The 51631-nt window shown below is 63.5% G+C and carries 74 protein-coding genes (2 of these 74 only partly in view); 19 read left to right on the top strand and 55 right to left on the bottom strand.

Going from position 1 to position 51631, the window contains the following annotated elements; all coding sequences use genetic code 11:
* The 47 genes from BM43_RS32740 to BM43_RS42765 form a co-directional block, all read right to left on the bottom strand.
* Positions 1–1801 carry the 5' portion of a pectate lyase family protein gene (locus BM43_RS32740; RefSeq protein WP_042283504.1) on the bottom strand. Its footprint begins 155 nt before the window's first position, so only the first 1801 of its 1956 coding nucleotides appear in the window; the start codon lies at positions 1799–1801; the stop codon falls past the left edge of the window.
* Positions 1802–1813: 12 nt separating this feature from the next.
* Complete coding sequence (locus BM43_RS32735) at positions 1814–2041, bottom strand: hypothetical protein (protein ID WP_042283507.1); 228 nt, start codon at positions 2039–2041, stop codon at positions 1814–1816.
* Positions 2042–2051: 10 nt separating this feature from the next.
* Positions 2052–3041 (bottom strand): phage tail protein, encoded by a 990-nt coding sequence (locus BM43_RS32730; protein ID WP_232484012.1) that lies wholly within the window; start codon positions 3039–3041, stop codon positions 2052–2054.
* Positions 3042–3052: 11 nt separating this feature from the next.
* Positions 3053–3694, bottom strand: coding sequence for a YmfQ family protein (locus BM43_RS32725; protein WP_042283508.1), 642 nt, complete (start codon positions 3692–3694; stop codon positions 3053–3055).
* Positions 3695–4852: a baseplate J/gp47 family protein gene (locus tag BM43_RS32720; protein WP_042283509.1), complete on the bottom strand. Its 1158-nt coding sequence runs from the start codon at positions 4850–4852 to the stop codon at positions 3695–3697.
* Positions 4852–5292: a phage GP46 family protein gene (locus tag BM43_RS32715; RefSeq protein WP_042283510.1), complete on the bottom strand. Its 441-nt coding sequence runs from the start codon at positions 5290–5292 to the stop codon at positions 4852–4854. Before BM43_RS32715 ends, BM43_RS32720 begins: the two co-directional genes overlap by 1 nt.
* A 60-nt stretch (positions 5293–5352) precedes the next feature.
* Positions 5353–5976, bottom strand: coding sequence for a phage baseplate assembly protein V (locus BM43_RS32710; protein ID WP_042283513.1), 624 nt, complete (start codon positions 5974–5976; stop codon positions 5353–5355).
* Complete coding sequence (locus BM43_RS32705) at positions 5973–7127, bottom strand: phage baseplate assembly protein (protein WP_052409071.1); 1155 nt, start codon at positions 7125–7127, stop codon at positions 5973–5975. Before BM43_RS32705 ends, BM43_RS32710 begins: the two co-directional genes overlap by 4 nt.
* Positions 7124–8554, bottom strand: a complete 1431-nt coding sequence (locus BM43_RS32700) for a DNA circularization protein (protein WP_042283515.1) — start codon at positions 8552–8554, stop codon at positions 7124–7126. Before BM43_RS32700 ends, BM43_RS32705 begins: the two co-directional genes overlap by 4 nt.
* Positions 8555–8568: 14 nt before the next feature.
* Entirely contained in the window at positions 8569–10461 is a 1893-nt protein-coding gene (locus tag BM43_RS32695; RefSeq protein WP_042283517.1) for a hypothetical protein, read from the bottom strand.
* A gap of 144 nt (positions 10462–10605) precedes the next feature.
* Positions 10606–10944: a phage tail assembly protein gene (locus BM43_RS32690; RefSeq protein WP_042283519.1), complete on the bottom strand. Its 339-nt coding sequence runs from the start codon at positions 10942–10944 to the stop codon at positions 10606–10608.
* Between the two features lie 10 nt (positions 10945–10954).
* The gene (locus BM43_RS32685) at positions 10955–11326 is read right to left on the bottom strand and encodes a phage tail tube protein (protein WP_042283520.1); all 372 of its coding nucleotides are present in this window, start codon (positions 11324–11326) and stop codon (positions 10955–10957) included.
* A 63-nt stretch (positions 11327–11389) separates the two neighbouring features.
* The gene (locus tag BM43_RS32680) at positions 11390–12874 is read right to left on the bottom strand and encodes a phage tail sheath subtilisin-like domain-containing protein (RefSeq protein ID WP_042283523.1); all 1485 of its coding nucleotides are present in this window, start codon (positions 12872–12874) and stop codon (positions 11390–11392) included.
* Positions 12871–13071: a DUF2635 domain-containing protein gene (locus tag BM43_RS32675; protein WP_042283526.1), complete on the bottom strand. Its 201-nt coding sequence runs from the start codon at positions 13069–13071 to the stop codon at positions 12871–12873. Before BM43_RS32675 ends, BM43_RS32680 begins: the two co-directional genes overlap by 4 nt.
* Positions 13072–13080: 9 nt before the next feature.
* Positions 13081–13644: a hypothetical protein gene (locus BM43_RS32670; RefSeq protein ID WP_042283527.1), complete on the bottom strand. Its 564-nt coding sequence runs from the start codon at positions 13642–13644 to the stop codon at positions 13081–13083.
* A complete protein-coding gene (locus BM43_RS32665) occupies positions 13641–13958 on the bottom strand; it encodes a head-tail joining protein (RefSeq protein ID WP_042283530.1) in 318 nt (105 codons plus the stop codon). The genes BM43_RS32670 and BM43_RS32665 overlap by 4 nt, the downstream gene beginning before the upstream one ends.
* Before the next feature lies 1 nt (position 13959).
* A complete protein-coding gene (locus tag BM43_RS32660; protein ID WP_042283532.1) occupies positions 13960–14997 on the bottom strand; it encodes a major capsid protein in 1038 nt (345 codons plus the stop codon).
* Positions 14998–15068: 71 nt separating this feature from the next.
* The gene (locus BM43_RS32655) at positions 15069–15725 is read right to left on the bottom strand and encodes a head decoration protein (protein WP_042283534.1); all 657 of its coding nucleotides are present in this window, start codon (positions 15723–15725) and stop codon (positions 15069–15071) included.
* A 42-nt stretch (positions 15726–15767) separates the two neighbouring features.
* Positions 15768–16403: a hypothetical protein gene (locus BM43_RS41450; protein WP_157693196.1), complete on the bottom strand. Its 636-nt coding sequence runs from the start codon at positions 16401–16403 to the stop codon at positions 15768–15770.
* Positions 16404–16429: 26 nt separating this feature from the next.
* Positions 16430–17314 (bottom strand): S49 family peptidase, encoded by an 885-nt coding sequence (locus BM43_RS32645; protein WP_042283536.1) that lies wholly within the window; start codon positions 17312–17314, stop codon positions 16430–16432.
* A complete protein-coding gene (locus BM43_RS32640) occupies positions 17311–18963 on the bottom strand; it encodes a phage portal protein (protein WP_042283538.1) in 1653 nt (550 codons plus the stop codon). Before BM43_RS32640 ends, BM43_RS32645 begins: the two co-directional genes overlap by 4 nt.
* Positions 18963–19232 (bottom strand): gpW family head-tail joining protein, encoded by a 270-nt coding sequence (gene gpW, locus BM43_RS32635; protein ID WP_042283541.1) that lies wholly within the window; start codon positions 19230–19232, stop codon positions 18963–18965. Before gpW ends, BM43_RS32640 begins: the two co-directional genes overlap by 1 nt.
* A 5-nt stretch (positions 19233–19237) precedes the next feature.
* Positions 19238–21331, bottom strand: a complete 2094-nt coding sequence (locus tag BM43_RS32630; protein WP_042283543.1) for a terminase gpA endonuclease subunit — start codon at positions 21329–21331, stop codon at positions 19238–19240.
* On the bottom strand, positions 21324–21911 hold the full coding sequence (locus tag BM43_RS40995) for a hypothetical protein (RefSeq protein ID WP_144417718.1): 588 nt from the start codon (positions 21909–21911) through the stop codon (positions 21324–21326). Before BM43_RS40995 ends, BM43_RS32630 begins: the two co-directional genes overlap by 8 nt.
* A gap of 261 nt (positions 21912–22172) precedes the next feature.
* Positions 22173–22853 (bottom strand): hypothetical protein, encoded by a 681-nt coding sequence (locus BM43_RS32620; protein WP_042283548.1) that lies wholly within the window; start codon positions 22851–22853, stop codon positions 22173–22175.
* Complete coding sequence (locus tag BM43_RS40990) at positions 22850–23032, bottom strand: hypothetical protein (RefSeq protein ID WP_144417717.1); 183 nt, start codon at positions 23030–23032, stop codon at positions 22850–22852. The genes BM43_RS32620 and BM43_RS40990 overlap by 4 nt, the downstream gene beginning before the upstream one ends.
* A gap of 251 nt (positions 23033–23283) precedes the next feature.
* Positions 23284–23943, bottom strand: coding sequence for a DNA-binding protein (locus BM43_RS32615; RefSeq protein WP_111946385.1), 660 nt, complete (start codon positions 23941–23943; stop codon positions 23284–23286).
* A 180-nt stretch (positions 23944–24123) separates the two neighbouring features.
* Entirely contained in the window at positions 24124–24723 is a 600-nt protein-coding gene (locus tag BM43_RS32610) for a hypothetical protein (RefSeq protein WP_144417716.1), read from the bottom strand.
* Positions 24716–25144 (bottom strand): nuclease domain-containing protein, encoded by a 429-nt coding sequence (locus BM43_RS32605; RefSeq protein WP_042283553.1) that lies wholly within the window; start codon positions 25142–25144, stop codon positions 24716–24718. Before BM43_RS32605 ends, BM43_RS32610 begins: the two co-directional genes overlap by 8 nt.
* Complete coding sequence (locus tag BM43_RS32600) at positions 25141–25437, bottom strand: hypothetical protein (protein ID WP_042283555.1); 297 nt, start codon at positions 25435–25437, stop codon at positions 25141–25143. The genes BM43_RS32605 and BM43_RS32600 overlap by 4 nt, the downstream gene beginning before the upstream one ends.
* Positions 25434–25799, bottom strand: a complete 366-nt coding sequence (locus BM43_RS32595) for a phage protein NinX family protein (RefSeq protein ID WP_042283558.1) — start codon at positions 25797–25799, stop codon at positions 25434–25436. Before BM43_RS32595 ends, BM43_RS32600 begins: the two co-directional genes overlap by 4 nt.
* Positions 25796–26074 carry a hypothetical protein gene (locus tag BM43_RS32590; protein WP_111946389.1) on the bottom strand — a complete coding sequence of 93 codons (279 nt, stop codon included), beginning with the start codon at positions 26072–26074 and terminating at the stop codon, positions 25796–25798. The genes BM43_RS32595 and BM43_RS32590 overlap by 4 nt, the downstream gene beginning before the upstream one ends.
* On the bottom strand, positions 26071–26415 hold the full coding sequence (locus BM43_RS32585) for a hypothetical protein (protein ID WP_042283563.1): 345 nt from the start codon (positions 26413–26415) through the stop codon (positions 26071–26073). The genes BM43_RS32590 and BM43_RS32585 overlap by 4 nt, the downstream gene beginning before the upstream one ends.
* Positions 26406–26735 carry a DUF4406 domain-containing protein gene (locus BM43_RS32580; RefSeq protein WP_042283566.1) on the bottom strand — a complete coding sequence of 110 codons (330 nt, stop codon included), beginning with the start codon at positions 26733–26735 and terminating at the stop codon, positions 26406–26408. Before BM43_RS32580 ends, BM43_RS32585 begins: the two co-directional genes overlap by 10 nt.
* A gap of 7 nt (positions 26736–26742) precedes the next feature.
* On the bottom strand, positions 26743–27045 hold the full coding sequence (locus BM43_RS32575; RefSeq protein ID WP_042283569.1) for a PDDEXK family nuclease: 303 nt from the start codon (positions 27043–27045) through the stop codon (positions 26743–26745).
* 205 nt (positions 27046–27250) lie between these two features.
* On the bottom strand, positions 27251–27454 hold the full coding sequence (locus BM43_RS32570; protein ID WP_045577498.1) for a hypothetical protein: 204 nt from the start codon (positions 27452–27454) through the stop codon (positions 27251–27253).
* Positions 27455–27461: 7 nt separating this feature from the next.
* The gene (locus tag BM43_RS37715) at positions 27462–28553 is read right to left on the bottom strand and encodes a hypothetical protein (protein WP_052409074.1); all 1092 of its coding nucleotides are present in this window, start codon (positions 28551–28553) and stop codon (positions 27462–27464) included.
* Positions 28550–28813: a helix-turn-helix domain-containing protein gene (locus BM43_RS32560; RefSeq protein ID WP_042283573.1), complete on the bottom strand. Its 264-nt coding sequence runs from the start codon at positions 28811–28813 to the stop codon at positions 28550–28552. The genes BM43_RS37715 and BM43_RS32560 overlap by 4 nt, the downstream gene beginning before the upstream one ends.
* Positions 28813–29673: a ParB/RepB/Spo0J family partition protein gene (locus BM43_RS32555; RefSeq protein WP_080741950.1), complete on the bottom strand. Its 861-nt coding sequence runs from the start codon at positions 29671–29673 to the stop codon at positions 28813–28815. The genes BM43_RS32560 and BM43_RS32555 overlap by 1 nt, the downstream gene beginning before the upstream one ends.
* A gap of 22 nt (positions 29674–29695) precedes the next feature.
* Positions 29696–30670: a phosphoadenosine phosphosulfate reductase domain-containing protein gene (locus BM43_RS32550; RefSeq protein ID WP_042283574.1), complete on the bottom strand. Its 975-nt coding sequence runs from the start codon at positions 30668–30670 to the stop codon at positions 29696–29698.
* Positions 30667–31803: a DNA-methyltransferase gene (locus BM43_RS32545; protein ID WP_042283576.1), complete on the bottom strand. Its 1137-nt coding sequence runs from the start codon at positions 31801–31803 to the stop codon at positions 30667–30669. Before BM43_RS32545 ends, BM43_RS32550 begins: the two co-directional genes overlap by 4 nt.
* Positions 31800–32669 carry a hypothetical protein gene (locus BM43_RS32540; protein ID WP_042283578.1) on the bottom strand — a complete coding sequence of 290 codons (870 nt, stop codon included), beginning with the start codon at positions 32667–32669 and terminating at the stop codon, positions 31800–31802. The genes BM43_RS32545 and BM43_RS32540 overlap by 4 nt, the downstream gene beginning before the upstream one ends.
* The gene (locus tag BM43_RS32535) at positions 32666–34429 is read right to left on the bottom strand and encodes a DNA cytosine methyltransferase (protein ID WP_042283580.1); all 1764 of its coding nucleotides are present in this window, start codon (positions 34427–34429) and stop codon (positions 32666–32668) included. Before BM43_RS32535 ends, BM43_RS32540 begins: the two co-directional genes overlap by 4 nt.
* A 79-nt stretch (positions 34430–34508) precedes the next feature.
* The gene (locus tag BM43_RS32530) at positions 34509–34727 is read right to left on the bottom strand and encodes a hypothetical protein (protein ID WP_042283582.1); all 219 of its coding nucleotides are present in this window, start codon (positions 34725–34727) and stop codon (positions 34509–34511) included.
* Positions 34724–34948: a hypothetical protein gene (locus BM43_RS39665; protein ID WP_080741951.1), complete on the bottom strand. Its 225-nt coding sequence runs from the start codon at positions 34946–34948 to the stop codon at positions 34724–34726. Before BM43_RS39665 ends, BM43_RS32530 begins: the two co-directional genes overlap by 4 nt.
* 100 nt (positions 34949–35048) lie before the next feature.
* The gene (locus BM43_RS41445; RefSeq protein ID WP_155296500.1) at positions 35049–35213 is read right to left on the bottom strand and encodes a hypothetical protein; all 165 of its coding nucleotides are present in this window, start codon (positions 35211–35213) and stop codon (positions 35049–35051) included.
* A gap of 1 nt (position 35214) precedes the next feature.
* Positions 35215–35463, bottom strand: coding sequence for a transcriptional regulator (locus BM43_RS42765; protein WP_080741952.1), 249 nt, complete (start codon positions 35461–35463; stop codon positions 35215–35217).
* Positions 35464–35547: 84 nt separating this feature from the next.
* Between BM43_RS42765 and BM43_RS39655 the strand changes: the two genes are divergently transcribed.
* The 3 genes from BM43_RS39655 (at position 35548) to BM43_RS40980 (ending at position 36778) form a co-directional block, all read left to right on the top strand.
* Complete coding sequence (locus tag BM43_RS39655; protein WP_042283583.1) at positions 35548–35922, top strand: helix-turn-helix transcriptional regulator; 375 nt, start codon at positions 35548–35550, stop codon at positions 35920–35922.
* 333 nt (positions 35923–36255) lie between these two features.
* Complete coding sequence (locus BM43_RS32515) at positions 36256–36504, top strand: hypothetical protein (protein ID WP_111946523.1); 249 nt, start codon at positions 36256–36258, stop codon at positions 36502–36504.
* Positions 36497–36778 (top strand): hypothetical protein, encoded by a 282-nt coding sequence (locus BM43_RS40980; protein ID WP_144417714.1) that lies wholly within the window; start codon positions 36497–36499, stop codon positions 36776–36778. Before BM43_RS32515 ends, BM43_RS40980 begins: the two co-directional genes overlap by 8 nt.
* Positions 36779–36822: 44 nt before the next feature.
* Here BM43_RS40980 and BM43_RS32510 read toward each other — a convergent pair whose 3' ends face one another.
* Positions 36823–37023: a hypothetical protein gene (locus tag BM43_RS32510; protein ID WP_042283587.1), complete on the bottom strand. Its 201-nt coding sequence runs from the start codon at positions 37021–37023 to the stop codon at positions 36823–36825.
* 39 nt (positions 37024–37062) lie between these two features.
* A complete protein-coding gene (locus tag BM43_RS40975) occupies positions 37063–37647 on the bottom strand; it encodes a hypothetical protein (protein ID WP_144417713.1) in 585 nt (194 codons plus the stop codon).
* A 792-nt stretch (positions 37648–38439) separates the two neighbouring features.
* On the opposite strand from BM43_RS40975, the gene BM43_RS32500 reads away from it, so the two are divergent.
* Entirely contained in the window at positions 38440–38637 is a 198-nt protein-coding gene (locus BM43_RS32500) for a hypothetical protein (protein ID WP_042283700.1), read from the top strand.
* Positions 38638–38964: 327 nt separating this feature from the next.
* Here the strand turns inward: BM43_RS32500 and BM43_RS40970 are convergent, their stop codons facing one another.
* Entirely contained in the window at positions 38965–39213 is a 249-nt protein-coding gene (locus BM43_RS40970) for a hypothetical protein (protein WP_144417712.1), read from the bottom strand.
* On the opposite strand from BM43_RS40970, the gene BM43_RS40965 reads away from it, so the two are divergent.
* The 15 genes from BM43_RS40965 to BM43_RS32420 all read left to right on the top strand — a co-directional run bounded on the left by BM43_RS40965 (position 39212) and on the right by BM43_RS32420 (position 49058).
* Positions 39212–39424, top strand: coding sequence for a hypothetical protein (locus tag BM43_RS40965; RefSeq protein ID WP_042283594.1), 213 nt, complete (start codon positions 39212–39214; stop codon positions 39422–39424). The two genes, BM43_RS40970 and BM43_RS40965, sit on opposite strands and share 2 nt — an antisense overlap.
* A 1-nt stretch (position 39425) precedes the next feature.
* Positions 39426–39686: a hypothetical protein gene (locus BM43_RS42400; RefSeq protein ID WP_147433209.1), complete on the top strand. Its 261-nt coding sequence runs from the start codon at positions 39426–39428 to the stop codon at positions 39684–39686.
* A 2-nt stretch (positions 39687–39688) separates the two neighbouring features.
* Positions 39689–40003: a hypothetical protein gene (locus BM43_RS32485; RefSeq protein WP_042283596.1), complete on the top strand. Its 315-nt coding sequence runs from the start codon at positions 39689–39691 to the stop codon at positions 40001–40003.
* Positions 40004–40008: 5 nt separating this feature from the next.
* On the top strand, positions 40009–40296 hold the full coding sequence (locus BM43_RS32480; protein WP_042283599.1) for a hypothetical protein: 288 nt from the start codon (positions 40009–40011) through the stop codon (positions 40294–40296).
* Positions 40297–40401: 105 nt separating this feature from the next.
* Complete coding sequence (locus BM43_RS32475) at positions 40402–41094, top strand: hypothetical protein (protein WP_042283602.1); 693 nt, start codon at positions 40402–40404, stop codon at positions 41092–41094.
* A gap of 343 nt (positions 41095–41437) precedes the next feature.
* Positions 41438–42622, top strand: coding sequence for an RtcB family protein (locus tag BM43_RS32465; RefSeq protein WP_042283607.1), 1185 nt, complete (start codon positions 41438–41440; stop codon positions 42620–42622).
* A gap of 18 nt (positions 42623–42640) precedes the next feature.
* Positions 42641–44299, top strand: coding sequence for a helix-turn-helix domain-containing protein (locus BM43_RS37710; RefSeq protein WP_052409076.1), 1659 nt, complete (start codon positions 42641–42643; stop codon positions 44297–44299).
* Positions 44296–44736, top strand: coding sequence for a hypothetical protein (locus BM43_RS32455; protein WP_042283610.1), 441 nt, complete (start codon positions 44296–44298; stop codon positions 44734–44736). The genes BM43_RS37710 and BM43_RS32455 overlap by 4 nt, the downstream gene beginning before the upstream one ends.
* The gene (locus tag BM43_RS37705; protein ID WP_052409077.1) at positions 44733–45428 is read left to right on the top strand and encodes a helix-turn-helix domain-containing protein; all 696 of its coding nucleotides are present in this window, start codon (positions 44733–44735) and stop codon (positions 45426–45428) included. The genes BM43_RS32455 and BM43_RS37705 overlap by 4 nt, the downstream gene beginning before the upstream one ends.
* Complete coding sequence (locus tag BM43_RS32445) at positions 45425–45799, top strand: DUF4031 domain-containing protein (RefSeq protein ID WP_042283614.1); 375 nt, start codon at positions 45425–45427, stop codon at positions 45797–45799. Before BM43_RS37705 ends, BM43_RS32445 begins: the two co-directional genes overlap by 4 nt.
* A complete protein-coding gene (locus tag BM43_RS32440) occupies positions 45796–46032 on the top strand; it encodes a hypothetical protein (RefSeq protein WP_042283616.1) in 237 nt (78 codons plus the stop codon). Before BM43_RS32445 ends, BM43_RS32440 begins: the two co-directional genes overlap by 4 nt.
* Complete coding sequence (locus tag BM43_RS32435) at positions 46029–47027, top strand: phage Gp37/Gp68 family protein (protein ID WP_042283618.1); 999 nt, start codon at positions 46029–46031, stop codon at positions 47025–47027. The genes BM43_RS32440 and BM43_RS32435 overlap by 4 nt, the downstream gene beginning before the upstream one ends.
* Positions 47024–47704 carry an ASCH domain-containing protein gene (locus BM43_RS32430; RefSeq protein ID WP_042283620.1) on the top strand — a complete coding sequence of 227 codons (681 nt, stop codon included), beginning with the start codon at positions 47024–47026 and terminating at the stop codon, positions 47702–47704. Before BM43_RS32435 ends, BM43_RS32430 begins: the two co-directional genes overlap by 4 nt.
* Positions 47701–47940 carry a DUF4224 domain-containing protein gene (locus BM43_RS32425; protein ID WP_042283623.1) on the top strand — a complete coding sequence of 80 codons (240 nt, stop codon included), beginning with the start codon at positions 47701–47703 and terminating at the stop codon, positions 47938–47940. Before BM43_RS32430 ends, BM43_RS32425 begins: the two co-directional genes overlap by 4 nt.
* A complete protein-coding gene (locus tag BM43_RS32420; RefSeq protein WP_042283625.1) occupies positions 47937–49058 on the top strand; it encodes a tyrosine-type recombinase/integrase in 1122 nt (373 codons plus the stop codon). Before BM43_RS32425 ends, BM43_RS32420 begins: the two co-directional genes overlap by 4 nt.
* Before the next feature lie 238 nt (positions 49059–49296).
* Here BM43_RS32420 and BM43_RS32415 read toward each other — a convergent pair whose 3' ends face one another.
* The 5 genes from BM43_RS32415 to ssuC form a co-directional block, all read right to left on the bottom strand.
* Positions 49297–49554, bottom strand: coding sequence for a hypothetical protein (locus BM43_RS32415; RefSeq protein ID WP_013697843.1), 258 nt, complete (start codon positions 49552–49554; stop codon positions 49297–49299).
* Between the two features lie 35 nt (positions 49555–49589).
* Positions 49590–49787, bottom strand: coding sequence for a hypothetical protein (locus BM43_RS32410; RefSeq protein ID WP_013697842.1), 198 nt, complete (start codon positions 49785–49787; stop codon positions 49590–49592).
* A 154-nt stretch (positions 49788–49941) separates the two neighbouring features.
* Positions 49942–50157 carry a TOBE domain-containing protein gene (locus tag BM43_RS32405; protein ID WP_013697841.1) on the bottom strand — a complete coding sequence of 72 codons (216 nt, stop codon included), beginning with the start codon at positions 50155–50157 and terminating at the stop codon, positions 49942–49944.
* A gap of 42 nt (positions 50158–50199) precedes the next feature.
* On the bottom strand, positions 50200–51168 hold the full coding sequence (locus BM43_RS32400) for an ATP-binding cassette domain-containing protein (RefSeq protein WP_045577496.1): 969 nt from the start codon (positions 51166–51168) through the stop codon (positions 50200–50202).
* Positions 51165–51631, bottom strand: partial view of an aliphatic sulfonate ABC transporter permease SsuC gene (ssuC, locus tag BM43_RS32395; RefSeq protein WP_025101273.1) — the 3' portion only. It continues 367 nt past the right edge of the window; only the last 467 of its 834 coding nucleotides appear in the window; its start codon lies beyond the right edge, outside the window; it ends in the stop codon at positions 51165–51167. The genes BM43_RS32400 and ssuC overlap by 4 nt, the downstream gene beginning before the upstream one ends.

Here is a 51631-nt window from a genome sequence, read left to right as displayed (position 1 = left end):
CCGTGAGCGTGACCGTGGCCGCGCCCGAGGCAAGCGTCGCCGTCCCCTTCACCATGTGCGGCGCGCTCACGCCGGCGCCGGCCGTGGAGTACAACGGCAGCGCGCCGGTGCCGGTCGCGGCCAGGTTCCCGTAGACCGCGGCGGAGCCGCCGACTTGCAGCTTGTTCGCGCCGTCGTCCGTGCCGCCGACGAGCAAGCGGCCGCCGTATTTCGTGAGGTTGATGTTGAATTTCGTCCCCGCCGACGCCGAGTTGTACGCCTCGACTGCGAGCTCCGAAGCGGTGTCGGAATAGAGGCTCGCCGTGGCGGAGTTGCTTAGCTTCATCAGCACCGCGCCGCCGCCCTTCGGGCTCAGCGTGACCGGGATGGTGGCATCGGAGCCGATGGCGGCCAGCGCCGGTGACGAGCCGGCCGCCGCGCTCATCGGGCTCAGCGAATTGCCGCTGTTCACCGACTGGTAGAAGCTGCTGGCTCCCGTGAGATTGAACGGCGTCGAGTAGTTCGATGCACTGTCGAGCTGCGCGCCGAAGATCTGGTTGCCGGAGGCACCGTTGATTTCAGCAACACACGACGTTGCATTCGAGACGCCGTAGGTCTGACAGCTCAGCCCCATCGCCGTGTTATTCGACGAGCCATCGAGCACTAGGCCGCGCTGAAAGCTGTTGATCGACTCGATCCACGTCGACGAGATGCGCGTGTGCGAGGAGTTCTTGATGTAGAACACGTCGCCGAGCGCATTGTCGATCGTGTTGCCTGCGAAACCGAAGTCGTTGTTGTTGCCGGCCAACCTGACCACGTTGATCGAAGCGTTGTACGGGTGCGAATTCTGGATCATCGTGGTCTGCGCGCTAGCATTGGCGTAGATGCAGTAGTTCACGACGAACCCGCCGTTCATGATGAAGCCGTCGATCGTCGAGTCGGATGCGAATGCCCCCAGCTCGATTCCGGCCTTGCCCGCCGTCGTCGAGTAGATGCGGATGTTCTTCAGCCGCACGTCGTGCATGTAGACCGACGTCGTCGGGTTGCCGTCGATCTTGATCGACGAATACCCGACCGGGACGTTGTTGAACGCCAGGTTCAGCAGGTCGAGCGTCTGCGCGAACGTGGTATCGAGCGTGTTTGCGGTGCCGGCCGTGCCATCGAATTTCAGGTCTCGGATCGTCGAGTGCGAGTCGAACGTGAATGCGCCCGCGATCGCCGGATAGCTGATCGATCCGCCGGTCTGGATCAGGACGCTGTTCGGGCCGTCGCCGTAGAGCGTGAAGCCCTGAATCTGGGGCAGCGTGAGGCCGCTCTCGCGATACTGGCCGGCCGGAATGTAGACGGTCTTCGCTCCCGAGTTCAACGCGGCCTGGATGCAGGCCGTGCTATCGGCCACCCCGGTTTTGTCGCAGCCCGGGAAGTCGAGGATGCTCACCACGTCGCTCAGCTTGCTTGCGACCGAGCGGCCGCCCGCGCCGGAGAGCGACGCTTGGAACTGCAGATTGCTGGTCGCGCCGAGCGCCGTGGTCGCGCCGGTGCCCCCTGAAGCGAACGCCAGGGGCGTCGAGAACGTCACCGGGCCGCTGCTCGCGAGGCTCGCGAAGCTCCCCGAGTTGAACGTCGCCGCGGTGCCCTGCAGCGGCCCGGTCAGCGTGCCGCCGGCCACCGGCAACGCGTTCGCGGCGACGGCGGCGAATGCGGAGTTCAGCAGTTGCGCCGTCACCAGTTGGCCAGGCACCCATTGCGCGAAAGCGGCATTCGAAATGCAGGCGGCAGCGAGCAGCAGTGCGCCGGCAATCTTCTTGATATCGATTTTCATGTTCGCCAGCGATCAGTTGCTCGAGGGGGAGGACGGTTCCGGCGCCGTCGTGGTCAATTGCGAGTCGACGACATACCAACTCCGCCCATCGTTGGCATGCCAGTCGGCGTCGTCTGTGATCGGCAGCATCTGGTCGGCCGGAAACGCCTTTGTCGGATCCTCGGCGTAGCCGTATGCGACGGTGTCGATCCACCCCAGCACTGCTTTGACCTGCTTGTCGAAATAGGCGTAGCGCGCCATGTGTTGCTCCTCAGTATTCGATGATGATCAACCCAGGCATGCCGGCCGCGCCGACGGTGCCCGACGTGGTCCCCGAAGCGGTAGTCGGGCCATAACAGCCACCCGCCCCCGAGCCGCCGACCCCGTAGCCGTAGGACGGAGATGGCGGGATCAGATTGGCGACGCCGCCTATAGCGCCGCGGCCCGGCGCGCCACTCGCACCAAATGGGCCACCACCACCTCGGCCGCCTGTGGCACCCGGCCCGTACTGCGACGTGTCTTGGCCATACTCGCCGTTCGGAAATCCATTTCCGCCGGGCTGCCCGGGCCATGCCTGGGTGGGTGCGCCGCTGCTGCCCACCTGGCCACCGGCCCCTGCTGTGAGCGTCAGGCTTCCGATGACGGTGTTGCTTCCGTTTCCACCGGGGCCGCCGACGGCGCCCGCCACACCTCCCGCACCTGGGACACACGACAGCACCTGCCCTGGCGTCACCGACATGTGGTAGCGCAACACGAATTGCCCAGCCGCGCCGCCGCCGCCCCCAGCGACAATGTTGTTGGCCGGAATGTTCGGCGCGCCTGCGCTACCTCCAGCCCCAGCACACCCGGAAACCCAGATATCTGTCACGCCGGCGGGTACCGTCCAACCAGTTATCGATACGATGACCACCTTCCGGCCGCCGGCGAAGCCCTGCACGAACGCAGTCGACGCAGCGTTGTTGCTGTTGTCGCCAGTTGGAGGCGTCTCGACCTCAAACAGCTTGGTCGGGTCGCCGGCCGACGCGGCAAACAGATGCTGCATCGCCTGCAGGACCTGCCCGTATGAGGTCTTGGACGGCACGATTCCCGCCTCCGTGAGGAACGACATCAGTTCCTCTTGAACGAGGTTCAGCCAATCAGCTGAAACGATCGTGGCCGCCTGCCCCGTCGCCGGATTGCCGCCAGTGAAATAGCCGGGCGTACCGGCGGCCGACGGCGCCGGCAGCGCCGTTACCGCTGTCGTTTGGTCAATGCGAAACATCTTTTCTCCAGTTACGCGAGCGTCGTTATGTCGAGTCGGAAATCGATATCGAGGAAACCAGGGTTCGCAACGATGACGAGCGTGTGTGCCGGCTTGAGCGTATTCATCTCGCACAGCAAGACCGCGTTGCCCCACGAAGCAAGCGGCTCCCCGGCAGCTGAGGCACCGGCCCGGAAATAGTTGATCGTTGTCTGAGGCGCATTGATGCGCCAGGTATGCGCCCAGCCTTCGTCACCACAGGAGTCACCTGCCGCCTGCTGGCCAGCTCGGAACGGCGTGAACTCGCTCACGCTGATGGTGAATCCGAGGTTCTTCGCGTAGTCGGTGAAGAAGGCGATCGACTGGCCACCGGTGTTGGTGAAGCGCGCCACCACCTGCGCCTGGCGCACAGCCAGCGACGGCGACTCGCCGGCGCAGGGATCCGGTAGTCCGAGCGACGCCTCCCACTCCGGCAGCAGCTCGACTGTCGTCGAGGGAAATGCATCGACGAGCAGGTAGTTGTTGTCCGCGACGTGGCGCGCCCAGACCGGCGACAGGGCAGTAATCACCTGCTGCATCACAGCGTCAGGGGAACGTGGCCACGCCAAGCCGCGCGGGAATAGCGCACTCAGCGCCGACGCGAAGTCGGACGGCGAATAGTTCGGTGCAGCCATTTATGCGAGCCAGGTGATGTTGCCGAGCACCGGCAATTGGCCGGTCGTGCCCTGGATGTTCTGCAGCGGCGCGGTGATGACGAAGCCCTGCGTCCCGGTAATTGCACCGATCGCCGAGTTTATGTAGGACATATCGACCGCTCCGTTCAGGTTGCCCGGCCCGACCGGCGATCCGTACAGCACGAAGATCCCCTCGATCGCCGCCTCGATCGCTGCCTTTTGCGCAGTGGTGAAGTTGGCTGAGCCCGTGATCGTGAAGTCGATCGGCGTCCGGATTGGCGAGCAGACGAACACCAAGGCCGTGACGGGCCGCAACGGATAGATCCAGTTCGCGACCGTCAGTTGATCGCCGGTCGCCACCGTGCCGCGCTTCTCGTCGGTGGCCACACCATCCGACCCGACCGGAAAGCCGTCGGTGTCGCTCTCCGCTTGGTCGAGCATCACGTAGACGACGACGGTTCCGGGGCCGAACCCGACCGGATTGCACCAGGCCCGCGTCACGCCGCTGACCTCCCGCGCCCACTTGACGTAGTCGGACGGCGATCCGCCCTGCGTGGGCTTCTGGTAGGCGAGCAGCATGCGCGAGCGCAAGCTATCGTCCGATTCGATATCGGCACCACCGGTAAATGCAACGGACACCGTTCCGGTCGACGTGACGCCTGCGATCGACACGCCCAGCGTCATCGCCGTACCGACCGGACAGTTCCCGAACGCGCCTGTCAGCCCGCTCGGGTCGGCATTCGCGACGGCGTCGACCGTTACGACACCGTTGGCGACCGTGCCCTCGCTCGTTGTCGTGTAGCCGACGCCGTCACTACGGCTGATCGAGGTCCCGGCCGGGATAGGATCTGCGGTGGCCACCGCAGCGAACTGAATCTGCCCCGGCGTCACCGAACCAGCCTGGGTGGCCGCTTCCCGGTAGACCGCCTTGAGCGCCGCCCACGCCTCGAGGAACTCGTCGGTCGCGGTGAACGGATTCGACTGCTTGGAGATGTAATCGGTATAGCCGTATTGCAGTTGCGCCAGGCCGGCCAGCGCGCGGCCGATGACGCCGAAGCTGGAAAAGCGCAGCAGCGGGTCAGTACCCGGAAGGCCGCTCTGGATATCGGCGGCCACCTGGGCTTTCAGCTCGGAAAGTGTCGGTCGAAGATACGGCATCAGTTAATTCCTTCCCACGCCCAGGTGTATTGCCCGTCGAGCAGCACGGTGCCGTTCTTGATCACCACGATCCACGCGCCGAGCACGCCGCGGCGCACCCACTGCGTCGTGATCTCGACCCGACCTGCCACGCCGTCATCGATCAACCACTGCAGCGCCTCGGCGAGATAGTCGTAAGCCCTTTGCGCCGTCTGCGTCGTCTGCTTGGCGCGCTTCAGCAGCCACATCCGCGAGCCGATCGGCACCTCGTCGTCGGCCCACCATCCTCGTCGATCCGTCGAGCCGTCGGGGATGACGTCGTCGGCGCTCGCCTCGCGGTCGGTGAAGATGCTGATCAGCACGGCGCTCGCGAGGTCATTGCCCGTGGCGAGGTCAGCACCTGCCAGCACCCAGTCGGCGTGCGCGGTCGCAGAATCCCATGTGAGAGTCAGGTCAGGCATGTGTCCGGACGAAAAAAAGCCCGCCGGAGCGGGCATCTATGATTGCGGCGCACGGCCGCGCTACATTTGCTGGTTCGGGACGTTCGAGGTAACTGTCGACTCGCCACCCTGCACTTCCTGGACATTGTGCGTGTGCATGTCGTACAGCTCGCGCATGCCCTTCATCGTCTCGTTGTTGGTCTTGGTGTTGTCCTGCATGTCCCCGGTCGCCCCCACCAGTGGAGTCGTGAAGTTCACACCGCCAGGAGCGATCACATCGAGCTTGCCGCCGATATTCATCGTGCAGTCGCCGGAGCAGTTCAGCGTGATATTCGCAGCATCGTTCACGACGACGTCCTGCCCCTTCGCCTCGACGACGATGATGCCGTCCTTCAGGTACACGCTCTTTCCGTCCTGGCTGTACAGGATCGACTCGCCGGGAGCAAGGTTCCGCGGCCTCGATTCCTGATGGTTCGTGCCGATCACCGCGCCGGCCGATCGGTCGCCGGCGACATGCAGCGCCAGCGCGTCCGAGCCGTCTGGCGGATTCGACGAGAACCCGAACTCGGGGACGCGGAAGCGACCGGCCGGCACCTCGAGGCCATTCATGCGCAGCTGCACGATTTGCACCGGGCCGCTGTCGTCCACCAGCGTGACGCGACCGCGCCCGAACAGGTTGCGGATTCGATCCAAAATTCCCGTCATTGCGAAACCTGCGTGATATCTGGCCCGACAGGATTGAGGATGATCGGCTCTTGGTAGAACGCCTGCTGCGGCATGATCGTCAGCTCGGCCGAAGTACCCTTAGGACCCTTTTTATACGTCACCTCGGAGATAAGCCAACGACGCGGCGACAGTTTCAGCGACGGCAGATCGATGTCGACAAGCACGTTGGGCTCGTACAGGCTGCCCGCTGAGTCTCGCCAAGAGTCGGTCACAAGACGGACCTGAAACGATCGGCCAAGGCGATAAGCCTTCTCCCACTGTGCGCGCTGCAGTGCAATATCGACGCCGCCCGTCACATTTTCGGAGATGATCGCGCGATAGCGGAACCGCGGCACCGTCGTATCGTAGGTGTGCGCGATGATGTTGCCGCCGTCGCCGATATCGCGCAGCGTGTCTAGCCCCTGATACGCCGCGTCGTATTGAGAGAACCGGCCATCCATCGCCAGCAGCAGAGACGCCGATGCGACGTTGATCCCTTCGGTGAACCCGCTCGACGCCACGCGCGTGCCGATCGCTACCGGCCCGGATTGGTTGGCGTTGCCGCCTGCCGCGAGTTCCAGGTCGCCAGCCGGTGTGTCGTACAGCAGCAGCGCGCGGTATCGGCAGAGCAGCTCGAGAACGGAATACGACGTTTCGCCGACCAGCACGTTCACCTGCTCGATCGGCTTCCCGACGTCAGTGCCCGCCGTGACGCTCACTCCGATTCCGTAGGGAGCACACAGCGCCTCCGCGATCTTGTCGACGGTCATGTTCAACAGCTGATTGCCGTTGATGTACGCGGCGCAGTCGACGAGATCCTGACACTTGCTACGGCCGGTGATGCGTACCGTATGCTGGTTGCCGCTGTACGACGGCATGTAGCGATCTACGAACCCGGTCAGGACCAGATCATCACCGAGTTTTACCTGAACCCAATCGCCGGGCTGCGCGAGGATGTCGCCAACGGCCGGATAAGGTTCGGTGTAGCTGACTTCGAAGCCAGACGGGCACCGCTCGATGCCCCTCGACACAATCACATCGGTCCAACCGGTAATTGTCCGACTATTCGACTTCCAGAACGTCTCGGCACCATATGGCGCCAAGGGGTTCGGCGTGCAGCTGGCAACATTCAACGTGACGTCGTCGTTCATTTTGCGAGAGCCTGAAACGCAATCGGACAAAATGCCGGATGGATCGGGTCGATTTGCTGGAGCAATTGCGGCTCTCGCGTCACGTCGTCATAGATACGCTTGGCCAGCACGAGCGACGGCAGCGGCGCGTTGAACGAGAACGACGCATTCGTCGCGAGGTTCGCCCCGCGAGCAGTCAGGTCCGCGTACACCGCGCGACGCAGCGCGCGCAATGCTATGAACGTGTCGTCGTCGCCCGAGTCGCCGGCCACATCGATCTCGCTGTCGTACAGCGCCAGCGCGCTCGACAGCACAGCCGCCGCATCTGGTTCGGACGACGGCTGATATGTCGTGAGCGTCACGGCGAGCTGCGCCAGCGCGTACCGCCGAAGCAGCGCCGCCGTCGCGACCTGCACCGCACCCATAGAGGCGCCGATCTGGCCGGGTACGACTACGTCGTCCGGCGTGTACTGCACCAGGCCGGTGACGAGCCGCACCGCGTCGGCCGGGTCGTTCGCCGAGGCGGCCACGGCCGACACAAACGCATCGATGGTGGCGCCCAGCGTCGCAGCATCCGATGGGTTCGCCGCCGCGGCTTGCATCGCAGCTCCAGCGGATACCACTGCAGTGCGGCTGGCGGCCGACACCGCGAGCAGATCAGCCGGCGTAGTGCTGGTAGATGCCTTCGCATTGCTCGACGAATACCCGGAATTGCCACCACCGAACAGCCGCCCGAAGTTACCAGACAGCGTTGATACGGCGCCGATCACGCGCTTGACGTCATTCACGGCCGTCACGCCGAGCTGGTACCAGCCGACGACGGTCGAGACTCCTTTCTGCACCACGGCAGCGCCGTTGCGAATGTCGGTCGCGACCTCCTTCGCGTAATCGAGCAGTCCCTTTTTCTTCAAGTTTGCCGCCTGATTCGCACTGTCGTCGGCCGTTGATACTGTGGCCACAGGGAATTTGCGCGGGCCCGACTTGATCAGCGTGAGGCGAATTTCGAACACTGGGCCGAGATCGGCGCGCTCGATCGCCTCGACGCCAAGGCACGCCACGCTGTCGATCGTGCCGAAGGTTGGATGCACGAGGGTGGCATTGCCCGGGTCTTCGCAGACTGCAAACAGATTGTCACGCTGCTCGATGACCGATCCGGCGCCAGTCTTCAAATCGCCTTCGAGCAGGAACCCGATCACTTCGAATGCGCGCGGCTTCTTGCCAAGGTCTTCGGGCCAGACATCGTCGCGAAACGGGTAGGTATGGACGGCCTTGTTCTGGCCTGCCGAATTCCGAATCTCGAACACGCCGAACGGCACGCCGCCGAAGCTGGCGGTCTTCAGCGTGGAGAACCAGTCCCCGGTCAGCAGCGACGCGATGCTGTCGGCAGCCGAGGCCAGACCTCCGATACTACCGACCACGCTGAGCGCGTTGGTTGTCGTCGATGCCACTGAACCCTCTTCCTTTAGATGCCGTCGAGCCGGTACTCCACCCGGGTCGGCAGATAGCTACCGTCATCCGCTTTCGCTTCTGCGCGCGCGCCTTGCGGCACGCCCTTCATATCGACGGATATTTTTACCGTCTGGTTTTGCGCGGCAGGATTGCCAGCAGCACCGGGCACGCCTGCGGGCGCCCCGGCCATTCCAGCACCCACCGCGCCGGCTATCTGCGCATCGGTATAGGGCTGCATGCCGTTCTCGGCGCGGATTCCGCCCTTGATCAGCTTCGCGACGACCGACGAGTCGCTGAGGTCGGGAACGTCATTCGCTCCAAGGCCGGTCGCGTTCGATAGCAGGCCCACGTAGTTCGCCATCTGCTGAGGCGTGTTGCCCGTCCGCGCTCCGCCGGTCCACTTGTCCATAACGCCGGTCAGCGTCAGGCCTCGGTAATTACGCTGGAGATTCCGAACAGCGGCCGTGATGCCTTCCTCGGGCGAGGTATATGTACGCTCATTTCCGTCATGCAGAATGTTGAGCGGATTGTTGCTGCGGATGCCCAGGGGCAGGCGCTTGTTGGCGTTGTCGGATGGGTTTTCGCCAGCGGCAAGCCAGGTCGCAATTTCCTCGTTCGACTTCCCCTGCATCCGAGCAGCCATGGCGCGCGCGAAGTCGCCGGCAGCCAGATGCATCGACGCCATCAACCAGTCTCCGTTGCGGACGTCGTTCACGCCCTCATTCTGGTTGACGTCTGGCAGCCCGACGATCTTGGCGACCTTCAGCGCGGCCCAGGCCGCGACGCCGGCAGCGCCCAACGTCCCGAGCGCCGTGACGGCAGCCGGAATCGTCGCCGTGGTGAGCGTAGCGAGATTCGTGATCAGACTGACGACCGCGGCGATCGGAGTCACCAGGTTGATGCCAGCGATCGCGATCAGCACCGTTTTCAGACCGCCGATGTTGTCCCAGACCTCTTTCGCCTTCTTCGACACGTCGTTCCAGTCGATTTTCGACAGCCACGTAACGAACTTCTGGACCGCCTCGGCAAGCTTGTCCGCGATGTCCGATCGGTTCTTGTCAAGCCACGCCGCAAAGGCGTTGACTACGGGATCGAGGATCGGGACCAGGCGAGCGCCGATGCTGTTCCCGAGCCCGGATACGGAGTCCTCGAGGTCGTTGATGTCTTCCTTGAAGCGGGTCGCGCGCGTCAGCTCCTCGGCGGTCGGAACAAGTCCCTTCAACACGGCGCGCGACCGGTCTGCGCCATAGGTACCTTGCTGCAGCATCGGTAGCAGGCCGCCCATGCCGACAGCATCGGCGGCCGCCCGCTGCGTCACAGCGCTGCGCTGGCCCGCGATGGCACGCATGAGGCGCATCTGCGTGCTGTAATAATCGACCGAGCCGTCCTTGTTGCGCTGGATCTGCACGCCCATCTTTTGCATCAGCACCAGAGCAGCCGGATTTGCGCCGTTTGCTGCCGCCCGGATAGCATCCTGCGAGGACGTGATTGCGGAATCGAACTCGCCCGCCGACACGCCGGCGCGCTTCGCAGCAACGTGCCAGGCAGCGAGGTCCTGGGCATTCATGCCGATCAACTTCGACGTCTTGTTCAGCGAGAAACCGAAGGCGCCGAATCGCGACGTCAGCCCGACGATGCCGGCAACCGTGCCGGCGGCGCCGATCGCGGCGAGGCCGGGCACGAGTTCGACCACCTTGTCGACGAGCGTGTGGGCCGCGCGCGCCGCCGAGTTGAGCCCCTTCGTCAGTTTCTCGACGCTGCGCTGGCCGACGGCACCGATGTTCGCAAACCGCTTCTGCGCCTTGTCGACGGGCGCCGTCACCTTGCCGAGCGCATCCTGGATCTTCTTGATCGTCGCAGTGGCGGCGTCGTCTGCCCGGATCCTGATAACGAAATCTTCAGACATCGCCCTTTTCCTTCTTCAGCATCATTGCAGCGTGGTACGCGTACTCACACACCTCGCTCCACGTAAGCGCCATCGTCTCGCTCGGCTGCCAGCGCCACCACCGTTCGACTACCTTGACCTGGTGCTCCCAGTCGACAGGGAGCCCTACGAGTTTCCCTCGGGGTCATCCTCATCCGGTTCCTGCGGCGTCAGGAAGAACAGCAGATACTCCTGCGCCTTGTAGAAATCGGTTGCGGCGAGGTTGTCGAGTCCCTTCATCGGGATACCGGACTGCTCGCTGATCAGCGACTGCATTGCCTCGAGCGCATCCTTCGTCGTGGCAAGCTTGATGAACGAGCGAATCTGGCGCAGGTTCGGCTGCCGCAAATTCAGCTCCGTGTGCACCTCGTCGCCATCCTTGCCGCCCTTGATTGTGATGTTCTCCGAGAGCGGGATTTCGATGCTGACCGGCGGCCGCTTGCGCTGTTTGGTTTCTTCCGTCATGACTTCCTCGTTACGCGGTTTGCTCGGTGACTTCCGGGCCTTCGAACGACACTTCGAACGTAGCTTCCTCGGTGTCGACTTCTTCGGCCTCGACGGTCCCCATGTTGCGGCCGGTGACGATCTTGCCGTTTGCCAGCTCGAGCACGACGGTGGAGTTACGCATCGCGTTGAAGTCAGCGATCGACAGGCCGCCCGAATCGCGCAGCGACATCTTGATCGAGCCAGCGCGCGGCATCTCTTTGAAGCCATGAAAGCCATCTTGGCCGATCAGCGAGTCGCGCTTGACCTTCGCTACGCTGTAGCGCGCCTTGCCTTCGAGCTGGTACGTCACGCCGTCGATCTTCGCGTTGGTGATCCCGGCGAGCACTTGGCTACCCGACATGTGTTTCTCCTGAAAATGGAAAGGCCGCCCCGAGGGGTGGCCGTCTCTGCGCTGCGGGCAGCGTTACTGCAGTCGGAACTGCACCAGCGTCCGGAACGTCCGCATCTGGTTGACCGGCGTGCCGGGCCAGAGAATGTCGACCGTGTTCGGGTTGACCGTGTTTTTCTGCACCACGAGCGCTGCCGCGAATGCTGCCTTGCCCTGCACGAATCCGGCGTCAACGCGCTCGTTGTAAAGGGCGATGATGTCCGCCTTGATCGTGCTCGGCGTGACGAGGTTCGAGCCCGCCGGCGGCCGCGATCCATCGTCGGCCAGCTTGCTCCGGGCATACTTCGACGAGAGCATCGCTTGCATTGTTCGGATCTCCAGCATCAACTGGTACATCGTCTCGACTTCCAGATAGCTGTCGTCCGCAACGCCCTGCGCGTTCTTCTGGTAGGTCGTGACGATGTTCTCGGTCATCACGGTGCCGTCGTCGGCCACCGTGAATGTCGACATGCCGTCGAATAGCAGCGTATTGCGCAGGGACGGTTGCCAACGCTTCGGCACTGGCGGCGGCAGAATGCCGTTCAGGGGCAGCGACTGCAGCGGGACACCGGGATCGGCTCGCACGCTCACAGCCGCCTGGCCAGCCAGCGCCGCCGCCCAGAGCCAGCTCGGCGACGGGCTGCTGTCAGCAGGGAGCAACGTCTCGTGCTGATTGTTTCGCGTCAGGCCGAGCGTCGTCGACGCGCCGAACGTTCCCGAGAAACCGCCGAACGAATGGCCGTAGATCTGCTCCTGGTAGCTCCAGCGGCCAGTCTGGTCGTTCAGCAGCGCCTTCACAGCGTCCAGCGACGTGACGTCGTTGTAAGGGTTCGCGATGAAGTCGAACGATGTCATGCCGAGGTTCGCCAAGGCCGTCGTCAGCGACGGATTCGTCGCGCCGCCCGTCATCGCCGCGATCGTGTATGCCAGGCCGGCCGGGAGCACCTCGCCGGCGACCGTGCCGCGGTAGTTGAACTGGAGCGCGATCTCATTGCCGCACGCACCCTTGTTCACGGCAGTGACGGTAACGACACCAGCGGCGGCCGAAGCGGTAACCGGGATGCCAGCCACGGCATTGATGGCCGCCGCCACCTCGGTGGCGAGGGTCGCGACCGTATCGCCGGCCGAAACGGGAACCGTCACGAGCTGGTCTCCGACATAGAGCGACAGCGTGCCGTTCACCGATGGCGATGCCGTGAACGTGATCGAGCCGGTGGCCGCGGTGGCCCCCGCGGCGTCGGAGACCGGCAGCATCCACACCTCGCCGAACGAATCGTTCAGGCGGTATTTGGCGACCATGTTCGCCAGCATGGAGTTCGGGCCGCCGGCCGCCTGCGCGTCGCCGATGCTGCCACAGATGATGGGCACATTCGGCGTCGCGGTGCCGGCCGCGGTGATCTGGCCGATGACGAGCGCGCGTTGCGTGCTCGCACCAGTGTTCGCCTGCGAGTTGTCGAGCTCGAAGACGGCACCCGGCAGCCGATAGTTCTGCGGGATGACATTGAACGGGATGGTGCTCATGCCTTGTCGTCTCCGGTTACGGCGCGGGCCGGCGCCGGCGCGGCCGCTGCGGGCTGCTCCACGCGCACGACGTCGCCGTCGTTGAGGATCCGGTTCCAAACCGGGCTGTCGTCGGGCACCTCGATGCCATCGGCGGACAGCAGCTTCTTCGTGAAGGGGTCGCGCACTTGCAGACCCGGGGCAGGTTTCACGCGCATGCGGCGCTCCTACGAAATGGGTTGTTGAAACGGGATTGAGAACGCTGGGGCGACCGTGCCATCCGGCATGGCCACCGTCACGTCAATGCCCTCGAGCGGCGTAGACGCTGATGGGTAGAATTGGCACGCGTCCTGCACGAACTCGAGATCCAGATCGAACACGAGTTCGCCGATGGGCGATTGCCCCTCTCGGGACACGTTGATGGTCGAACGGAAAGACGGGTACTGCTGGATCAAAGTCATGATCGGCGGGAAGTTGATCAGTGCCTTCTTGATCTGCTCCCGAAGCACCTCGAGTTGTTCCTCGACATCAGCCGCAGCCGCATCGTCGGTTTTTGCCGCTGACTGCGCGCGCGCCGTAACACGAAGGCTCGTCGTCACCGTGAAGGCCGGCGCGCCGTTCGCCCCCCAACCCTGCCCGCTCTCGTTCGGCGTCTGCACGAGCAGTACCGGATAGGTGTTGTCCCAGGTCGCCCATGTACGGGGTGAAAAGACGTTCGAGCCGGCAGATGTAGCGCCGTCGGCGAGCAGCCCGCTTACCGCCAGCTCGCGCAGATCGCGGGAAGTTGTCATATCAGACCTAGATCGAGATAGGCCCATTCGAGACCATCGTGCGCAACGTCCTTCACCACGTAGGTAACCGCGCCCACCTGTGCCCTGTCGCTTTGCTGTGGTGCCGACGGGAGTTGAGAGACCTGCAGGCCGAGCGTCGCGACAGTGATGTTGGCGTCCGCCGTACCGTCCTCCCCGAACGTGTGATCGGTGATGAGAGTGAAGATGCCGAGCACCGGCACGCTGGTGCCCGACTGCGGGAGATAGATGATTGGAACCTGATCGCCGAGCGCCGCACTGATCGCGGCGTTCAGCGTTCCGTCGAAGTCGATCACGTCAGGCTTCCAGGCGCCCGCTTTGCAGCATTTCGGGGCGGGTGCAGATGTGAAGGGGATACGAGTAGCCCTCGACCTTCCACCACGCATTGCGGTCGCGATCCATGATCGGAATCATGTACATCGGTTTGCCCGGGGTATTGACCCACTCGAACGACTCGCCGGGCGCCAGTGCGCGGCGGAATACACCGGGCGCACCGACCGGGAAGAACTTGACCTTGTCGTCCGGAATTTTGATGCTGGTGTTGTCGTCCGACCCGCGATAGTTCATCCAGTAGATGCCGGCGAACTTGAAAGTGTCGAACGCTGCACCCTGGCTATCGTCGCGCAGATCCGCGGCCGCCGACCAGTTCAAGAACGTCCGGATCACGTCGGGATGGTTGACGAAATCGTCGTAGAACTGGTCGCCGCACATTGCGTAGATCCGGGTCGTCGGCAGCCACGCGCCCTGGGCCTTGCGCATCATTGCGCGGCGGATGGTATTGCAAATCGGCCGGATGCTATTGGGCGTGCCCGCGGCAAGGTTGAAAGGAACTTCCTGCGCGGGCGTGATGCCGAATTCGTCGAAGAAGTTGTAGATCACCGACCCCGACGCGTCGAGGAGCAGCCCTTGCACCGCGCCGACCCGGTGGAATTCCCACGTGTACTCGATGTTTCGCAGAATGCCTGTCGGGCCGCTGACCCGGCGCGCGAGTTCGGCCTGGAGTTGCATGAGCTCGGATTCCGTACCAAAGGCGCGGATGTCCTGAATTTCGTTCGCGTAGATCGTGTCGTCGTGCATCAGCCGCGGCACTTTGAAGTATCGCGCCGCGCGAGTCTCCGTGACACGCTGCGTGCCTTCCGCACCGCGCGGCGTCGTCGGAATCAGAATCAATTGCCCTTGACGCTGTTCGACAGCCAACACGGTATTGCGGATCGGCTCGTCCTCGAAGATATCCAGATCGCCGAGCCCCACCGGCTGGTATGGATATTTGTCGACCGCCGCGGTGAGCTGGATGGTCGAGAAAGCATCCTGTTGGAACACGTTCAAACTGGCCATTATTTGGCTCCAGAAATAATAATGGCCGCGAACGCGGCCAATTGACAAGCGACGAAACTGAATGCGTCGAGTTAGCGGGTGATGATCCCGAGTGCGGCGAGCTGCCCCTTTGCGGCGTTCATCTGAGCTGTCGTGATGCCGGGCGGCCAGATCAGCTCACCGCCGTTCACCTCGGCATCGCGAACCACTGCGAGCCCGGGCACGTCTGCCAAGGTGGCATCGTATGTACCGAATCCGATGCCAGCCGCGATTTGCGTACCGTCGGTTGCGGTCGGGTTCAGCGGCACCAGCGACGCCGAGAGGAGCGAGACCGTGACATCGAATTCGTCACCCACGACGAAGTCCGTTGCACCGTCTGCGACCGCGAACTTGATCTGGTCGGAGAACGTCTGGCCGACGACGACGTCGCCAATGACATCGCCGGTAGGATCGAACACCCGGAACGTGCCGCCGTTCGCGGCGGCGATCGTGCAGCGCACGACGTAGACGCCCGCCTGTGCATTCGGCAACACCGGAGTCGAGGCGTCGAGCGTGAACACGCCGTTGCCCGTATTGCCGGCCTTCGCAGCCGCGGCGGCGGTGCCGGCCGCCTTTTTCGCAACCACTTCGCCTGGGAGATGTTTCACTGCACCGCTGAACGTCATCGCATCGCGCGATCGGTGGCCGCGCGCTTCGGACACGAGAAAGCCACCGTCGTGCCGGTTTTCGAGAAGAGGTGTCTGAGCCATGATCGGATTCCAGAGTTAGAGAGAGGAACGTGCTACCGCTGCCTAGCGGCGTCGTTTTGCACCGGCCTTCTGGAACGCGACGTCCCAACTGGCCGCGATCGACTGCTCGCTACTCATGCTGCGATCGCCATCGATGCCGAGGTTCGGGTTCTGCCGCCGGCCGCGACTGCCTTCCGGTGCCGGCGCGCTGTCGAGAACCTCGATCGCCTCGCTGCGCGGCATGGACGAATTGAACGCCAACTTGCAGGCGAGAACCGGATTTCGACCCGCACCTTTACTGGCAAAGATTGCTGCGCAACGTGCGCGCTCGCGGCGACGCGCACGAGCAGCTGCGCTATTGCCGCGCATCTCTTCCTCGTCGTCGTCATCCTCGTCTGCACGTTCGTCGTCATCGTCTTCCGACGCGCGCTTGCTGCGCTTGCCCTTGCCGCTATCGCGCTGGTCGTCCTCCTCGTCTTCGTCTTCATCGTCGTCGGTGGATGCGCGCTTGCCGCTCTTGCTGTTGCCGTCTTCGCGATCCTGCTGCTCGTCGTCATCGTCTTCCGATGCGCGCTTGCCGCGTTTGCCCTTGCCGCTGTCGTCGTCCTCCGGACGATCGTCGGATGCGCGAGAACCGCGGGCGAGATGGGCAAAGCTCAACCCACCTCGTGACATGAGGTTGCGTAACGTATTGCTCATTGGATTTACCCTGATGGTGGGAAGAATCAGCCCAGCTCGTCGAGCAGGGAAGCGAAGGCCTCGTCCGGTGCCATGACAGCATCGGCGAAACCAATTTCGACGCCAGCAGCGCCGAGGAAAGTGCCGGCCTCCGTGTCGCGCACGAGGGCCGTCTTGAGATCGCGGTTGCGGGCGACGGTCTTGACGAAGATCTCGCCCATTTTGTCGACGTCGGATTGGAAGCGGGACAACGCGTCCTTCGACAGCGGATTGAACTCATTGCCATCGGCTTTCTTCGCGCCGTAGTGGATGAGTGTGACATTGATCCCTGCCTTCGAAAGCGCTTGCGACATGTCGACGTGCATGCAGATCACGCCGACGCTGCCAGTGCCACCAGTGCGCGGCACGATGATCCTATCTGCCGCACTCGCGATCGCGTAGGCGGCCGAATAGGCGCTCTCGGTGAGCACAGCCCAAATCGGCTTACGTCCACGTGCGTTGTAGATCGCGTCGACCAAGTCGAAGCATCCCGCCACCTCGCCGCCTGGCGAATCGATATCGAGCATGATCGCGCGCACGTCCGGATCGCCAAGTGCCATGCTCAGCAGCGCGCGGATCCCGTCATACCCAGTCATGCCGGAATATGGTTCGAGCGTCCCGAGCTTGTGCACGAGCGTTCCTTCAATCGGGATTCGCGCAACGCCTTGCGCTACGTCGTAGGGCTTGTATTGCGCTTCCTCGCTGTCGTCCTCTTCGTCGAGAAAGGCACGCGCGCCGCCGTTCGCCAGCTCAAGCGCCGATCCATCACCGCGAAAGAGATGCGAGATGCCGAAGCGGTCAGCAAGCGCCGCCATGACGACTTCAGCCTTGTGCGGCAGGATCGCAATCGGCACATTGAAAAGTCGCGTGGCCAGATGGGGATAGTTAATCATGCAGCCTTCGGCTCTTCGGGAGGTTCATCGGTGCGCGACGCAACTTCGCCGCCGCCCCATTCGGGCAGAGGCATGCCGCGTTTCTTGAAAGCTTCAATTTCGATCTGCCGCTGGTCGATTACTTCTTCCCAGTCCAGCCCTTGTTCGGCGGCTTCCTGCTTGAGCGTCGTAAGCGCCGCGTCCATCTTGAGGATGGAACCCTGCGGCTCTTTTACTGGATCCACCCAGCCACGTGCGGGCCCGAGCCATGAACAGGCAGCGTAGGCAGTGGCGGCCTCGATAAAGTCCGGCGCGCCCTTCGGCAGCGGCAGTTCATCGTTCTCCATCGACTCCCGGAGCCACACTGCATACATCGGTGTCGCAGTCCCGGCGGAAAAGTCGAGCCGCCGGCGGATCAACGTCTTCCATCCCTCGAGCATCGAGCCGCGCATGTTCGAATAGTTGCTCCTCGACCAATCCTGCGTCACCTGCTCGATCGGGACGCCGAGGGCGGATGCCACGCATCCCTGCATCTCGTGGACGAATTCCGTAAAGCCGTTATGAGGATGGTCAGACGCAACTGCCTCGATTTTCTCGCCGGGGGCAAGCGCCGGCACGCGCACGCCGTTGAACATAGCCGGCCGCTCGTCGTTCCACTCTTTTCGCAAGCTCTGGTAGAACTTGAGCTCATGATCGCCGGCGACTGCATCCTGAACTTCAGCGGGGTCATACGGACTGGTTACGTATGTGCCGATCGATGCAGCAAGGGCCGCGGCCTGCAACTCGATGCCGTAGTAGCGCGCGAGCATCTTCGCGTGCGCAAGCACGGGAATGAACACGCCTATTCCGCGGTTCTGTCCCGCGCGATCACGGTCATAGTCGTGAATCACCCGACGCCAGCCGTCATCGTCTTCCCTTTCGACGCGCTCCCATTCCATGCTTTCGACTGCGTTGTACCAGTCGTTCTGGTGCGCCCGGCGAATGTGATACGCGATCGGCACGCCGTCGTCGTCTACCTCCACCCCGCCTCGCAGATGCTTCGTATCCAGCATCTGCATCGGATTCGACAGGCGATCCGGATCCACGACGAGAAAGCAGGTCGCGTATTGGGCAGCACCGCGGCCGACGCGCTCGGGCTTCCAGTAGTTCACGACCAGGTCTTCACCATCGATCAGTTTGTGACGAAGTGCAAGGCGCAACTGCTGGGAAACAGTAAGCTGTCTCGACACGTCGTTGTAGCGGCCAAGGTCGTTCGAGAACATGCGCCAGCGCGCCTCCGCGGCGCTGGCGAATTCCTTAGCCCACTGGATATCGAAGTTTGCCCCGCTGATGAGGCGCAATGCCCGATAGTCGGGGGCTGCGGATAGGCGGAGCGAAGCACCGATCGCGCTATCGAGGATCCGGGTAATGCCGCCGCTCGACCGACCGTCGTTGCGCACCTGATCGCGCGAACGCGCAACCATCCGGTCGCGGAATTGGGTGATCTCAGCATCCGGCGAGCGAATCCATGGCAGCCATGCCCCCATCTCCTGCGTCTGCCATTCCGCAGCCTGGTAGGGGAAGAACGACGCACCGACCTGGCTTCGCAGCGGCATGCCGTCGGGGTAGTCGGCACGTGCACGACGGATCGGGTTGCCACCGGCGTCGACGAGCGTGATCTCTTTGCTCATCAGAATACCGGCGTGATGTAGCGACGGCGATTCAGGCGCACGCCAGGATTGAGCGCCTGCTGCAGCTCGGCGATAAGCATGCGCAGGTTCGCCATGTCGGTTTGCTGGAATGTCGCGCTACGCGCGCCGCCGCCCTGAGCGTAGGAGACGGTGACCAACTTCTTCCCCGTTCGCAGATCGATATAGGCCTGCTGCGCAGCGACGAGCGCGGCCTGCAGCTGCGCGTCGCTCATGCCGTAATACGGCGAGCTTAGATCGGTAGTGGCCATAGGATTTAGCGGAAACGGTGAACTGCTGATTTCGACTTCTGCGACGCGGTGCCGGGCGTAGGCGCCGCCAGTGGCGCGCCAGGCGCAACAGCGGGGGGTCCCGCGATGAGCGTTGAATTCGTGTCCCAGGGGGCCGCCCATGATGGCGGCTTGGCCCAGTCGATCTGGGCAAGACCATGCAGGTGCGCCATCACGTGCGTGAGCACCATCAGGTCGAGCGCTTCGTTACGCCGGCTCTTGATGGATTTTTCCCACCTACCGTTCTTCATGCGGGTCTCAGCAGTCAACTGCTCGAACCAGAGGTGAGGTTCTTCGGGAGACCGCAATGCATACGGGAAGTGCACATACCACTCGCCGACGTCTGCTTTTTGCAACTGGCCGGATAGATCGTCCTTGAAGCTGTTCGGATTGAACTGAGCTACGGGAACGGTGCCGCCGGCTGCCGCGCGGTTCGATTTACGCGCAGTGTCCGGGTATGTCACGACCAGCCTTTGCGCGAGCAGCGCGCTCGCGCCCTTCGTCGGCAAAACCGTCCACGCGTCGCGCCCGGCGATCTTGCCGATCAGCCGCACAACGCCGTCGATCTTCCTCCAGCGGCGCCACGCGGAATACGCCTGCTGCGTAACCCCCGCTTCACCACCGCTATCGAAACCGAAAGCACGTATCGGCATGCGTCGACGGCTACCGTCCGACAGTGGGTAGGTTCGATTGATAAGCTCGAGGAGTTGGTCCCAGTCGTCAGCATTCGTCGCGGGATCGCCAAGCAGCCGGCCTTTATCGATCACCCAACTCTCACCGTTGACGCCCCAACCGCGAACCAGCCACTCGAAGCGGCCGCCATTCGCGTCGACGCCGGCGGTCAAGAAGCGAACGCCTTCTGGCACTTCTGCCAGCTTGAGCGCCGCCTCGGCGCGCTCGGCGAGCACGTTCGCGTCGATCGAGCCCGTACCACGCTTGGGCGTGTACAGAAATCCCCATTGCTTGGCGATGACCTGACGGAGAGTCTTGTCGTCGCCGTCGACCTCATACTCGCGCTCGGCTTTCGCTTTCGCGCGGGCGAGGCCGCCAATGCCGCCGAGAATGAATGGCGACATGGCGCCGACGATCCAAAAGCCGGCACTGTCGCGCGCCACCAGCTCGCCGGTCACGACACCTTCCTGCGATATCTCCTGTCCGTCGCCTACCCAACCGCCGAACGGTGACCGATACGCGGCGAGGTTCATCGCACGGCGCTCGCGGTCTTCGATCAGGCACCCGTTCACCGGACAGACCAAGCGAGCCTTTTCTTGAATCTCGTCGAGGCTCCAGTCGTCCTGATAATGCAGAACCATGTATCGCGCGGCGATCGGTACCGGGCTCGACCATGCACCGCAGTGCGGACACGGCCAGTACCAGACACGCCTGTCGCTGTCGCCGTACAGTGCCATGATGCCGGCGGTCCAGTCACGCTCCGGCACCATCCCGCGCGCGCGGTCAGGGTGACTCATCGCGAGCAGCATCGATTGACGCCCGAACGTCTGGCGCCGAACGTCCAGCACGGCCTTGATGTCGCCGAGAGACTCCGGATATGCGTCGACCTCGTCGGCAACGATGCGTGGCGCCGACTTATTGATCAGATTGTTGTCATTAGCCGAAAGAAACTCGACGCGCATCGCATCGAACATCTTGAAGTGAAGCGAATCATCGACCGGCCTCGACCCGAGCTTCATCGCCATCTCGGCGTGACTTCTGATCTGCATGTTGATCCGGCTCTTGACGAACGCCTCTACCCCAGGATCCGTCTGCATGTACCAGAGCATGTCGCCTGGATCGTTGGCAACCGCCTTGAGAAGCCAGTTCTGCGCGATCTCCGTCTTACCAGACTGGCCCGGACCAACGACGACGGTCGTCAGATAGTCGAGCCGCGTCAGCATCTCCATCGGAGCGACGAGATACGGCGCTTTCTCGTGGTGCCAGCGCCCAACGAACCCACCACCTTGATTCGACAAGCGGCGATTCATCGCTGCGTATTGCGCCACTGTTTCACGCTTTGGCGGGATAAATGCCGCTAGCGCCTCGCGCGCGATCTGGTAGGCGTCTGCGTAAGCGTTCTCAAGCATCGGGGCCCAGCAACACGTTCAGTTCGTCGACCATCGTCGCGCGAAGGTCGTCCGTCAGATCGCGGATTTCATCCGCATTCGACTCCGGCAGCCCGAGCTTGTCGACTACCTGGTCGGCCAGGCGGTCGAGGCCCTTGCCGAGGTGCACCAGCATCTTCGTGATCACCTGGCGCATTACCTCGGCCTGCACAAGCTCGCCGCGATCACGGCGCAGCTTGTCCTCGAGGATCTCGGCCTGCACCATGTCGCGCCGCTGGCGCGCGGTCTGTTCGCCTGAGTGCACGACTGGCTCAACGCCGGGTGGCGGCACAACAGAGTATTTCGCTCCGGGGTACGGATTGCCTGAGGCGTGCGGATCGCTGCGCTGATCAAAGTGCGAGGGCACCGCCGGCACCGATGTCGCCGCCGGAGTGCGCGATCCGCTTTCCAGATAAGCGCGCACTGTAGCGAGATCGAAAGCCCATCCGCCGGCGCGCGTGCCGCGCTGCGCGATCGGAAACTTCTCGTCGCTCTCGAGCCGACGATCCAACTTCGGCCGCGTCCAGCCCAACGCTTCGCAAAGCGCCGCCTTCCCGATCATCCCGTCGCTGCCCACCGGTGTAACGGCTTGCGCCTTCCCGCGCGTTTTTCCGCCTCCCGTCGTTACACCACGCTTCCCAGACGCTGCGGGGCTTTGCGCTGCGTTTGATGCCGCCATAGGTGTAACGTGTAACGGTTTTTTTTTACTCAATGGAACGGGAAAAACGGGCGCGCGCAATGCCCGCGTTTTCGCCCCCCCTCAGGAAGGACCCGCACCATTCCGGTGCAGGACCGGCCCGGCCCCCGATCCGTCACTTTCCTTTCACCTAGCTGTCAACTTCGCAGCGGCGAAGGCCTCGGCGAGATCGCGGTCGAACCAGCGAGAGACGACCTGCGAGGCCGTGCGTCCCCAATTCAAATGCTTCTTCACCGGAAGAGCGTCACCGAAGCGGATCAGTAGCTTGAGGTGACCTCGCCCATCAGGGCCTACTTTATTGAGCTTGCCAAGCCGCTTCCCACGCGCATTGAGATACGTCACGCGCTTCGTGTCGGTCGGGCGTTGCCACACGCCATTGATCGTGCCGTTGGCCGTTTTCACTGCGCCGATGAATATGTCCGGACGATTGCGCAGGGCCGCAAGCGTTCCGCGTGAAAGCTGACCGTATTGGTTTAGCTTGATGTCTTTCGGGTTAAGCAGCGCTCGGCTGTTCAGCTTGTGGACACCACCTACTTCGTAAGGCAGTAAATACGAGGCGGCAATGTCTTTCATGAATACGATCGCGATTGGCGCGGACTTGCGCGCGCGACGCACGCCGACTGACTTCTGCGTAAAGGGTGTCGGATGTTCAAAAGTCTGACGGATGTTCTCCGTCTCCGCTTCGCCTACTCGAGCCGCGGTCTTGTTGAGGGCCGTCGCAACGGCAAACGGCATTTGCTTGCGGAAACGCCTATCGATTTCGCGCTCAAACTCTTTCACGTTCGAGCGAACGCTAATCGACATCATGCCGGCCACGCAGCCGAACGAACATCGGCGTCGGGCTCTTGAGCGAAGAAAAGAATCGCGGGAATCGACATTGGCTCGCGACCGGGAGGAAATACATAGACCGCGACTTCATCCTCATCATCGTCGAACACTTCGACGATCAAGCCAGCGACAGGTTTCGGAAAAAACGGTGATCGCACGATCACGTTCGTACTGAGCCGCGGCTCCTGTGAGGCCACGGCCTTCGACCTGGATCTGCTCATCGCACACCTTACTGGAGCGCGCCGCCGGCGCGAATATTCGTTCTCAAAGACACGTGGAGAAACCGGGCGAACCAATGAAAAAGCCCCGCGCGGTTACCCGCCGGGGCTCTGGTCGCACCAATACACAGTGTCAGATTGGTCGCTATATTGAGGTCGAAAATCCCAAGTGTCAACAAGTTCCTGCTGCGTCACACTCCGATGAAGGGAAGCGCCGTCAAAATCGAGTCCGCCTTCTTCCGCGCCGACGAGAGCAGACCGTCACATGACTGGTCGGGCAATATGTCGCCTCCCACGTCAGCGTATTCCCCACGGCCCCGCGCCGCCGTCTTGCCGACCTTTCTTGCCGGCGCACCATCAATCCACCTTCGAATGACCTTCCAATGAGCGCCGGCGGTGTTCTCGCTGATCCCGCACTCTTTCGCGAGCGCCGACAACTCTACCTTCACGCCAAGCGCCTTCTCAACGAGTTTGCGGCGCAGCCGGTAATGCACAATGTGGCCCGAAAACAGGCCGACGGCGACCTGCTCGAGATAGCGGATCGCCCCCTCCCAATCGGGATTGGGCCTGTGCCCCGAACAGCACGGTCGATCGCAAGGACAGGGAATCGACCGGGGCGCGTATCGGCCCAATAACGCCGCCATTTCGGCGTCGGTCAGCGCTGTGAGCTCGCGGAGAATCATGCCGCCCTGTCCCGCCCCATCCATCCCGGAGAGACCAAGCCCGTTGCGACCGGCGGGAAACGCCAACCGGTTCATGGCGGGCCGATCCTGCTGCTGCATGCTGTAATTGAACGCGAAGATGATCGCGGCTTCCGGCGTGCGGAAGAGTTTTTCAATCGTTTCGGTCATTTCGCTTTTCCTCATAGCGCCGGCAGCGCTTCCCGTGTTTCCTTCCCTTTTTGCACACCATATGCACGCCTCCGAATGGATCTGGTCGAGCGTGGCTGTGTGCGCATCCCGTACAGTTCTGGCCTTCACGCCGCTCCAGAACCCGAAGGGGATCCCCGTATTCCCATCGTCTGAGGTCGCTCATGAAGTGGTGGCCACCTCCCCCGGCTTGCCGAAGAGCGCGATTGCCGCTGCGTCTCTTCGGATCTTGGTGCCGCGCTTACGCGCGTAGCTCTTTCTCAAGCGCGCCGCCATGTCAGCCATCCATACAGGGTCTTTTGCCTTGCGGCGGTAATACCGAGCAGCAGCAGCGCCACGTGGTTCCGGCCCGGGCTTGGGCGCATCCGGCCTTTTCCCCACCGCCCAAACGGCAGCTCGATATCCGCTTGCCGCCCGGGGCGCATACCTGCGGATGTAGATGTCCGAGCGAAAATCGGAAATAAAGCGCCTGACCGTATGCGGCGACACGATCGCGCGCTCAGCGAGGTCGGCCACGGTGCCAGGCTTCTCCTGCATACAAGCCTTGATGCGCGCCATCGTCGTCAGGGCAGAGAATTCGCGGCGGAGCGCGCGCCGGCTTGGCAGTCCCATGTCGTGCGCGTGCCGCTCAATGGCGCCGATCGTCCGCTTTGGAAAGAGGTGTGCGAAGGTCTTGATCGGCGCCGGATTCGCCCAGTGTTCGCGCAGCAGCCGCTCCTCTTCTTCGGGCCACGCAGGTCCCGATCCCTTGTGATTAGCCACGAGCCGCCCCCTGTTCAAGACCCATTTTGCGAGCGCGCACGGGAATCCATGCGTCCAGCGCGTTCGAATGAATCAGTTTCTTGTGCTCTCGCGCCGCCGGCCCTTGATCGAGCCATTGGTGGCACCGAAAACATCCAGGCACCGTGCGATCGTGCCTCGCCTTGATGCCCATGCCCTTGCCGGCCGACAGGCTGTTTTCATGGCATGGCACGACGGTCTCGTCCATCGGGTTGAGCGGGCAGATACCAGGCACGCGCAGGTAACAGGGTTCGCCTCGGCAGGCCGCAAGGTACTTCGAGCCCTCGCCTACCGTCGGCTTCTTGATCCGCTTCACGATCGCCTTCTGGCGCTTGAGCGTAGAGGTGCGCGTCAGGCTGCTGAAGGGCGAGCCCGGCTTGCGCTTGAATCCGGAGCGCTTCATGACGGCACCTTGCCGGAGTGGTGCCAACTGCGGAACGCCGCGGTATCGCTCGGCGCGTCGTAGCTGCCCCAATCGCAGGAGATCGCAACGCTGGTCGCGCCGGCCAGCACCATCACACACGGGACACCGTTCTCGGCGGTGATCGCCTTCACGACGTAGGGGGGAGCGATGTCGCGGCTAGGCGATGCATGTCGATCCATGAGCAGAAACGGCGGCGCAGCCATCACGGCGCACCCTGCGAGCACCCAGAGGAATTTCTGGTGCTCGGCGCCGGCAGCGAGTAGGCGCTTCATGCCACCACCTCGTCGGGCACCGTAGCGCCGAAGCGCTCCGACACGAAGACACGCATCGCAGCGATGAGCGCAGTTGCGCCAACGGCCGTCGCGCCGCGAGCGTGCAATGTGCCGCTCGCGCTACTTTCGGCGTTCCACAAAGCGACCCACTCGTCGACATCCCAAAACACCGCAATACGCTCGCGCGCGATGATCGGGCCGCCCTGCGCCCAATCGGTCGAGGGATGGAACGGAATCGAGCCGATCCTGTTTTTCACATGCTCGACCAGCTCAGGCGTCAACTTCTTCCCCTCGAACTCCGCCAGCAGCGCGCGACACGCCCAGTAATCGAGGAGCGTGCCCGACAGTTCAGCGACCTTCATGCCGTCACCTCGCCCTCGATGTCATCTGTCACAGGCACACCGCTGATCGGGCGCAGCCATGAATCGAGCATCGGGCCTTCTGTGAACATCCGGCCGTGATCGTTGAACCATGCCGTCTGGAACACACACCACCATATCGGGCGCTGATCCCATTCGGCGCCCGTCCCACGAGGCGGCACGAAGCGCACCACCTCGACGATCTTCCCATCGAGTGTTTTGCGCGGCCATGACGACGGCACCACGACGATCGCCATATCCCCAGGCTTGCAGTTCATTTGTCCTCCCCATTTGATTCGAATGACAGGCGGCCGCTTTCCGGGAACTCCGGGAAGGTCACCCGACGGTTGAAATGGACCGGCACGTCGAGCAGCACCGCGCCGCCGGGCGCGCGCCGCCAGCGCTCAGGCGCGGAGATCCAGCCGGGCAAGTGCGCGTAGGCCATGAATGAGATCCACGGCTTCGTGCGCCTGGTGAACCGGTGCGACCACGGTGAACGCGTCTTCGTGGTCATACGGATCAACTCCACGACCTGCAACTCGATCACACATGGCGGCCGCTCGCGCTGGGGCACGCCGTAGACTGTGAAATCGGCCGGGATGATGAATGTCAGGCGCATTGCTGTTGCTGGCGCTCCATAAATTGCACCAGGTCAGCGGCGATGAAAATCGGCAGCGACAGCGTCAGCGCGATGTGGTGCTCCAGTCGGGCACCCTTCGAACGCTCCCAGTCGGGCAGCATCACGATCCCGTCGCACAGCACCAACTCGCGGATATCGGCCTTCATGCAGTCGCGCCAGCATCTCGACTTGTCCGCATTGATTTCGGCCGGATTGACAATCTCGAAGCCAAGACCACGCAGGCGCGATGCCTCGGCGTGGAACAGAGGGAAGTTCAGGTCGGGAATCCCGGTCATCGGTCCGGCAAGATAGAGCTTCATCAGATCGTCACCATGTGCGGCTGGTCAGGTCTTCGGTACGCCAGCCACTGCCGGCGCGCTGGATCGCGAGGAAACGGAACGGGTACTGCGTCGCGGCGACCTTGATCTTCACGCGCGCGTCGTCAGTCCAACGCCCTTTCACTTCGCGAAATTCGAGAGAGCCCGACGCGGTGATGACCGGAAAGTCGGGCGTGTAGAAGGTGTTGTCAGCCAGGCGCAGCTTGAGTGCCTCGAACCGGAACCAGAGAATCAGGCCGGCGGCAAGCTCAGCGTCGAGCAGCTGCGCGTAAGCGCTCTCGGTCTTGTTCATCTGGCCACGCGGCTGGCGGCCTAACGCCCGCATGCGCTCAACCGGTGACGCAGGCGCGCCGCCGACAAGCGCGCCCAGCGCGCGATCAAGGCCTACGGGGCCGCTGGACGCCAACCGCGCCGCCGCACCGGCAACCTGGTCACGGATACGCGCAGTGCCAATGCGCCCATCCGAGACAGCGCTGCCGGGGAAATGGAGTGCACTCTTACGCATCGGCGCGCCCAGTGTCGGGGACCAGCTGGGCGCTCGCTTCCGCAAACCCAGCAAAGCTGACGATCATTCGCGGCCACGGTGCGTGGGCGTTCGAATAGTCCAGATTGGCCTTGCACCACGCGTTGAGGGCGAAGGCCTCCAGACCAGTCTCCGCCTCGATAAAAAGCGTGCCATCGGCACGAATCGTCGCCTTCATGGCCGCCTCACACGCCATAGTCGGCAGGCATGAGCGCCTCGCCGATCTGTTCACGGACCCAAGCGTAGAACCGCTCCGCACCGGTTTTCTCGGCGTGCTTCAGCACGTAGTCGATCCACGGGCCGCGGCCGCATGCGACCGCAACCAGCACGCGGTAGGTCGGCGACGGCTCATCTTTCTGTCGCGGGCGGAACCCGATCTTGGCCGCATGCGCCTCGACGGCATCGGCCGAAAGCCACCACTCCGCGGCGACAGCCTGCTCGACACGTTCGGCATCCGAAGGCGGCAGTGGGTCCTCCCAGCGCTTCTGATTCAGGTAGGTCAGCGGCGCCGGCTCGTAACCGTTCTTCCAAGGCGTCGTCAACTTCATGGCCTGCGTGTGGGCGATGATCACGTGCGCCTGCTCGTCCAATCCCCGGCGCTTCCACCGCTTCTCGCATTCCGCCTTGGCGACCTGCCGATCAGTACGCGGCCAGACGCTCCACCACTGCTCAAACGGGGTCAGCTTTTTGTCAACGGGGTTCGACACAGCCGTCGGCGGCGAAGCCGGCGACAAGGGGGTAAGGGGGTTCTTCTGTGAAGTAGTCTGTGAAGTAGTCTCTGTACCGTTAACGGAATGGGGTTTGGCCGGTTCGGGGGCAAGGGTTTGACCAGATGGCGAACTGGGGTTTTCCGACTTCGCGGACTGGACTTTTCCCATTTCCCGAACTGGACTTTTCCCATTTCGGGAAATGGACTTTTCCGTGTTCGGGGGTTGGACTTTTCCCACTTCGGACGAACCGGCCTCGACCAAGCGCTCGAGCGCGTCCTCGTCGATGCGGAAATAGATCTTGTGCTCGATGCGTTTCTCGGTCTCCACCAGCACGCCAGACGCCTTCAACGCCTTGCGCGCCGCCCGCTGCTCCTCATAGGTCAGCCCGGTCTCGGCCTCGAGCTCTTCAGACGTCTTATGCACGCCAAGCGCGCTTTCGGCCTTGTCCTGCCAGTAAAAGACCTGGCAGAAAAACACCGTGGCCTTGACGCCGCCAAGGAAGCGCGCAAGGCCCGGGTAATACGCGACAGGCCGGCCGATATCGCGAAGAAGGTCCGTGACTCTCACTTCGTCTCCACCGGCAGCTTGACGCGGTAACCCGCCGCACCCTCGATCATCGCGTACTCGACCAAGCCGTCGTCCATCAGGTGCTTCAGCTGATCGCGGACGCTGCTTTCGGACAGGCCGCACATGTAAGCGAGCTTCCGCACGGTGGGCGTGCATTCGCCGGTGGATTGGACTGCGAGGTGCGAAAGCGCCAGCAGCACGATCTTCTGATTCGATCGAACCTCGACGTCCCATGCCAGATTCTGGATGTGGAAGGACATTACACGGCCCCCACGATCGAGAGCTGGCGCGGGTCCGATTCCTGCACCACCGTCTCCCAAGGCGCGACTTCCTCTTGCCCGAGCACCCAACGGAGCGTGGCGGCAACATCACCCCGCGCCGCTGCGGCGGCCTGCTCGATCTGCTTGCGCGATCGCATCCGCGGCGCGCCGCCGTCGATCACAGCACGTTGCGCGCGGGCCTTGGCGTGGCCCTTGACGCCGTCTCCCGCCGCGACCAGTTCCTTCACCTTGACGCGCTGCTCCGCCGGGTCCATCTTCGCAAGCGCCTTCGCGTGCGTCAGGTTGATCTGGTCGGACTCGACAGCCTTCTGTACGTCGGCGCAGCATTCGAGCAGGCTGAGCGAATCGCGAACGGCCTGCACCGAGCAACCGAAGAGCATCGCTACTTCAGCCTCGGTGTAGTACTCGAGGTTGCGCGCCATTTTCCCCGCGCGCGACATCGGGGTCTCGGCCTGCCTCATGGCGTTCTCGCTGGCCACCGCGCCGGATAGCTTCTTGTTCCGCTCCTTGGGCTCAAACTTGCGCACAAACGCGGGGATCAGGCGCGGCTCGTCGCCACGATCGCGCCGGCGACGATTGGCCTCGCGGGCATTCTTCACGCGCTGGCGCCCCATCACCACTTCGATCGCTCCGGTTTCCGGGTTCTTCGTCACCTCGATCGGCTGAAGCACGCCCTGGAAGTCGATGTTGCGCACCATGGCCTCATTGAGCGGCCAGTGGACACGCTCGTCGTACAGCGGGTGTGTCTCATCGGTAACGAGCGTCAGGTCGTCCGGGTCGAACGTGAGCAGGTTGCCCTTCCCCTTCGCGCCGTATGCATCGATCGAATTCTTCGCCATTTACCTCTCCTTCTCAGTTGGATCACTCACACAAACCGTAGGCAGACGAGCACGCCGTGGCCGGCTCCGCGTCCGCGAGTAAGTCGTATTGGCGGCCGCCGCGCGTGGTCTTCGACCATTCGACAACAGCCTCGATCGTGCTGCCCTGGCCAGAGTGCGACTGCGTGCCAAGGTGAAAGAACGAGACGGGACTGCGCGGGCGGCAAACCTCGGACACAAGCCGCTCCCACGCGGCGATGCGCTCGACGTGCTCGGGAAAGCGCCGCGCGATCTCGCGGATCTCCGCTTTCTGCGCGTTGATGCAGGGCATGCAGCCGACGCGGGACATGCCCTCGCGGTACAGCGGGTTCGGCGCGATACCGGCCGCCGCGTGTGCCTCGAACACGTCGGCGACGTGCCAGCGCAGGATCGGCCGGAACACCGCGTAGTGGCCGCCGCGCCATTCGTAGTGCGGCAGCCAGCGGCGTGCCTCGCTCTCGTCAGAGCGCACGCCTTGCCACGACTCGACGAAGAATCCGGCATCGATCAGGCCGATCGCATATTCGGTCAGGGGGTTGCGCTTCAGGTATTCGGTGCAGAACTGACGCTTGCGCGACGGAAAACCGCCACGCACCATGCAGAGGTCAAGGAACGGGTTCCCCGTCGGATGCAGCAGCTCCAAGGCCCGCGCCGCCGCCTCGGGCGTCCAGGCGTACATGAACTCGCGATTGCCATAGACTGACGACTCGGGCTCGCCGGCGGCGAGCCGCGCCAGGTTCGCGCGCTTCGTCGCGAACTCGTCAGCAAAGTCGGCCCGCACCACGTCGACGGTGATGCCGAGCGCGCCGGGCAGGTAGTCGAGCGCGTAGGCGTAGGTGGCCTCGTGCTCGTTGCCGGTGTCCGCGAACACGGCGCGCACGCTCTCGCGGCCGTGCAGCTCGAGCGCGACGAGCAGCGTCGCGGTGCTGTCCTTGCCGCCGGACAGCGAGACGACGTGGAGGGTCTGGCGATCGGTCACGAGACCTCCAGCATCAGGCCGGGCTGCCGCAGGCGATCGCGCTGCAGCGGCTCGTAGTCGGGGTTGAGCTCGCAGCCGAGGAAGCGCCGGCCGAGCCGCTGCGCGACCTGGCCGACGGTGCCGCTGCCGAAGAACGGATCGAAGACGACGTCGCCCGGCCGGCTGCCGGCGAGCACGCAGGGCTCGACGAGCGCCTCGGGGAAGGTCGCGAAGTGCGCGCCGTTGTATGACTGGGTTGGGATCGTCCAGACGCTCCGGCGGTTACGCTCGGTCGGCATGATCGCCATCGCCTCGTCGAAGCTCGCGTTGTTCTTCACACGGGCCTTCGGCGATGCGTCGAAACCGTGGCCGAACCCAACACCAGTGCCCGGATAGACCTTGCGGCCGACGGCCTTCATGTTGCCGTTCGTCTTCGCGCCGCCGTTTGCACGCTCGCTGCCGATCTGCGCCTGCACGTTCTGCGACAGGCGCGCATGCGTGTTCGGGCTGACTGGCTCGAGGATGGCAGTCTGGTCGAAGTAGTACTGCTCGCTCTTGCTCGGCAGGAACAGGTATTCGTGCGCCTTGGTGCAGCGATCACGCACCGACTCAGGCATCGGATTCGGCTTGTGCCAAACGATGTCCTGACGCAGGTACCAGCCGGCATCCTGCAGCGCGAACGCCAGGCGCCACGGCTGGCCGACGAGATCCTTCGGCTTCAGGCCTTCGACGCGCACGTCGGAGCGCGGCACCGGTGCGTCGTCGCGCCGGCGGCTCGCCGTCATCGGCTTAGCCGCGACGCGACAGGCCTCCTGCGTTGCCTGACTGCCCTGAAGCGTGGACGAATCGTTCCCGATATTGCCGCCTCGGCGTCCGCCCGCGTAGCTGTCGCCCATGTTGACCCAGCAGGTGCCGTCGTCGGCGAGCAGCTGGCGCGCGAGGTCGAACACCTCGACGAGCGTCGCGATGAACTCGCGCAGAGTCGGCTCCTGGCCGATCTCGCGCGCCTTGTCGGGGTGGCCGTCGGACAGATACGAGCGCAGGCCCCAGTACGGCGGGCTGGTGACGATCGTCTGAACGCGCACGCCGTCGGCGATCATGGTGCGCATCAAGTCGCGGCAGTCGCCGCAGTGGGACCGGTCGAGCCAGATCACGAGGCCTCCCGCGCGATCGCCGGCAGTGGCTCCGCCGCCGTTTCAAGCGCCGCCTGCACGCGCTCGAGTTGGGCGCGCAGCCGCTGGATCTCGCGATCTGCGTTCAACCGGCGCGCCGCCTCGTGGCAGGCCTGGGCGATCACCATGGCATCCGCATTGCGGCGCAGGCCGAGCGCGGTCGCCAACTTGGCGCGCGCATCGTCGATCAGCGTGGCATCGCGCTGCGCGCGCTCGCGCGAGCGGGACAGGATCAGCTGCCGCTCGTCCTCCGCCTCTTTCGCGGCCGTTTTCAGTGCCTCGGTTGCGTCGTGCAGGCGATGCTCCGCCGAGAGCCGATCGCGCACCGCCTCGGCGACCAGGTCGCCGAGCTTCGCGCGCAGCAGGTGGGTGAGCTTCCATTCGCTCACGATCGCGGCGCGACCTTCGCGCTTAGCCCGCTCGATCTCCCGCGGCAGGCCATCGATGGTCAGCTTCACCCACGCGTCGCGCGGGAGGTTCTCCATGTTCTTCAGCGTCGGGCCCTTCAGCGTGCGCCAGCCATCGGGCCCACGCACAATAAGGCCGCAGCCGGCCGGGATGTCGTCCTTCTTGAGCAGGCCGGCCGGCGCGGCGAAGATCACGCCGGCGGCGAAGCGCAGGTAGGAGGTCCACTTCCCCGCCGTGACGTCGCGGCGGAAGTCGGCCACGCTGATCTTGCATTCGTAGGCGACCGGCTGGAACCGCGCGAACGAGCACGGCACCGAGTAGACGTCGGGCCGCGGCGAGCCGGCCGGGCCGAGCTGCATGTCGGTCCAGACGAGGCGGTCGGACGCGCCGCGCAGGTGGGCGGCAAGATCCTCGGCCAGGGCGTTGTGGGTCCAGTTCATGCGACCGCCCGTTGCAGTTGCGCCTCGTGCGCGAAGTTCGCGCGAATCAGTGCTTCGGCGACGTCCGGGCAGACGCTGTTGCCGATCATCCGGACCTGGGACGACTTCGACAGCGGCTTGCCGTCGACCTCGGGCGCCAGCACGTAACTGTCCGGGAAGCCCTGCGCGCGGGCGAGCTCGCGCGGCGTGAGCATGCGCATGCCGATGTCGACAATCGCGTAGTCCTCGCCGTGGATCGTCACCAGCCCGGAACGGTCGTGCGTCGGCACGGTATGCAGCGGCTCGGCCAGCGGCGCGCCGTCCGCGGTGCCGTAGTACTTCACCAGGAACGCGCGCACCTCGGCGTGGTGCGTACCGCCGGCGCTGATGGTGTGCAGCGGTTGGTCCGTCGGCTGGCCATCGCGACAGGTGCCGCGCAGCTTCACGAGGTGCGACACGGCCACGGCGGTGTCGGCCTTGCTGGTAATCGTCGCGGCAGGCTCGCCGGCGTCGCGCGGGCGCGATTGCGCGGCGCGGCCGCCGCAGCCGACCAGCTGCGCGGTGACGAGGTGGTGGTGGTCCTGCGTGGTGATGGTGCTCACCGGCTTTTCGAGCGGCGCGCCGGGCGATTCATGCCCGCCGTAGTGCTTCGCGAGGAACGCCGCGACGACGGCATGCTTCGTGCCGCCGGCAACGACAGTGCCCAGCGGCTTGCCGAGGCCGGGCACGCGCGGCGCCTGGCCGGGTCGCTCGCCGTAGCTGGTCTGGATGAGCGTGGCCGCGACGAGCGCCTGCTCGCCGCGCTTCGCCGTCGTGATGGTGGCGAGCGGCGCGCCGGCCGGCCGCGTGCGATCGTCGCCCTGATGGGTGATGTGCATGACCGTGGGCACGACGACGCCGAAGCGTGCGGCGCCGGCCATGACCGTGTGCGCCGGCTCATCGAGCGCCTGGCCGGTGCTGTTCTGCGCAAACTTGACGATGAACGGATCGGCGCTGTTCACGACGAATTTCATGATGCCGCGCGCGATGCGGCGCATCGTGGCGTCCTTCAGCGGACGCTCGCGCTCGAAGATCGACGGGCACGGGATCGTCCAATCGATGCAGTCGGCAGCCGTGCGCCAGGGCGCCAACTTGCCGGCGCGCACGGCCGCGCCCTTCGGGTCGCCATGCGTCGGCGTCGGCCACACGATCGGCAGCCCGTCGCGGCGCGCGACAAGGAAGAAGCGTTTGCGGATGGTCGGCGCGCCGAAGTCGCACGCGCGCAGCTCGCGATGGTCGACGGTGTAGCCCTGGCGCTGCAGCGCGTTCACGAACGAGCGGAACGTGCGGCCGCGGTGCTTCGGGCACGGCCGGCCATCGGCGCCGAGCGGCCCCCACGTCACGAATTCCTCGACGTTCTCCAGCATGATGATGCGCGGCTTGACGGTGGCCGCCCAGCGCAGCGCGATCCAGGCCAGGCCGCGGATCTTCTTCGACACGGGCTTGCCGCCCTTCGCCTTGCTGAAGTGCTTGCAGTCCGGCGAGAGCCAGACGAGCCCCACCGGCTGGTTGCCGGTGATCGCGACGGGATCGACGTCGAACACGCTTTCGCAATAGTGGGCGGTGCGCGGGTGGTTCGCGGCGTGCATCGCGAGCGCTTCGGCATCGTGGTTGATCGCGACATCGACCGGGCGGCCAAACGCCCGCTCAAGGCCAGTCGAAGCGCCGCCGCCGCCGGCGAAGTTGTCGACGATCAGCTCGCTGCCGAGGTCGAGCGTGTAGGAGGACAGGTCGCGCTTCATGCGCGCCCCCGCAGGATGAGCATGAGCACGCCGGCGCATGCCGCGCCGAACGCGATCCAGCAGATCAACGCTTTCCAGATCACTTTTCGCCCCCCCCGTTTCGCGTCCCAATTTGTCCCTGACCAGGCCGCGTTTCGAACTCGACAACATCCTTGTGCAGAACGCCGTAATGCCCCTTCAGCACCTGAATACCGAGGTAATCCGGCAGCGACACCCCCGTTGCAGCCGCTTTCATCGCCAAATCGGCCGATTCCGCCAACGGAAGCCTTACAGGCTGCTCGACGCGGTCGTCATTCATGCGCGCACCGCCGGCCCGTTTCGTCCCATGTCGGCACTGACACCAACCAAGCGAGTCGGCACAGTGTTGGAAAACCCAAGCAGCAGCAGTCGAGCAATACGCTTCAACGCCGCCGAGTCCGACTCGATTCCATAAACCGCTTTGAAGGCCTGCATCGCGTCATATTCCTCATCGGTCAGACGCGTTTTCACCTCGTTGCGAAATTCAGGACGCCTACTCATGGCAATTACCTTTTTCTGGTTTTCTCTCTACGGCTGCTACTTACAGGCCACTCAAGGGAACGTGCCCGCGAACGGCAGAAACATCGAATCAAGACGCAAATCAGCGCGCCGCCGGCGGGAACGGCAATACGTACATGAGCCACATGAACACGCAGGCGACGAAGGGGAAGACTGCCGCCCAGAAGATACAAATGAACAACAGCCCGAGCACGAAGTTGCCACCGGGTCGGTACTGTTTAGCGATGAAACGGATGATGGCCTTCATGTCAGCGAGCCTCCTCAGTTGCGAGCTCGGGCCAGATCGACGACCAGTCGTCCGGCCTGAATTCCCTATAGGGAATACCCGTGGCGCTACCAACAAGTACGCAGTTCTCAGGCCGCATCGGCTGCGTCGAGTGAAGCCACTTATGAACATGTGGCTGCTTCTTCCCGATCAAACGTGCAAGGGCCGATTGCGATCCGGCGATCTGGATCGCTTGGGTCAGGGCAGGAACGGACGGATTGGGCGGTTTCATGTCGCCAATCTATAACCAAAGTTATTCTTCGTCAAGAACTTTGGTTATTTGCCGCACTACAACCACGGTTATAAGATCGACCCCATGGAAAATCACGAATTCGGACGAAGAGCGAGGGAGCGTCGCGAGCTTCTGGGTCTGTCACAGAAGGCTGTAGCTGACTTAGTGGGAATCTCGCAACCGGCCATTGTGAAAATTGAGCGCGGCGGCTCTACGACAACCACAAATGGCTTCGCCCTTGCCGCCGCATTGGATACGACGCTCGAGTGGCTCGAATTTGGCGTGACGGTCGAAATCCAGGGTCCCGCTGGATGGAGCCGATTAGACGAGGCAGGGAAGGCGAAGACCGAGGCATTTATCAGCGGACTGCTGGCCCAATCCGTAGACAAACACTCTGTTGATGATGATCGCCCAACAGGCGACCTGCGGAAGAACAAGAGTCGTGCGCTTCGCGGCTGAGCGGCTCTAATGATTCATCGAGGAACGAAAAATTTCGCGTGACTACCGGCCGCCCGCCACGCGACGTAAAACCGAAAACAGGGAATTCCAGCGTCACATTCCAACTGCCGTCAGCTCGAAGTTCGTCTACGACGACCACGGTCCCAATGAGAATCTCGATCGTCGAGTCCAATACCCGCGCCAAGCCCCCCGGCTTGCACCGGAGCATTGTCCGTTGTTCGTTGTCGCTTGGCATCTCCACCCTCTCGTCGTGGCAGAACACTGTATATGTGTACAGTATCAGACCGGTCAGAAGTTCGCTAGACGGATCAGCATCGGTAACGGAAAACAATCGTGAACATGAACACGACCCCTGAATGCAGGTATGGTCACGGCGCGCTCGAGCTGATTGAGCGCCCCGGCACTGATCATCATTGGGCCTTCGTCGGCGTGAACGTAGTGAGCTTCACGGCAGGACACCCTGTCGGCGAGCCATTGACGAGCACTTCGTTCGACGGAACCGTCTATATGGTGAAATTGTTCCGATGCCCCAAGTGCGGCTACGTCGAGGCGTTCGACACGGAGGCGACGAGCAATGGCTGAAGGAAAATTGATCCAATTCCCAGGCAAGGTTGACAGGTCGGGCCGGCCGCCGGATGATCCGCCTATGGAAGCCCGAATTGCAGCGCTTGAAGCCGCCAACCTTGAAACTCGCGATCGACTCGCGAGGATCGAGACTCGTCTTGAGGGTGTAGCTACTAAGGAAGATTTGCACCGAGAGATCAGTGCTCAGACTTGGAAGCTCGTGAAGTTCGTCTGCGGATTCGGTACTGCCCTTGTCACCGCAGCATATTTCGTCGCGAAGTACGTACATTGACTCCGGCCGCCGTACGCCGAAAGCCCCGCCTCGAGCGGGGCTTTTCATTTATTGCGCGCCTCGAACCCCTCTCGCCAGAGCGTCGCCCCTACTGACGTCAGGATCGCGATGTCTTCATCGTCAAGGCGGTCCCACGCGCGGGCCAGCCATCCAGCGAATCCCGCGCACGTGTATTCCAGGTCAACCGTCGCGCGACCTTCTACATTCAAGCGCTCGAAAATCGTCAGCACATCTTCGGGTGACATGGTCAACTCCTGGGCGGAATTCGCCGAGTCTTTCCGCCGCTACTCTATGCCGTCAAGTCTGTAGTGGACCACGGTGGGCATGTTCGGATTGGCCTCGCGCTCAATCCTTTCACTTTGCAAGTAGCCTCCTCGGGCGATCGTGTCCTGGCAGTTGACGATGGTCTGCGCAGCGCTTTCGCGAAGTAATTTGTTTTCATACCCCGAAATTTGGGCGACTCTTTCATCTTTCGCGATCGCAGCGCGAGCGATGGCGATCTGCTTTCTGCACCCATCCACCCTTGCAACGGCTTGCGATTTGATATAGGCCGGAGAAACTTTCAACGCTGCATCTTCTGCCTGCCTTTTCTTTTCGGCCGCCACAATCGCTTGCTTTCTGGTCTCATCCTCCCGAGCTGCCGCCGCCAGCCTATCCATCCTTCCGATGAAATTGTCCGCGATATCGCTGCTCTCCGGTGCATATTTGACGCCGGTTGCTACCTCTCGCCAGAACTCATCGTTATATGAATCTGTTTGCACCCCGGACTTATTCCCCCAATATCCAAATTTGTAGACTTTTGCCGTCGCGGTGTAGTACGGGTTGCCGGCCGGGCTTTTCCTTTCGGAAAGCAGCAGGAAACCACTCACTCTAATGGTTTGCCCGATGTCTAACAGTGAATAATCGGACGGCGATAGGAGCAGTCCTCCCCGAGATGCATCGTCCGGCGCCCAGTTCTCGCGAGGAAAGACACATCTCACCCCGCTGAGCGCAAAGCCATGGCACGCAGTCTCCACGTCTGACGCAGGCTTTAGAAGAACCATCGGCACCTCTGCGCTCGACCGGTTATAGGGAAGGTCGACCTTTGTCGCGCATCCAGAGCAGACCGATAAGGAAGCGGCGAAAACGAATGCCAGCAACTTACCCTCGCCGCATCGCCTTGATGTCGTAGCCATATCTCTCTCGCTTGTCATTTTTCCGCTCAGCGCCCCGCGCGCTGCCTTCCGCATTCTACTCATCCACCTTCTTCCTCACATCGATCATCCCGGAGCGCTGTTACAAATTTCCGATCGACCGATAACTTTTGTTATTGACATCACCATAACCATGGTTATACTTCTACTCAACGCAGCGCCACCCGCGACCAGCAACACCGGTCGGCAAGGTTCGGAGCGCCGGGAGCCGGGCACCTAGATAGACGATGCCCGGCGAATGGCAGGGCTGACTACGCCTGCGATCGGATGGGCTGAATCGGATCGGGACGCGGTGGCACTTCAGTCGGCTGCGGTCTCGTCGGTACGTGGAAGCTCGGCCCAGTAGTGAAGTTCATCGGAAGGCTCCTTTGCAAAAAGGATTGTTGGTTTGCCATTACCCGGGAAGGTCCGGCAAATCAATTATCTGCGAAGGAGTCTTCCTCCAATCAACTTTCGGGAGATTTTCGAATGACGTTCAAGCTCAACCTCAACGACAAGGTTTCGATCGCTGCGAGCGGGGAAAAAGGCGAAGTGATCGGCCGTGCTGAATACACGGAAGCGCATAACGGCTACCTCGTTCGCTATACGACGGCTGACGGGTGCGCAACCGAAGCCTGGTGGAACGAAGGCGCCCTCGCGCCGGCCCCCGACTTGTCGAAGCTGTAATCCAAGGCGCATACGCCGGAATCCCGGCGTATGCATGTGACCCACTCACTGATAAGCCCCGCCAATCGGCTCGCAATAGGGTACTGACATGGACGAAGCACTAGCGGTTTTCGGCGCGCTGACGTTAATCGGCATTGCATTCGGCCTGATCTGCTATTCGGGCATGAGTGCGCTGCGTCGAGATCAACATCGCCGGGACAAGTAACTCAACAGAACACTCAGACGGGACGCCTGGAAGTCGTCGAGGCGACTTTAAATAGCCCGTAAACGCTCACCGTTAGCTGTATCAGGCGTCCCCTCTAAGTGCTCGATTTCTCTATGTGGAGATTAATAATGCAAGCTCGATTTACTTGGGATTTGAAGCCGCGATTGAAGCGCGTTCTCAACTCGAAACAGCGATTCGCTCGACTCCGCAACGCTATCGCCATAGCTTGGCGTTTCCTCCGGGTCGCGCTCGAAATCCTCGGCGGCATCTTCCTTTACTTCCTGATCCTCGGCTATGCGCAATACATGGATCAGCAAGCGGCTTCGCAACTCGCGTGCGCATTCGCGCGGTGCATGTGAGGCGGAAAGCATGCTCCCCTTGATCGACGCCGCCAAGCTCCTCCAGGGAGTGAAGATCGCGGCTCAGTTCGCCGACCGGCAGCCTCCGCACAAGCGGCCGGAAAGCGTGATCGCGTGCCTGCACGGTTGGATAGTTCACGACCACCCTGAGATCGCTATCGCGCTCGCAGATGCCGCCGGCCTTTCCGATCTCAACAACGGTGTTCGGCCTCGAGGTGCATGACATGCGTCCCGTACCTTCTCACCTTCCCGATGAGTTGCTTGTCCCCGAGTGCCAACGTTTGATAGACGGCCCGGCGGACGAAGCACTTTCGAATCCTGCTGTGCGTGCTGCCGTCCAGGCAGCCGTGCGCGCGCAAATCGAGCCGCGCAACTATCTGTCGCGACGTCGCGCGAACGCGCATAAGTCGCCGGCCGGTTCGACCAGGAAGAGTGACGAGGTCGACCGCAAACGTCTCGCATCCGGCGATTCCGATGAGGATTAGCGATGTCCAAGATCAGCTACCTCGTCATGACGTTCCTGGGCACCGTGCTGTTCGGCCGCGTGGCCGCGAAGTTCGCAGCGCGCGACCGGGCTCAACACGCGAACGGCAGTACCACGTCGAAACAACAGCATGCGGGTGTCGCTTCCAATGACCCTCGCCTTAGTAAGTCGACGGTGTTCGAGGATTTCGCTCCTCACCTTCCGTCTGTCTGGCAAATCTTAAACGATGTCGAGCAGCACTCGATCAGCATCGACGACGGATATCGCCTCATCAAGGCACATATACGCGCGGCACGCGCCGCAGCTTCTGCGAGGTGACACGCATGGACATTATCAAACTCGCCCGTGACGCAGGCTTGACCGTCGTGACCGATGGCGTCATTGGGCGTCAGCAATACCAAAGCGTGACCGGCCCGGTATCGGCGTTGCGGAGATTCGGCGATGCATATACGCGTGCACCCGACCAAGCCGACGACGACATTGCCAGGCAACTCAAGAACCGCGCCGCACTCCAGTTTGAGGATTGCGATGCAGCACTGATGCGCGCCGCAGCAGAAAGAATTATCGCTTTGAGCCGCGAGATTTACGCCCTCAAGCAGTCAGGTCAGTAGTTCCGATCCCCCGGCCGTCGCGCAAACATTTTATGTCTCGGAGCGCGGCGACTTTGACGCGGGCGGCTCGCATAGCGCCCCGCCTTTTTACCATCGGATTCCATCATGAAAGAACTTGAACAGGCTGTGTCGACCGCTTTCTCGAACATCGTGGCTTCCGGTGTGATCGAAAGGGCTATCGAGGAAAAGCTCACCAAAACCATTACCTCGATCGTCGAGCACGAGTTGCAGGGATATTCCGAATTCGGCAAGCAGTTGTCCGAGCAGGTCAAGGTGGCCATGCAGGTCGATCTGACCAGGCTCGGGCTGCCGAGCTACAACGACTTCGTCTTGAAGGTTGTGCGAGCCAAGGTGTCCGCGCTCACCGAAAATGCCATCGCCCAGCAGGTCGAGGCGCAACTCACATCGCTCCTTGCGCCGGCGCCCGCCGAAATCAAGCTTTCCGATCTCGTTGCCCAGTTCATCAAAGGCAATGAAGACCGCTACGGCTGCTCGTGCGATGCACCGGATCGCATCACGTTGCACGTCGCGGGCACCGACTATGGTTCCCGCTGGATCAGCCTCGACAAAGACAGCCGCAAATCCCAATACGAATGCGAAATCCAATTCGCAGTGAGCGATCGCGATGGGCGTTTGTTCGGTCTACGCCTCGGCAAACGCAAGGCTGAAGAAACGTTGTTCCTCGACCCCCATGGCTTCGAGCGCTCCATCCTTCAGATGTTCCATGCGGGCACGAAGCTCGTCATCGATCGCGAAGCCGACGAGATCGATACCTACTACCCCGGCCGCGGCGACTGAGGCACGCCATGCCATGCACGCCCTTCCGCCTGCCTGGTGGCGGCTCCGGATTCATCTGCACCCGCGGGCGTGGCCGCACGCCCCGCTGCTCGGTACCAGACTGCTCCGCGCCCAGCGCTTTCCAGTGCGATTTCAACACGAGATCGGGAAAGACCTGCGACCGACACCTCTGCGCGGCCCACGCACACCAGGTCGGCCCGGACGTGCATTTCTGCCCCGCGCACCTGGCTACCACGAGCGGCCGGAAGCCTACGCAGGGCGAACTTTTCTGATTTTTACCGGCGCCCGGCGCGCCGATGCCATTCACGAACGCGGCGCACTGACCTACTGAGACTTGACCACCATGAAGAAAGTAATCCATCAAGAGGGTGCCCGGCCAATCAAGATATGGACCGACGAGGTCGAAGACTCGGCGCTTCAGCAACTCAAGAATCTGGCCCGCCTCCCTTTCATCTCAGGCAACGGCGTTGCCGCGATGCCGGACGTCCATGCAGGTATCGGCGCGACCGTCGGCAGCGTCATCGCAACAGACAAGGCGATCATCCCGGCGGCAGTCGGTGTCGACATCGGATGCGGCATGAACGCTGTGCGGCTGTCGCTGAAGGCGAGCGCGCTGCCCGACAGCCTGATAGCCATCCGCCGCCAGATCGAGCGCGACGTGCCGCTCGGTGCTGGCGGCGCACATGATTCGAGGCGCCTGCCTGCGTCGAACGCGGAGACGTGGCGCGGCCTGCAGGCCCTGATCGACAAGCATCCCGTGCTGGCGAAGAACCACGCCGAGCGTCAACTGGGCTCGCTGGGCAGCGGCAACCACTTCATCGAACTGTGCATCGACGAGGCGCAGGACGTATGGGTCATGCTGCATTCGGGCTCGCGCGGCATCGGCAACCTGATCGGCCGCTACTTCATCGAGAAGGCCAAGCGCCGGATGGAGCAGTATTTCATCAGCCTGCCCGACGGCGACCTGGCCTACTTCCCCGAGGACACCGACGACTTCAACGATTACGTCGAGGCGGTGCAGTGGGCGCAGGACTACGCGCTCGAAAACCGCCGCGTCATGATGGACGCGGTCATCGCTGCGCTGCGCCGGCATATGCCGATCGAATTCACGATCACGCAAGAAGCAATCAACTGCCACCACAACTACGTCGCGCGCGAGAGCCATTTCGGGAAGAACCTGTGGGTCACCCGCAAAGGGGCGATCCGCGCGCGGAAAGACGACCTGGGCATCATCCCCGGTTCGATGGGCCAGCGCAGCTACATCGTGCGCGGCAAGGGCAGCGCCGAGTCGTACTGTTCCTGCTCGCATGGTGCCGGCCGGCAGATGAGCCGCTCCGAGGCGCGCCGCCGCTTCCAACTTGCCGACCTGGTAGCACAAACCGAAGGCGTCGAGTGCCGCAAGGACGACGCAGTGCTCGACGAGATCCCGGGCGCGTACAAGGATATCGACACGGTGATGGATAACCAGCGTGACCTCGTTGAAGTCGTGCACGTGTTGAAGCAGGTCCTTTGTGTCAAGGGCGCATAACGCTGATCTGAGGACACCATGACGAACAACACCACCGCACCCGCGCTGACGGACGAGCAGATCGTCGAGATCTATGACGACTTCTACACTCAGGAGGACGAACGCGAGTCCAGTCACATTCTCCCGTTCGCCCGCGCCCTCGAACGCGCCCTTCTCACCTCCCCGCGAGCAGCAGTGCCCGCACCGGACGGGTGGAAGCTGGTGCCGATCGAGCGCTCCTACGACATGCGAGTCAAGGCGTTGCTCGCGTTCAATACAACCGAAAAGGAAACCAACGATCGCGACGACGCTCTCGATGCCGCCCATCGCGCCATGCTCGACGCCGCTCCCGCCGCCCCGGTCGCCGAAGCCGCTCCGATCCCGATGCTGCTGTTCTGCCCGCGGTGCGGTACGCAGCACATCGACGCCGAGGAATGGGCCGACGATCCGCACGATATCGAACAAGGGCGCATGCGCGTCTGGAGCAACCCGCCGCACCGTTCGCACCTCTGCCACGCATGCGGGATCGTATGGCGGCCGGCCGACGTTGCAACGGTTGGCGTCGAGGCGATCGAGACGAGCGGCAAGGCCGATACGTGGACCAAGGAAGCGCCCTGGATCGGTCATAACCAGCCGGCCGCTCAGGCTGTCGCCGCTGATGGGGAGCCCATGGACGATCTGCTGCAACTCGATGTGCTGCTCGCCAAGTTCCACGAAGCGATCTGGCGTGCGGGATGGCGCGCCGGAGCCGGAGACGATGACTTGATCGATTTCGACTTGGCAGGCAAGGACGAGGCCAAGGCAATTCAGCACCACGTCCGCGCCATGATCCCCGCGCGCGCAGCAGTATCCCCGGCCACGCCCGACGCTCAAGAGCACTACGACGAAATCAAAGCCACGCTGACCGGCGCGCATCGAATCATGGAGGGCCTGTCTGCAATCGAGCGGCGTGTCGGACCACTGGGCTCGCATGCACGAGGCTACACGCACAAGCTCACTGCCGCGCTGCGCCACCTCGACGCGCTCGTCGCCGCACCGGCCGAGGTGCGCGAGTCCTCCGTCGTAGCTTCGGGCCTCATCGGTCTGGCTCGACATGTTCGCGCGGTCCCGGCGTACTCGAAACTCGTCGGGGACATGGATATCGTGGATCAGGCCATTGCGATACTGAACGGCGCACCGGCCGAGGCGCGCGAGCGCTTCGATCATGAACTGATTCAGGCGTCGAACCGCGGCTACGCGGCCGGCGTGCGTGACGGAAAGGTGCTCGGCGCTCTCTCCTCTACTGATGCGCGCGAGCCGGTCGCTACCCTGCACGACGATGGTCACTACGTCTGGAATCCCAAGGTTTCCAAGCCGGAGGGATACGAGCGCGCTGGCTGGAAGATGGCTGTCTACGGCGTCCCTGCTGATGCGGGAGAGGCGGCTAGCATCGAGAATCCCCTGACGCCCTACGGGATGCTCGTGCGCGCGCTTCGGATCGTCGCCGGCACGACGCTGATGGACATGTCGACGGCTATGAATGTTTCGCCGGCCTTCCTGTCGTCATTGGAATTCGGCCGGCGTCCCGTCTCGTTTGATAACGCCACGCTCGCATCGCAATTTTTCTCCGAAAGAGGGATTGTCGATACGCAACCGGCGCTCGTGCGTGCGGCCAAAGAGTCTCAGGGCGCGCAGGGTGGGAAGGGAGGCGAAGCGTGAATCTCCGCATCCTCAAGAAGCTGTCGAAACAGGCTGCGCCGCTGCTTCCGCTGCTCGGCGATCGCCGTAAGCAATTTCCTGCCGAGAAGGGCGAGTGCTACACGTCGACGGGCGGCCATGACCTGAAGCACTGGGAACGCCATCGCGTGCGTTACCCATTCGAGCGCGACATCAAATACCGACCGGCCAGCGGCGAGTATTGGATCGTCATGCGGCCGCCGCGTCATCCCCTCAAGGGGACGGTAATGGTTGGCTCGATGGAGGGGTATTACGAGCGCGAATGGAGCGAAGAAACCGCGTGGGAATCGCTCTGCCGTCTTGTATGCGATCACTTCACGACATGGGGCGAGCATGGCGCGGTATGGGTCGGCCCGAATCTCGGAGACCCGTCGCGGATGCTGCGCGCTGCTCGCGCAATTGCGGGAGACACCCGATGAGCGACAAGCTGAGCGAACTGTACTTCGATCCCGCCTCGACATCGCCCCGCGTCGATGAACTGATTACGGGCGTCATGAAGCGATTCCCTGGCGTCAGTGCCTCGGCACAGGCTCGCTACTACGAAGAAGTGCATCAACACCTCGCACCTCTCGCGCGCGAGCTGGAGGCCGAGAACGCGCGACTGCGTGCCAACGCCGTCGCGATCTGGAACAATCGCGCCGCCTCGCCTGCGCCGGCTATCCCTGCCGTCGATGCGGTGGCAATTCGGGACGCTGCGCTGGAAGCTGCTGCGGCAGCCGTCGAGGATCATCAGCGCGCCGGCCGCGAGTGGGTCAACAGCAGCCTGTGGGGCTCGCTGTCGCGAGAGGCGGCCGCACGCATCCGCGCCCTCAAGGCTGCGCCGGCTATCTCGGAAAGCGAGGTTGCGATCGCGCGCTTCGATTCTCCGCTGACGCCGTTCGGATCGCTCGTGCGCTCGCTCCGAGTCGTGACCGGCACGCTTCTGGGTGACATGGCGCGCGCAATGGGCGTTTCGTCAGCCGAACTCTCGGCAATCGAATTCGGACGGCGACCGATCACTCCAGAGCAGGTCAAGGCCACCTCGGACTTCTTCGAAAGCCACGAGCTGCCGAGAACTGCGCCGTTGCTTCAACGGGCTATCGACGCCGCACGCAAGGGAGAGAAGTCATGACCGTCTACGTCGACGACATGTACCGCTACCAGGTCGGCCGATTCGGCAACATGAAGATGTCGCACCTGATCGCCGACACGACCGACGAGCTGCTCGCCATGGTCGACGAGATCGGCGTCAACCGTCGCTGGATCCAGCATCCGGGCACGCGCGACGAGCATTTCGATATCGCGCTCGTGAAGCGCGCGGCCGCCATCGCCGCCGGCGCCGTCGCGATCACCTACCAGGAATGCGGCGCGATGAACAAGCGGCGCCGGGTGACCGGGCAGCTCGGATCACCGGAGGACGCGGTTGAATGGATGCGCGCGTTCATCGAGCAGCGCGGCCAGGAGAAGCGTGCCCGCGCCGCTGCGGAGGCCTCCAAGTCATGAGCACCCGCACCATCATCGAGATCAACCACGACTACCTCCAGAGGCTGCTCGACGATCCCCTGCAATTGGCCGTCACGCTGCGTTCGGTCTGCTGCGACCACCAGGCCGAACTGAACGACGACAACGGCCGAGGCCGGCCGCTGAACCTCGGCGACGGAATCGTCATCGTCTACCGCCGCCACCACAGCGAGAACGTGCGCGTCACCACCCAATACGTGGATATCGAACTATGAGCGAGAACAGCAAAATCGAGTGGACGGACCACACATTTACGCCCTGGATGGGCTGCACGAAGATCTCGCCCGGCTGCGATAACTGCTACGCCGAGGCGATGATGGATACGCGTTTGCACAAGGTGCAGTGGGGCCCACGCGGGCAGCGCATCCGGACGTCGGCCGCAAACTGGCGCGAGCCGATCCGCTGGAACGCGAGGCACGAGGAGTTCTTCGCCGCGCACGGCCGGCGCCAGCGCGTTTTCTGCTCGTCGCTGGCCGACGTGTTCGACAACGCGGTGCCGGCGGCATGGCGCCGCGACCTGGCTGCGCTGATCGAGGCGACGCCGGCGCTCGACTGGCTGCTGCTGACGAAGCGCATCGGCAACGCCGCTGCGATGCTGGTCGACATGTTCCCGGCCGGCACGCCGGACCACGTCTGGCTCGGCGCCACGGTCGTCAACCAGGCCGAGGCCGATCGCGACGTCCCGAAGCTGCTGGCCACGCGGGCGCACGTGCGCTTCCTGTCGATCGAGCCGATGCTGGGGCCGGTGGACCTGGGCCGCGCGTGGCATGGGGAGGCAGCGGTGGGTGGCCGCTGCCCTGGGCGCTATTTGCCGGCACTTCGCGAGGTCCCGCGCCCCTCCATCTCGTGGGTCATCGCCGGCGGCGAAAGCGGCCCGGGCGCGCGGCCCGCGCATCCGGACTGGCCTCGAGCGCTTCGTGACCAGTGCGCCAAAGCGGGCGTGCCGTTCCTGTTCAAGCAGCACGGCGAGTGGGCGCCTGGCTCGGGCGACTTCGGCGCAGGCCGATTTGCGACCGCAGCCGTCGCGTTCGACGGCCGCATCGTGCCTGGTGGCTACCATGCGCAGGGCTACCCCGCCGGCGCATCCAGCGCTGACGGCTGGGCGCTCGTCCACCGCATCGGCAAGCGCGCCGCCGGCCGGCTGCTCGACGGCGTCGAGCACAATGGCTTCCCTCCTTCAGGCGTCCCCAATCTTGGAAGCGAATCATGAAAGAGCGCCCGATTCTTTTCAGCGCGCCGATGGTGCGCGCGATCCTCGACGGACGGAAGACGCAGACGCGGAGCATCGTGAAGTCATCGCGCGCGTGGCCGATTGAGTTCGTCGGCGGTTCCGGAGACCGCGGCGATCCGAGCTGCTATGGATTCGAAGACCCGAACACGGCCCAATGGTGGACGCTCGCGCCCAGTTGCGCCGTTGACAGCAATCAGATCCCGTGTCCGCACGGCCAGCCCGGCGACCGACTGTGGGTGCGCGAGACATGGGCGGCATTTGACGCGGACGGCATGCACCCCGGCAAACCGCACGACCTTCGCGATGGCCCATGGCCAATCATCGCATACGGGGTTGCCAAAGATTTCCCGAAGGGAACCGCTCGCCCTGCGATTCACATGCCGCGCTGGGCCTCGCGCATCACGCTCGAAATCACCAGCGTGCGCGTCGAGCGGTTACAGGACATCAGCGAAGCTGACGCGATCGCTGAAGGCATCGAGCATACATCCGACGGATTCAGCGTCGACGAAGGCCGTCACTTTCACGCGGCGCGTGCGCGCGACTCGTTCGCGTCGCTTTGGGACGGCCTTAACGAAGCGCGCGGCCACGGGTGGGAAGCGAACCCCTGGGTCTGGGTCATCGAGTTTCGGCGCATCACCACGGAGGACGGCAAGTGAGCACCGGCCTATACCTCACGCGCGACGAGCTCGCCGAGCTGGTCGACTGCTCGCCCCGCAGCATCTCGTGCATGTGCCGGTGGCTCGAGCGCAACCACTGGCCATACTCGACGACACGCGCCGGCGTGCCGCGCGTCGCGCGCCAGTATTTCGTCGACCGGATGACCGGCCGTCTGCCGCCGGCGGCTGAATCCAACACGTCGCCCGAACCTGACTTCGCTGCCCTCGACAGATGATCGGAAGAAGAAAAACGCCGGACGGCCTTCCGTTCCGACTCTACGCGCGCCATGGCAAGCACAAGGTCAGCTTCGGATACAAGCTACCTGACGGGACCTGGGCGTTCCGCCTATCGGCGCCGGCCGGCAACAGGGAAGCGATCGCAGCAATCCGGAAGGAAGCGATCGAGCGTGCCGAGATCCTCAACGGCGATGCCGTCGAGCCCGGAACCTGCGAGGCCCTGATCGCCCGCTACTTCAAGTGGCAGGAGAGCATGCCCAAGGGCAGCGAGATGCGAAAAGCGCAGATCACGCTGGACGAGAACCGGCGCGAATCGCTGTCGCTGATCAAGGTGTTCGGGAAACTCGCGCCGGCGGACATCAAGCCCAAGCACGTGTACGGATACCTCGACAAGCGCGCCGAGAAAGGAGCGCCGGCGAAGGCCAATAAGGAAATCGCGCTTTTGTCGGCGGTCCTCGAATACGGGCGCCGGCGCGGCGAGCTCGAAACTAACCCGTGCCGCGGGATCAAGTACAACCCGACGAAGCCCCGGCAGAAGGTCGTGCGGCTGGCCGACCTGGAATTCGCGCTCGAGGTCGCGCGCTCGCGCCCGGCATCCGACAAGAACGCCGACGCCTCGGCCTACGTCACGCAGGCGCTTTGCGCGATGGCGGCCTACTTGACCGTCAGCCGGCCGACGGAGATGCGAGAGTTGCGGCGCCAGGCCGTCGGTGAGCACGGCATCACCGTGCCGATCGGGAAGCGCAAGCGCGGCCAGATGGCGCGCGAGAAGCTGGTGGAGTATTCGCCCGAGCTGCGCGCCGTGATCACCGAGGCGCTCAGCCTGCAACGCCTAGCCAGCCTGTATGTTTTTGGCAACACATCCGGGCAGCCCTATACCCGGAGCGGCTGGACCACGAACTGGAATCGGCTGATGACCTACTGCGAGGCCGAGGCGAAGAAGCGAGAAATCGCGTTCGAGCGGTTCACGCTGGCCGACATGCGGCCCACCGCAACGACGGATCGGATGGATGAGGGGGACGACCGGATCGTGGACGCAACCGGCCACGCCGACGACCGGATGGTGCGGCAGGTGTATGACCGGCGCCGGCAGCGCAAGGTGCGCGCGACCCGATAAAAATGTTGGAAGATGCGAAAAGTGCGCTATACTGCGCGCGCTTCGCAGATGTCTCGATATTCCAAGGTTTCAGCCTAAGCCTTTGATTATTATAAGTTCTTGGCTAGGATTGTGATTCCTGTCGTCGTGGGTTCGAGTCCCATCAGCCACCCCAAAGAATTCAGAAGTGGGTCTAGTTGAAGGCGGCGCCAATCGAAAGATTGGCGCCGTTTTTGTTTTCAGATCACACCGGGCTGGTTCAGGCCGCCTGCGCCCCGCCCGACAACTCCCGATCCACCGCCCCGCGCGCCAGCGCCAGCACCTGGTCGACCACGCTGCGCTCGCTGAGCCACACGCCGTCGACATGCACCAGCCGCCAGCCGATCACCTCGGCCTCGCCGAGCAGCACGCGGTAATGGGCCTTCTCGCCGACCCAGACCTGCTCGGTCTTCACCTCCAGCCGGTAGCCCTTGTACGCCTCGACATAGCCGCCGAGGTCTCGCCCTGTGATATCCATCTTCATTCTCCCGAGCCTCCTCGATCGAAAACCGGTCATTCCGATGATTCCGACAGCACGGCCAGGCCGTCGTCGGTCAGTTCGGCATGCCCATGACGGCCCTGGTACACATAGCCGTCGTTGAGCAGCGCATCGATCACGGGGACATATTCGATCGGCACGGGCCGCGCGGCGCCGAACCGGTCGATCCATTTCAACGCGTCGATCGCGTCAGGACTGAGTGAGGGCAGCATCGAAATCTCCGCCGTGAAGGAGATTTCATCCTAGCACCTCAATATGAAGCACCGCGACTGATAAAACGAAAAACGGGGCCGCAAAGCGCGTGCCCCGTCCCTTCTTCGCATGACAGCCCCTCGCCGGCAGCGGACTAGCCGCCCGCGCACGGCCTCAGAGACGCGCGATCGACACCTCGGTCGACTTCACCAGCGCGACCACTTCGGCGCCGACCTTCAGTTCGAGCTCGTCCACCGAGCGCGTGGTGATCACCGAGGTGACGATGCCGAAGGGCGTGTCGACGTCGACCTCGGATACCACCGGCCCACGGATGATTTCCTTGACCTTGCCCTTGAACTGGTTGCGTACGTTGATGGCGATGATGCTCATTGATTGGCTCCGATAGGTTCGGTGAAACGGGGCCGGGCGGCGTCAGACAGCCCAGCGGATACGGGTTGCGGGGGCCGGCGCCTCGAAGGCGTCGGGCGCGTCGACCACGGGGCCGCCCTCGAGCACGCGTCGCAGCACGCGATCCTCGAGCGCGGCGAAGGCCGCCGAGGCCCGCGCGCGCGGTCGTTCGAGCGGCACCGGCTGGTCGAGCGCGATCTTTCCCGACTCGATCAGCAGGATCCGGTCGCCGAGCGCGACAGCTTCCTGCACGTCATGCGTGACCAGCAGCGCGGTGAAGCGATGCTCGCGCCAGAGACGCTCGATCAGCGCATGCATCTCGATGCGGGTGAGCGCGTCGAGCGCGCCGAGCGGCTCGTCGAGCAGCAGCAGCTGCGGACGATGCACCAGCGCGCGCGCCAGGGCCACGCGCTGGCGCTGGCCGCCCGACAATTGCGCCGGCCAGTCGTTGGCGCGTTCGAGCAGGCCCACCTCGTCGAGCACGGCGCGCGCGTCCTCACGCGAACGGCGGCCGAGGCCGAGCATCACGTTCTGCAGCACGGTCTTCCAGGGCAGCAGGCGCGCGTCCTGGAACATGATCCGCGTGTCGAGCGCCTCGCCGGTCTCGCTGCGCTTCACCAGCGCCCCGTCGCTCGGCTTCTCGAGTTCGGCGATCAGGCGCAACAGCGTGGACTTGCCGCAACCGCTGCGCCCGACGATGGCGACGAAGCTGCCGCGCTCGATCGACAGGTTGAAGTCGCTCAATACCGCACGCTCGCCATAGCGCTTGCCGACCTGGCGCAGCTCGATCGAATGGTCGGCGCTACGTGCGCTCGCGCCCGCCACCGCCGCCTCGCGGCGCCGCGCGAGCGGCACCACGTGCGCGCCGGCATCGTGTTCGAGCACGGCCGCCGCCTGGCGGTCGCCGTCGCTAATGCGCGCCTGGGCGAGTTCGGTATCGAGATCGGCGCCGGCGATCGGGCCGTGGCCGGGGTTCAGGGTGCTCGCATTCATGACTTGGCTCCCGGTTGATACGCGGGGTGCCAGCGCAGCGTCGCGCGTTCGAGCCACTTGGCGAGCACGTCGGCGAGCTTGCCGAGGATCGCGTACAGCAGGATGCCGACCACCACCACATCGGTTTGCAGGAATTCGCGCGCGTTCATCGTCATGTAGCCGATGCCCGATTGCGCCGAGATCGTCTCGGCCACGATCAGCATCACCCACATCAGGCCGAGCGCGAAACGCACGCCGACCAGGATCGACGGCAGCGCGCCGGGCAGGATCACGTCGCGATAGAGCGCGAAACCCTTCACGCCATAGCTCTTGGCCATCTCGATCAGGTTCGCGTCGACCGAGCGGATCCCGTGGTAGGTGTTGATGTAGATCGGGAAGAACACGCCGAGCGAGACCAGGAACAGCTTGGCCTTCTCGTCGATGCCGAACCACAGGATCACCAGTGGGATCATCGCCAGCGCGG

The organism is Burkholderia gladioli (assembly GCF_000959725.1).
GTDB classification, from domain to species: domain Bacteria; phylum Pseudomonadota; class Gammaproteobacteria; order Burkholderiales; family Burkholderiaceae; genus Burkholderia; species Burkholderia gladioli.
This window is presented reverse-complemented; position numbering and strand designations above follow the sequence as displayed.

Bases quoted from the DNA above. Each gene is read 5' to 3' on its own strand.
- BM43_RS32735 (WP_042283507.1), bottom strand. From the start codon at position 2,041: ATGGCGCGCTACGCCTATTTCGACAAGCAGGTCAAAGCAGTGCTGGGG.
- BM43_RS32730 (WP_232484012.1), bottom strand. From the start codon at position 3,041: ATGTTTCGCATTGACCAAACGACAGCGGTAACGGCGCTGCCGGCGCCG.
- BM43_RS32725 (WP_042283508.1), bottom strand. From the start codon at position 3,694: ATGGCTGCACCGAACTATTCGCCGTCCGACTTCGCGTCGGCGCTGAGT.
- BM43_RS32720 (WP_042283509.1), bottom strand. From the start codon at position 4,852: ATGCCGTATCTTCGACCGACACTTTCCGAGCTGAAAGCCCAGGTGGCC.
- BM43_RS32715 (WP_042283510.1), bottom strand. From the start codon at position 5,292: ATGCCTGACCTGACTCTCACATGGGATTCTGCGACCGCGCACGCCGAC.
- BM43_RS32710 (WP_042283513.1), bottom strand. From the start codon at position 5,976: ATGACGGGAATTTTGGATCGAATCCGCAACCTGTTCGGGCGCGGTCGC.
- BM43_RS32705 (WP_052409071.1), bottom strand. From the start codon at position 7,127: ATGAACGACGACGTCACGTTGAATGTTGCCAGCTGCACGCCGAACCCC.
- BM43_RS32695 (WP_042283517.1), bottom strand. From the start codon at position 10,461: ATGTCTGAAGATTTCGTTATCAGGATCCGGGCAGACGACGCCGCCACT.
- BM43_RS32690 (WP_042283519.1), bottom strand. From the start codon at position 10,944: ATGACGGAAGAAACCAAACAGCGCAAGCGGCCGCCGGTCAGCATCGAA.
- BM43_RS32685 (WP_042283520.1), bottom strand. From the start codon at position 11,326: ATGTCGGGTAGCCAAGTGCTCGCCGGGATCACCAACGCGAAGATCGAC.
- BM43_RS32680 (WP_042283523.1), bottom strand. From the start codon at position 12,874: ATGAGCACCATCCCGTTCAATGTCATCCCGCAGAACTATCGGCTGCCG.
- BM43_RS32675 (WP_042283526.1), bottom strand. From the start codon at position 13,071: ATGCGCGTGAAACCTGCCCCGGGTCTGCAAGTGCGCGACCCCTTCACG.
- BM43_RS32670 (WP_042283527.1), bottom strand. From the start codon at position 13,644: ATGACAACTTCCCGCGATCTGCGCGAGCTGGCGGTAAGCGGGCTGCTC.
- BM43_RS32660 (WP_042283532.1), bottom strand. From the start codon at position 14,997: ATGGCCAGTTTGAACGTGTTCCAACAGGATGCTTTCTCGACCATCCAG.
- BM43_RS32655 (WP_042283534.1), bottom strand. From the start codon at position 15,725: ATGGCTCAGACACCTCTTCTCGAAAACCGGCACGACGGTGGCTTTCTC.
- BM43_RS41450 (WP_157693196.1), bottom strand. From the start codon at position 16,403: ATGAGCAATACGTTACGCAACCTCATGTCACGAGGTGGGTTGAGCTTT.
- BM43_RS32645 (WP_042283536.1), bottom strand. From the start codon at position 17,314: ATGATTAACTATCCCCATCTGGCCACGCGACTTTTCAATGTGCCGATT.
- BM43_RS32640 (WP_042283538.1), bottom strand. From the start codon at position 18,963: ATGAGCAAAGAGATCACGCTCGTCGACGCCGGTGGCAACCCGATCCGT.
- gpW (WP_042283541.1), bottom strand. From the start codon at position 19,232: ATGGCCACTACCGATCTAAGCTCGCCGTATTACGGCATGAGCGACGCG.
- BM43_RS32630 (WP_042283543.1), bottom strand. From the start codon at position 21,331: ATGCTTGAGAACGCTTACGCAGACGCCTACCAGATCGCGCGCGAGGCG.
- BM43_RS40995 (WP_144417718.1), bottom strand. From the start codon at position 21,911: ATGATCGGGAAGGCGGCGCTTTGCGAAGCGTTGGGCTGGACGCGGCCG.
- BM43_RS32620 (WP_042283548.1), bottom strand. From the start codon at position 22,853: ATGATGTCGATTAGCGTTCGCTCGAACGTGAAAGAGTTTGAGCGCGAA.
- BM43_RS32615 (WP_111946385.1), bottom strand. From the start codon at position 23,943: ATGACCGAAACGATTGAAAAACTCTTCCGCACGCCGGAAGCCGCGATC.
- BM43_RS32605 (WP_042283553.1), bottom strand. From the start codon at position 25,144: ATGAAGCGCTCCGGATTCAAGCGCAAGCCGGGCTCGCCCTTCAGCAGC.
- BM43_RS32600 (WP_042283555.1), bottom strand. From the start codon at position 25,437: ATGAAGCGCCTACTCGCTGCCGGCGCCGAGCACCAGAAATTCCTCTGG.
- BM43_RS32595 (WP_042283558.1), bottom strand. From the start codon at position 25,799: ATGAAGGTCGCTGAACTGTCGGGCACGCTCCTCGATTACTGGGCGTGT.
- BM43_RS32590 (WP_111946389.1), bottom strand. From the start codon at position 26,074: ATGAACTGCAAGCCTGGGGATATGGCGATCGTCGTGGTGCCGTCGTCA.
- BM43_RS32585 (WP_042283563.1), bottom strand. From the start codon at position 26,415: ATGCGCCTGACATTCATCATCCCGGCCGATTTCACAGTCTACGGCGTG.
- BM43_RS32580 (WP_042283566.1), bottom strand. From the start codon at position 26,735: ATGAAGCTCTATCTTGCCGGACCGATGACCGGGATTCCCGACCTGAAC.
- BM43_RS32575 (WP_042283569.1), bottom strand. From the start codon at position 27,045: ATGAACAAGACCGAGAGCGCTTACGCGCAGCTGCTCGACGCTGAGCTT.
- BM43_RS32570 (WP_045577498.1), bottom strand. From the start codon at position 27,454: ATGAAGGCGACGATTCGTGCCGATGGCACGCTTTTTATCGAGGCGGAG.
- BM43_RS32560 (WP_042283573.1), bottom strand. From the start codon at position 28,813: ATGTCCTTCCACATCCAGAATCTGGCATGGGACGTCGAGGTTCGATCG.
- BM43_RS32555 (WP_080741950.1), bottom strand. From the start codon at position 29,673: ATGGCGAAGAATTCGATCGATGCATACGGCGCGAAGGGGAAGGGCAAC.
- BM43_RS32540 (WP_042283578.1), bottom strand. From the start codon at position 32,669: ATGAACTGGACCCACAACGCCCTGGCCGAGGATCTTGCCGCCCACCTG.
- BM43_RS32535 (WP_042283580.1), bottom strand. From the start codon at position 34,429: ATGAAGCGCGACCTGTCCTCCTACACGCTCGACCTCGGCAGCGAGCTG.
- BM43_RS32530 (WP_042283582.1), bottom strand. From the start codon at position 34,727: ATGAATGACGACCGCGTCGAGCAGCCTGTAAGGCTTCCGTTGGCGGAA.
- BM43_RS39665 (WP_080741951.1), bottom strand. From the start codon at position 34,948: ATGAGTAGGCGTCCTGAATTTCGCAACGAGGTGAAAACGCGTCTGACC.
- BM43_RS41445 (WP_155296500.1), bottom strand. From the start codon at position 35,213: ATGAAGGCCATCATCCGTTTCATCGCTAAACAGTACCGACCCGGTGGC.
- BM43_RS42765 (WP_080741952.1), bottom strand. From the start codon at position 35,463: ATGAAACCGCCCAATCCGTCCGTTCCTGCCCTGACCCAAGCGATCCAG.
- BM43_RS39655 (WP_042283583.1), top strand. From the start codon at position 35,548: ATGGAAAATCACGAATTCGGACGAAGAGCGAGGGAGCGTCGCGAGCTT.
- BM43_RS40980 (WP_144417714.1), top strand. From the start codon at position 36,497: ATGGCTGAAGGAAAATTGATCCAATTCCCAGGCAAGGTTGACAGGTCG.
- BM43_RS32510 (WP_042283587.1), bottom strand. From the start codon at position 37,023: ATGTCACCCGAAGATGTGCTGACGATTTTCGAGCGCTTGAATGTAGAA.
- BM43_RS32500 (WP_042283700.1), top strand. From the start codon at position 38,440: ATGACGTTCAAGCTCAACCTCAACGACAAGGTTTCGATCGCTGCGAGC.
- BM43_RS40965 (WP_042283594.1), top strand. From the start codon at position 39,212: ATGCTCCCCTTGATCGACGCCGCCAAGCTCCTCCAGGGAGTGAAGATC.
- BM43_RS40970 (WP_144417712.1), bottom strand. From the start codon at position 39,213: ATGCTTTCCGCCTCACATGCACCGCGCGAATGCGCACGCGAGTTGCGA.
- BM43_RS42400 (WP_147433209.1), top strand. From the start codon at position 39,426: ATGCGTCCCGTACCTTCTCACCTTCCCGATGAGTTGCTTGTCCCCGAG.
- BM43_RS32485 (WP_042283596.1), top strand. From the start codon at position 39,689: ATGTCCAAGATCAGCTACCTCGTCATGACGTTCCTGGGCACCGTGCTG.
- BM43_RS32480 (WP_042283599.1), top strand. From the start codon at position 40,009: ATGGACATTATCAAACTCGCCCGTGACGCAGGCTTGACCGTCGTGACC.
- BM43_RS32475 (WP_042283602.1), top strand. From the start codon at position 40,402: ATGAAAGAACTTGAACAGGCTGTGTCGACCGCTTTCTCGAACATCGTG.
- BM43_RS32465 (WP_042283607.1), top strand. From the start codon at position 41,438: ATGAAGAAAGTAATCCATCAAGAGGGTGCCCGGCCAATCAAGATATGG.
- BM43_RS37710 (WP_052409076.1), top strand. From the start codon at position 42,641: ATGACGAACAACACCACCGCACCCGCGCTGACGGACGAGCAGATCGTC.
- BM43_RS37705 (WP_052409077.1), top strand. From the start codon at position 44,733: ATGAGCGACAAGCTGAGCGAACTGTACTTCGATCCCGCCTCGACATCG.
- BM43_RS32445 (WP_042283614.1), top strand. From the start codon at position 45,425: ATGACCGTCTACGTCGACGACATGTACCGCTACCAGGTCGGCCGATTC.
- BM43_RS32440 (WP_042283616.1), top strand. From the start codon at position 45,796: ATGAGCACCCGCACCATCATCGAGATCAACCACGACTACCTCCAGAGG.
- BM43_RS32435 (WP_042283618.1), top strand. From the start codon at position 46,029: ATGAGCGAGAACAGCAAAATCGAGTGGACGGACCACACATTTACGCCC.
- BM43_RS32430 (WP_042283620.1), top strand. From the start codon at position 47,024: ATGAAAGAGCGCCCGATTCTTTTCAGCGCGCCGATGGTGCGCGCGATC.
- BM43_RS32420 (WP_042283625.1), top strand. From the start codon at position 47,937: ATGATCGGAAGAAGAAAAACGCCGGACGGCCTTCCGTTCCGACTCTAC.
- BM43_RS32415 (WP_013697843.1), bottom strand. From the start codon at position 49,554: ATGGATATCACAGGGCGAGACCTCGGCGGCTATGTCGAGGCGTACAAG.
- BM43_RS32410 (WP_013697842.1), bottom strand. From the start codon at position 49,787: ATGCTGCCCTCACTCAGTCCTGACGCGATCGACGCGTTGAAATGGATC.
- BM43_RS32405 (WP_013697841.1), bottom strand. From the start codon at position 50,157: ATGAGCATCATCGCCATCAACGTACGCAACCAGTTCAAGGGCAAGGTC.
- BM43_RS32400 (WP_045577496.1), bottom strand. From the start codon at position 51,168: ATGAATGCGAGCACCCTGAACCCCGGCCACGGCCCGATCGCCGGCGCC.